The sequence below is a fragment of the Nocardia sp. NPDC058658 genome (assembly GCF_042716665.1).
Classification (GTDB): Bacteria; Actinomycetota; Actinomycetes; order Mycobacteriales; family Mycobacteriaceae; genus Nocardia.
This window is the reverse complement of record NZ_JBHXRR010000001.1, coordinates 395,031-450,359: the sequence shown is the minus strand read 5'-3', so window position 1 is coordinate 450,359 and position 55,329 is coordinate 395,031. Positions and strand designations below refer to the sequence as shown.

General features: G+C 67.1%; 61 protein-coding genes (2 of these 61 running past the window's edge). 30 read left to right on the top strand and 31 right to left on the bottom strand.

Annotated elements, in window-relative coordinates:
- The 5 genes in view from ACFWUP_RS02170 to ACFWUP_RS02150 are tightly spaced (at most 4 nt apart) and all read right to left on the bottom strand, a layout consistent with a single transcriptional unit that may run on beyond the window.
- Window positions 1–833: the 5' portion of an MCE family protein gene (locus ACFWUP_RS02170; protein WP_379229875.1), read on the bottom strand. The gene continues 628 nt to the left of window position 1, outside the view; 833 of the gene's 1,461 nt are visible here — the first part of the coding sequence; its start codon is at window positions 831–833; the stop codon falls past the left edge of the window.
- Window positions 834–837: 4 nt separating this feature from the next.
- The gene (locus ACFWUP_RS02165) at window positions 838–1,701 is read right to left on the bottom strand and encodes an ABC transporter permease (protein WP_379229874.1); all 864 of its coding nucleotides are present in this window, start codon (window positions 1,699–1,701) and stop codon (window positions 838–840) included.
- Between the two features lies 1 nt (window position 1,702).
- Complete coding sequence (locus ACFWUP_RS02160) at window positions 1,703–2,551, bottom strand: MlaE family ABC transporter permease (RefSeq protein WP_379229872.1); 849 nt, start codon at window positions 2,549–2,551, stop codon at window positions 1,703–1,705.
- Entirely contained in the window at window positions 2,548–2,730 is a 183-nt protein-coding gene (locus tag ACFWUP_RS02155; protein WP_379229870.1) for a hypothetical protein, read from the bottom strand. The genes ACFWUP_RS02160 and ACFWUP_RS02155 overlap by 4 nt, the downstream gene beginning before the upstream one ends.
- Window positions 2,730–2,954 carry a hypothetical protein gene (locus ACFWUP_RS02150; protein WP_379229869.1) on the bottom strand — a complete coding sequence of 75 codons (225 nt, stop codon included), beginning with the start codon at window positions 2,952–2,954 and terminating at the stop codon, window positions 2,730–2,732. Before ACFWUP_RS02150 ends, ACFWUP_RS02155 begins: the two co-directional genes overlap by 1 nt.
- Before the next feature lie 234 nt (window positions 2,955–3,188).
- On the opposite strand from ACFWUP_RS02150, the gene ACFWUP_RS02145 reads away from it, so the two are divergent.
- The 3 genes from ACFWUP_RS02145 to ACFWUP_RS02135 all read left to right on the top strand — a co-directional run bounded on the left by ACFWUP_RS02145 (window position 3,189) and on the right by ACFWUP_RS02135 (window position 5,222).
- Entirely contained in the window at window positions 3,189–4,067 is an 879-nt protein-coding gene (locus tag ACFWUP_RS02145; RefSeq protein WP_379229867.1) for an oxygenase MpaB family protein, read from the top strand.
- Window positions 4,068–4,159: 92 nt separating this feature from the next.
- Window positions 4,160–4,693 carry a hypothetical protein gene (locus ACFWUP_RS02140; RefSeq protein ID WP_379229865.1) on the top strand — a complete coding sequence of 178 codons (534 nt, stop codon included), beginning with the start codon at window positions 4,160–4,162 and terminating at the stop codon, window positions 4,691–4,693.
- 82 nt (window positions 4,694–4,775) lie between these two features.
- Window positions 4,776–5,222, top strand: coding sequence for a VOC family protein (locus ACFWUP_RS02135; RefSeq protein ID WP_379229863.1), 447 nt, complete (start codon window positions 4,776–4,778; stop codon window positions 5,220–5,222).
- On the opposite strand, the gene ACFWUP_RS02130 is transcribed toward ACFWUP_RS02135, so the two are convergent.
- Complete coding sequence (locus ACFWUP_RS02130; protein WP_379229862.1) at window positions 5,215–6,498, bottom strand: MFS transporter; 1,284 nt, start codon at window positions 6,496–6,498, stop codon at window positions 5,215–5,217. The two genes, ACFWUP_RS02135 and ACFWUP_RS02130, sit on opposite strands and share 8 nt — an antisense overlap.
- A 112-nt stretch (window positions 6,499–6,610) precedes the next feature.
- Between ACFWUP_RS02130 and ACFWUP_RS02125 the strand changes: the two genes are divergently transcribed.
- From ACFWUP_RS02125 to ACFWUP_RS02105, 5 genes are all read left to right on the top strand, one after another.
- Window positions 6,611–6,967 (top strand): winged helix-turn-helix transcriptional regulator, encoded by a 357-nt coding sequence (locus tag ACFWUP_RS02125; protein ID WP_379229860.1) that lies wholly within the window; start codon window positions 6,611–6,613, stop codon window positions 6,965–6,967.
- A 69-nt stretch (window positions 6,968–7,036) separates the two neighbouring features.
- Entirely contained in the window at window positions 7,037–7,201 is a 165-nt protein-coding gene (locus tag ACFWUP_RS02120) for a DUF5993 family protein (protein WP_379229858.1), read from the top strand.
- 4 nt (window positions 7,202–7,205) lie between these two features.
- Complete coding sequence (locus ACFWUP_RS02115) at window positions 7,206–7,862, top strand: disulfide bond formation protein B (RefSeq protein ID WP_379229856.1); 657 nt, start codon at window positions 7,206–7,208, stop codon at window positions 7,860–7,862.
- A gap of 18 nt (window positions 7,863–7,880) precedes the next feature.
- Window positions 7,881–9,044, top strand: a complete 1,164-nt coding sequence (locus ACFWUP_RS02110; protein ID WP_379229854.1) for a hypothetical protein — start codon at window positions 7,881–7,883, stop codon at window positions 9,042–9,044.
- Window positions 9,041–9,289: a hypothetical protein gene (locus ACFWUP_RS02105; RefSeq protein ID WP_379229852.1), complete on the top strand. Its 249-nt coding sequence runs from the start codon at window positions 9,041–9,043 to the stop codon at window positions 9,287–9,289. The genes ACFWUP_RS02110 and ACFWUP_RS02105 overlap by 4 nt, the downstream gene beginning before the upstream one ends.
- Here ACFWUP_RS02105 and ACFWUP_RS02100 read toward each other — a convergent pair whose 3' ends face one another.
- From ACFWUP_RS02100 to ACFWUP_RS02085, 4 genes are all read right to left on the bottom strand, one after another.
- Window positions 9,290–10,159, bottom strand: a complete 870-nt coding sequence (locus ACFWUP_RS02100) for a hypothetical protein (protein ID WP_379229851.1) — start codon at window positions 10,157–10,159, stop codon at window positions 9,290–9,292. It lies immediately after the preceding gene.
- Window positions 10,156–10,698, bottom strand: coding sequence for a VanZ family protein (locus ACFWUP_RS02095; RefSeq protein ID WP_379229849.1), 543 nt, complete (start codon window positions 10,696–10,698; stop codon window positions 10,156–10,158). The genes ACFWUP_RS02100 and ACFWUP_RS02095 overlap by 4 nt, the downstream gene beginning before the upstream one ends.
- Window positions 10,699–10,733: 35 nt before the next feature.
- Window positions 10,734–11,048, bottom strand: a complete 315-nt coding sequence (locus ACFWUP_RS02090; protein WP_379229848.1) for a DUF6191 domain-containing protein — start codon at window positions 11,046–11,048, stop codon at window positions 10,734–10,736.
- A 151-nt stretch (window positions 11,049–11,199) separates the two neighbouring features.
- Window positions 11,200–11,640, bottom strand: coding sequence for an SMI1/KNR4 family protein (locus ACFWUP_RS02085; RefSeq protein WP_379229846.1), 441 nt, complete (start codon window positions 11,638–11,640; stop codon window positions 11,200–11,202).
- Between the two features lie 108 nt (window positions 11,641–11,748).
- Between ACFWUP_RS02085 and ACFWUP_RS02080 the strand changes: the two genes are divergently transcribed.
- The 3 genes from ACFWUP_RS02080 (at window position 11,749) to ACFWUP_RS02070 (ending at window position 13,486) form a co-directional block, all read left to right on the top strand.
- Window positions 11,749–11,922, top strand: coding sequence for a CsbD family protein (locus ACFWUP_RS02080; RefSeq protein WP_379229844.1), 174 nt, complete (start codon window positions 11,749–11,751; stop codon window positions 11,920–11,922).
- Between the two features lie 86 nt (window positions 11,923–12,008).
- Complete coding sequence (locus ACFWUP_RS02075; RefSeq protein ID WP_379229843.1) at window positions 12,009–12,848, top strand: DUF1206 domain-containing protein; 840 nt, start codon at window positions 12,009–12,011, stop codon at window positions 12,846–12,848.
- Between the two features lie 8 nt (window positions 12,849–12,856).
- Window positions 12,857–13,486 carry a DUF998 domain-containing protein gene (locus ACFWUP_RS02070; RefSeq protein ID WP_379229841.1) on the top strand — a complete coding sequence of 210 codons (630 nt, stop codon included), beginning with the start codon at window positions 12,857–12,859 and terminating at the stop codon, window positions 13,484–13,486.
- 19 nt (window positions 13,487–13,505) lie between these two features.
- Here the strand turns inward: ACFWUP_RS02070 and ACFWUP_RS02065 are convergent, their stop codons facing one another.
- From ACFWUP_RS02065 to ACFWUP_RS02045, 5 genes are all read right to left on the bottom strand, one after another.
- Entirely contained in the window at window positions 13,506–14,804 is a 1,299-nt protein-coding gene (locus tag ACFWUP_RS02065; protein ID WP_379229839.1) for a diacylglycerol/lipid kinase family protein, read from the bottom strand.
- Window positions 14,805–14,825: 21 nt separating this feature from the next.
- Complete coding sequence (locus ACFWUP_RS02060; RefSeq protein ID WP_379229837.1) at window positions 14,826–15,125, bottom strand: amphi-Trp domain-containing protein; 300 nt, start codon at window positions 15,123–15,125, stop codon at window positions 14,826–14,828.
- A gap of 13 nt (window positions 15,126–15,138) precedes the next feature.
- Window positions 15,139–16,440 carry a cation:proton antiporter gene (locus ACFWUP_RS02055; protein WP_379229835.1) on the bottom strand — a complete coding sequence of 434 codons (1,302 nt, stop codon included), beginning with the start codon at window positions 16,438–16,440 and terminating at the stop codon, window positions 15,139–15,141.
- 106 nt (window positions 16,441–16,546) lie between these two features.
- The gene (locus ACFWUP_RS02050; protein WP_379229833.1) at window positions 16,547–17,698 is read right to left on the bottom strand and encodes a hypothetical protein; all 1,152 of its coding nucleotides are present in this window, start codon (window positions 17,696–17,698) and stop codon (window positions 16,547–16,549) included.
- Between the two features lie 12 nt (window positions 17,699–17,710).
- Window positions 17,711–18,637, bottom strand: coding sequence for a metal-dependent hydrolase (locus ACFWUP_RS02045; RefSeq protein WP_379229831.1), 927 nt, complete (start codon window positions 18,635–18,637; stop codon window positions 17,711–17,713).
- Between the two features lie 120 nt (window positions 18,638–18,757).
- On the opposite strand from ACFWUP_RS02045, the gene ACFWUP_RS02040 reads away from it, so the two are divergent.
- On the top strand, window positions 18,758–19,366 hold the full coding sequence (locus tag ACFWUP_RS02040; protein ID WP_379229830.1) for a TetR/AcrR family transcriptional regulator: 609 nt from the start codon (window positions 18,758–18,760) through the stop codon (window positions 19,364–19,366).
- 53 nt (window positions 19,367–19,419) lie between these two features.
- Here ACFWUP_RS02040 and ACFWUP_RS02035 read toward each other — a convergent pair whose 3' ends face one another.
- Together ACFWUP_RS02035 and ACFWUP_RS02030 are read right to left on the bottom strand one after the other, a co-directional pair.
- A complete protein-coding gene (locus ACFWUP_RS02035) occupies window positions 19,420–20,226 on the bottom strand; it encodes an SDR family oxidoreductase (protein WP_379229828.1) in 807 nt (268 codons plus the stop codon).
- Between the two features lie 4 nt (window positions 20,227–20,230).
- A complete protein-coding gene (locus ACFWUP_RS02030; protein WP_379229826.1) occupies window positions 20,231–21,010 on the bottom strand; it encodes a crotonase/enoyl-CoA hydratase family protein in 780 nt (259 codons plus the stop codon).
- Between the two features lie 260 nt (window positions 21,011–21,270).
- Here ACFWUP_RS02030 and ACFWUP_RS02025 point away from each other — a divergent pair, with 260 nt between their 5' ends.
- A complete protein-coding gene (locus ACFWUP_RS02025) occupies window positions 21,271–21,690 on the top strand; it encodes a YciI family protein (RefSeq protein WP_379229824.1) in 420 nt (139 codons plus the stop codon).
- Between the two features lie 6 nt (window positions 21,691–21,696).
- Complete coding sequence (locus ACFWUP_RS02020; RefSeq protein ID WP_379229822.1) at window positions 21,697–22,977, top strand: RNA polymerase sigma factor; 1,281 nt, start codon at window positions 21,697–21,699, stop codon at window positions 22,975–22,977.
- Here ACFWUP_RS02020 and ACFWUP_RS02015 read toward each other — a convergent pair whose 3' ends face one another.
- On the bottom strand, window positions 22,978–23,775 hold the full coding sequence (locus ACFWUP_RS02015) for an LLM class flavin-dependent oxidoreductase (protein WP_379229820.1): 798 nt from the start codon (window positions 23,773–23,775) through the stop codon (window positions 22,978–22,980). It abuts the gene before it with no gap.
- Between the two features lie 103 nt (window positions 23,776–23,878).
- Between ACFWUP_RS02015 and ACFWUP_RS02010 the strand changes: the two genes are divergently transcribed.
- Window positions 23,879–25,237: an MFS transporter gene (locus tag ACFWUP_RS02010; RefSeq protein ID WP_379229819.1), complete on the top strand. Its 1,359-nt coding sequence runs from the start codon at window positions 23,879–23,881 to the stop codon at window positions 25,235–25,237.
- Window positions 25,238–25,294: 57 nt separating this feature from the next.
- Here the strand turns inward: ACFWUP_RS02010 and ACFWUP_RS02005 are convergent, their stop codons facing one another.
- The 6 genes from ACFWUP_RS02005 to ACFWUP_RS01980 form a co-directional block, all read right to left on the bottom strand.
- Window positions 25,295–25,759, bottom strand: a complete 465-nt coding sequence (locus ACFWUP_RS02005) for a nucleoside deaminase (RefSeq protein ID WP_379229817.1) — start codon at window positions 25,757–25,759, stop codon at window positions 25,295–25,297.
- Window positions 25,756–26,736, bottom strand: coding sequence for an ornithine cyclodeaminase family protein (locus ACFWUP_RS02000; protein WP_379229815.1), 981 nt, complete (start codon window positions 26,734–26,736; stop codon window positions 25,756–25,758). The genes ACFWUP_RS02005 and ACFWUP_RS02000 overlap by 4 nt, the downstream gene beginning before the upstream one ends.
- A gap of 28 nt (window positions 26,737–26,764) precedes the next feature.
- Window positions 26,765–27,691: an ABC transporter permease gene (locus ACFWUP_RS01995; protein WP_379229814.1), complete on the bottom strand. Its 927-nt coding sequence runs from the start codon at window positions 27,689–27,691 to the stop codon at window positions 26,765–26,767.
- The gene (locus ACFWUP_RS01990; RefSeq protein WP_379230924.1) at window positions 27,688–28,737 is read right to left on the bottom strand and encodes an ABC transporter permease; all 1,050 of its coding nucleotides are present in this window, start codon (window positions 28,735–28,737) and stop codon (window positions 27,688–27,690) included. The genes ACFWUP_RS01995 and ACFWUP_RS01990 overlap by 4 nt, the downstream gene beginning before the upstream one ends.
- 125 nt (window positions 28,738–28,862) lie before the next feature.
- Window positions 28,863–30,581: an ABC transporter ATP-binding protein gene (locus tag ACFWUP_RS01985; protein ID WP_379229812.1), complete on the bottom strand. Its 1,719-nt coding sequence runs from the start codon at window positions 30,579–30,581 to the stop codon at window positions 28,863–28,865.
- 6 nt (window positions 30,582–30,587) lie between these two features.
- Window positions 30,588–31,580: a BMP family protein gene (locus ACFWUP_RS01980; RefSeq protein WP_379229810.1), complete on the bottom strand. Its 993-nt coding sequence runs from the start codon at window positions 31,578–31,580 to the stop codon at window positions 30,588–30,590.
- Window positions 31,581–31,715: 135 nt separating this feature from the next.
- Here ACFWUP_RS01980 and ACFWUP_RS01975 point away from each other — a divergent pair, with 135 nt between their 5' ends.
- Entirely contained in the window at window positions 31,716–32,450 is a 735-nt protein-coding gene (locus tag ACFWUP_RS01975) for a GntR family transcriptional regulator (RefSeq protein WP_379229808.1), read from the top strand.
- Between the two features lie 75 nt (window positions 32,451–32,525).
- On the opposite strand, the gene ACFWUP_RS01970 is transcribed toward ACFWUP_RS01975, so the two are convergent.
- A complete protein-coding gene (locus tag ACFWUP_RS01970) occupies window positions 32,526–33,398 on the bottom strand; it encodes a LysR family transcriptional regulator (RefSeq protein ID WP_379229806.1) in 873 nt (290 codons plus the stop codon).
- 70 nt (window positions 33,399–33,468) lie between these two features.
- On the opposite strand from ACFWUP_RS01970, the gene dapA reads away from it, so the two are divergent.
- Together dapA and ACFWUP_RS01960 are read left to right on the top strand one after the other, a co-directional pair.
- Window positions 33,469–34,359, top strand: coding sequence for a 4-hydroxy-tetrahydrodipicolinate synthase (gene dapA, locus ACFWUP_RS01965; protein WP_379229804.1), 891 nt, complete (start codon window positions 33,469–33,471; stop codon window positions 34,357–34,359).
- A 65-nt stretch (window positions 34,360–34,424) separates the two neighbouring features.
- Window positions 34,425–35,957 (top strand): DHA2 family efflux MFS transporter permease subunit, encoded by a 1,533-nt coding sequence (locus tag ACFWUP_RS01960; protein WP_379229802.1) that lies wholly within the window; start codon window positions 34,425–34,427, stop codon window positions 35,955–35,957.
- A gap of 51 nt (window positions 35,958–36,008) precedes the next feature.
- Here ACFWUP_RS01960 and ACFWUP_RS01955 read toward each other — a convergent pair whose 3' ends face one another.
- Entirely contained in the window at window positions 36,009–36,440 is a 432-nt protein-coding gene (locus tag ACFWUP_RS01955; RefSeq protein ID WP_379229800.1) for an SRPBCC family protein, read from the bottom strand.
- Between the two features lie 293 nt (window positions 36,441–36,733).
- Between ACFWUP_RS01955 and ACFWUP_RS01950 the strand changes: the two genes are divergently transcribed.
- The 10 genes from ACFWUP_RS01950 (at window position 36,734) to ACFWUP_RS01905 (ending at window position 44,175) form a co-directional block, all read left to right on the top strand.
- On the top strand, window positions 36,734–38,110 hold the full coding sequence (locus tag ACFWUP_RS01950) for a sensor histidine kinase (RefSeq protein WP_379229798.1): 1,377 nt from the start codon (window positions 36,734–36,736) through the stop codon (window positions 38,108–38,110).
- Window positions 38,088–38,501, top strand: a complete 414-nt coding sequence (locus ACFWUP_RS01945; protein WP_379229796.1) for a roadblock/LC7 domain-containing protein — start codon at window positions 38,088–38,090, stop codon at window positions 38,499–38,501. Before ACFWUP_RS01950 ends, ACFWUP_RS01945 begins: the two co-directional genes overlap by 23 nt.
- A complete protein-coding gene (locus ACFWUP_RS01940; RefSeq protein WP_379229794.1) occupies window positions 38,498–38,848 on the top strand; it encodes a DUF742 domain-containing protein in 351 nt (116 codons plus the stop codon). Before ACFWUP_RS01945 ends, ACFWUP_RS01940 begins: the two co-directional genes overlap by 4 nt.
- On the top strand, window positions 38,823–39,425 hold the full coding sequence (locus ACFWUP_RS01935) for an ATP/GTP-binding protein (RefSeq protein WP_379229792.1): 603 nt from the start codon (window positions 38,823–38,825) through the stop codon (window positions 39,423–39,425). Before ACFWUP_RS01940 ends, ACFWUP_RS01935 begins: the two co-directional genes overlap by 26 nt.
- Window positions 39,422–40,627 (top strand): cytochrome P450, encoded by a 1,206-nt coding sequence (locus ACFWUP_RS01930; RefSeq protein WP_379229791.1) that lies wholly within the window; start codon window positions 39,422–39,424, stop codon window positions 40,625–40,627. Before ACFWUP_RS01935 ends, ACFWUP_RS01930 begins: the two co-directional genes overlap by 4 nt.
- Window positions 40,628–40,708: 81 nt before the next feature.
- Complete coding sequence (locus ACFWUP_RS01925; RefSeq protein WP_379229789.1) at window positions 40,709–41,164, top strand: MarR family winged helix-turn-helix transcriptional regulator; 456 nt, start codon at window positions 40,709–40,711, stop codon at window positions 41,162–41,164.
- Window positions 41,164–41,541 (top strand): DUF5313 family protein, encoded by a 378-nt coding sequence (locus ACFWUP_RS01920; RefSeq protein WP_379229787.1) that lies wholly within the window; start codon window positions 41,164–41,166, stop codon window positions 41,539–41,541. Before ACFWUP_RS01925 ends, ACFWUP_RS01920 begins: the two co-directional genes overlap by 1 nt.
- A gap of 37 nt (window positions 41,542–41,578) precedes the next feature.
- Complete coding sequence (locus ACFWUP_RS01915) at window positions 41,579–42,373, top strand: N-acetylmuramoyl-L-alanine amidase (RefSeq protein WP_379229786.1); 795 nt, start codon at window positions 41,579–41,581, stop codon at window positions 42,371–42,373.
- 423 nt (window positions 42,374–42,796) lie between these two features.
- Entirely contained in the window at window positions 42,797–43,648 is an 852-nt protein-coding gene (locus ACFWUP_RS01910; protein WP_379229784.1) for a carbohydrate-binding protein, read from the top strand.
- A 134-nt stretch (window positions 43,649–43,782) separates the two neighbouring features.
- On the top strand, window positions 43,783–44,175 hold the full coding sequence (locus ACFWUP_RS01905) for a hypothetical protein (RefSeq protein WP_379229782.1): 393 nt from the start codon (window positions 43,783–43,785) through the stop codon (window positions 44,173–44,175).
- 59 nt (window positions 44,176–44,234) lie between these two features.
- On the opposite strand, the gene ACFWUP_RS01900 is transcribed toward ACFWUP_RS01905, so the two are convergent.
- Entirely contained in the window at window positions 44,235–46,832 is a 2,598-nt protein-coding gene (locus ACFWUP_RS01900) for an ATP-dependent Clp protease ATP-binding subunit (RefSeq protein WP_379229781.1), read from the bottom strand.
- 317 nt (window positions 46,833–47,149) lie between these two features.
- Between ACFWUP_RS01900 and ACFWUP_RS01895 the strand changes: the two genes are divergently transcribed.
- Window positions 47,150–49,213, top strand: coding sequence for an AMP-binding protein (locus ACFWUP_RS01895; protein ID WP_379229779.1), 2,064 nt, complete (start codon window positions 47,150–47,152; stop codon window positions 49,211–49,213).
- Between the two features lie 36 nt (window positions 49,214–49,249).
- Here ACFWUP_RS01895 and ACFWUP_RS01890 read toward each other — a convergent pair whose 3' ends face one another.
- The 3 genes from ACFWUP_RS01890 to pruA all read right to left on the bottom strand — a co-directional run bounded on the left by ACFWUP_RS01890 (window position 49,250) and on the right by pruA (window position 53,414).
- The gene (locus ACFWUP_RS01890) at window positions 49,250–50,677 is read right to left on the bottom strand and encodes an amino acid permease (RefSeq protein ID WP_379229777.1); all 1,428 of its coding nucleotides are present in this window, start codon (window positions 50,675–50,677) and stop codon (window positions 49,250–49,252) included.
- 125 nt (window positions 50,678–50,802) lie between these two features.
- Window positions 50,803–51,768, bottom strand: a complete 966-nt coding sequence (locus tag ACFWUP_RS01885) for a proline dehydrogenase family protein (RefSeq protein WP_379229775.1) — start codon at window positions 51,766–51,768, stop codon at window positions 50,803–50,805.
- Window positions 51,768–53,414 (bottom strand): L-glutamate gamma-semialdehyde dehydrogenase, encoded by a 1,647-nt coding sequence (pruA, locus tag ACFWUP_RS01880; RefSeq protein ID WP_379229774.1) that lies wholly within the window; start codon window positions 53,412–53,414, stop codon window positions 51,768–51,770. The genes ACFWUP_RS01885 and pruA overlap by 1 nt, the downstream gene beginning before the upstream one ends.
- A gap of 133 nt (window positions 53,415–53,547) precedes the next feature.
- Here pruA and ACFWUP_RS01875 point away from each other — a divergent pair, with 133 nt between their 5' ends.
- Entirely contained in the window at window positions 53,548–55,149 is a 1,602-nt protein-coding gene (locus ACFWUP_RS01875; protein WP_379229772.1) for a PucR family transcriptional regulator, read from the top strand.
- A gap of 7 nt (window positions 55,150–55,156) precedes the next feature.
- On the opposite strand, the gene ACFWUP_RS01870 is transcribed toward ACFWUP_RS01875, so the two are convergent.
- Window positions 55,157–55,329, bottom strand: the 3' portion of a protein-coding gene (locus tag ACFWUP_RS01870) for a VOC family protein (protein ID WP_379229770.1). The gene runs 574 nt beyond the window's last position; only the last 173 of its 747 coding nucleotides appear in the window; the start codon falls outside the window, past its right edge — the gene reads right to left on this strand; it ends in the stop codon at window positions 55,157–55,159.

Sequence of the window (55,329 nt, the reverse complement as noted above, 5' to 3'; positions counted from 1 at the left end):
CCGGCCACGAGTTCCTTGCCCGAATTCGGGTTCGCCGCGAACAGCCGGTTCACCGCTTCGACCGTGGAGTTGCCCTCGGCGAGCAGCGCGACCAACTGGGTGCGCTGCTCGTTGAGCGTATTCGCGGCGGTCAGCGAATCACCGAGCATGCCGACCAGCTCGGGCGCGGACTGACTCAACGCCATCGACGCCCGACCGAGATCGCCCAGCAGGCCACCGATTTCGGGAATCCGGTGCACCTCGGTGACCCACGTATCGAGTCGCTCGATGGTGGACCCCGGCACCCGCGCCCCGCCGTCGAGCGCGGCCGCCAGTGTCGCCAGCACCCGGCCGAGTTTCTCCGGCTGGATGGTCGTCAGTACATCGCGCAGGGTGTTCAAGGTGGACTGCAGCTGCACGGTCGCCGCGCTGGTGTCCTCGCGGATGGTGGCGCCGGCGCGCAGGGTGGTGGCCGAGGTTTCGTTGTCCACCAACTGGATCGAGGTGACGCCGAAGATGTTGTCCGGGATCACGCGGGCGGTGACAGTGTCCGGAATCGTCTCGGCGAGACCGGGTTTCAGTTCGAGGGTGACGTGCTGGAGCCTGCCTTTGGCGACCATGTCGACCGCCGAGACCGCACCGACCAGCATCCCGCGATATTTGACGTCGGCGCGCTGCGGCAGCCCGTCGCCGGTGCTGGTCAGTTCGGCGCCGACCACGACGGTGTCCTCGAACTCGCCGTTGTAGCGCAGACCGAGCAGATACATCGCCACCGCGAGGGTCAGCGCCACTGCCAGGCCCGCGAGGGTGAGCTGGAACGGTGTGGGCCCGCGGCCGCTCGGATCGAGAATCATCTACCTATCCCGAGATTCGAAATCCGGGGTCGATGCCCCAGATAGCAAGGGTGAGAAACAGATTCGTGAACACCATGACGACGATGACCATCTTGATCGCCCGCCCGGCCGCCACCCCGACCCCTTCGGGACCGCCGGTGGCGGTGTACCCGTAGTAGCACTGGATGAAGGTGGAGATCAGCACGAAGATCACCACCTTGAGCACCGAGAAGAACACGTCGCCGCCCACCAGGAATTGGAAGAAGTAGTGGTCGTAGGTGCCCGCGGTGGTGCCGCCGAGGAACAGCACCGACAGCTTGGTCGCGAGGTAGGCCACCGCGAGACCGAGCGTGTAGAGCGGGACGATGGTGACGGTCGCCGCGATCATGCGGGTGGTGACCAGATACGGCAGCGGGCGGATGGCGATGGATTCGAGCGCGTCGATCTCCTCCGAGATCCGCATCGAACCGAGTTGGGCGGTGAAGCGGCAGCCGGACTGGATGGCGAAGGCGAGCGTGCCGAGGATCGGCGCGATCTCGCGGGTGGTGGCGAATCCGGAGATGGCCCCCGTGAGCGGACCCATCGTGAGCAGGTTGAGCGCGGTGTAGGACTCCACGCCCACGGTGATACCGCCGAACGCGCACAGCACCACGACCACACCCACGGTGCCGCCGCCGACGATCAGCGAGCCGTTACCCCACCCCACATCGGCGACAAGGCGCGCGACTTCCTTGCGATAGTGCCGCAGCGCGAACGGAATCGCGAACAGTGCCTGGAAGAACACGATCGCCTGATGCCCGACGCGCTGATTGGCCCGCACCGGCACCTTGGCCGCCTCGCCGACCATGCGCACCGGGCGCATCGCGGGCGGAATGTACTCGGCGGCCATCTCAGACCACCTTCGACGGGAAGAAGGTGTTGTAGAGCTGGGTGACGATGATGTTGGTGGCGAACAGCATCAGCGCCGACGACACCACCGCCGAGTTCACCGAGTTGGCGACCCCGCCCGGGCCGCCCTTGGTGTGTAATCCGATGTCGCAGGCGATGATCGCGGTGAGCAGTCCGAACAGTGCGGCCTTGAACAAGGCGACGATCAGGTCGTCGGCCACCGCGAACGAGGCGAACGAGCCGATGAACGAACCCGGAGTGCCGTGCTGGGCATAGACATTGAACAGATACGCCGTCGCGAAGCCGACGAACACGATGAACCCACACAGCAGCATGCTCACCAGCACCGCGGCGGCCAGTCGCGGCGCGACCAATCGGCGCACCGGATCCACCCCCATCACCCGCATCGCGTCGATCTCCTCCCTGATGGTGCGCGAACCGAGATCGGCGCAGATGGCCGACCCGACCGCGCCCGCGATCATCAGCGAGGTGACCAGCGGCGCGCCCTGACGAATGATGCCGAGCCCGGCCACCGCCCCGATGAAGGTGGTCGCACCGACCTGATTCACCAGGGCGCCGACCTGGATCGACACCACCACCGCGACCGGGATCGCAACGAAAACTGTTGGTAGCGCGGACACATTCGCCATGAACGCGCACTGCTTGATGAACTCCTGGAACGGAAACCGCCGCTGCACCAGCGAGAGGAACAACTGCCCGATCGCGGCCCTGGCGAGCAGTACCTGCCTGCCCAGCGTCTCGATCGACTGCTGCGGGTGTCGCCGCCACAGCCCGGTGGCGCTGTCGACGATCTTGTCGACTTCCGACGGTTCGACCGCGGGCCCTGTCATGCGCTCAGCCCCCGCTCGAGCAGAACGAACAGCGCGCCGACCGCGACGACGCCGAGTGTGACAACACACAACATCGCGATCCACATTCCCACGCGGAGAACAGGATTCACCCGCGTGTGCCCGCCGAGGATCTTGACTACGATCACCACGATGTCGATGAACCAGACCACCGCCATCATCAGGTCATCGTCACGTTCGCGAAGGTGAGCACCGGCCAGCACACGATGGAGCCGAGGAAGGAAATGACCAGGTCGACGCCGTGCAGACCGCGGAGGTGGTCGGTGTGGGTGAGACTCCAGATGACCCCGACGAGGCCGTAGGGGATGCCGATGATGATGAGCGTGCCGATGAACTCCGACACCTTCATCTCGTAACTGAGAAACCTGTCCAGCCGTCGCAGCATGGCGATACCGCTGTTCCTTCCGTCGAGAACCGGTCGGTGACGCCCGCCGGGAGGCGAGTCGTCGACGGTCCGGCGATGTAGCCGACAATTCGTCGTCGATCCGGCGATGTTGCCGGGTATTCTTCGGAGTTGCCTGATGGCGCCGCTGTGAGCGACACTTGGACGCCCGGTGTGCCCGTCATAAGTTACTAGCAATTCTCTCCGGTGTGGCGAGAATGGTGATTAACTTACCGGGTGAATGCGAACACTCTGACCCTCGACCGGGTGCGCCTGCACATCCCCGACGCGCACCGATCCCCGCGCAAACGTCCCGCCCAGCTCGCCGATGCACTGGACTTCTGGATGTTCGCAGGCGCGGCCGCGAACGTGGCGATGCAGTTCGCGCACCAGGGCGTCGCGGCCGGGGTGATGGAGAGCAAGGTGGAATCCGGTGCGCTGATGGTGCATCCGTGGAAGCGCCTGCGCACCACCTCCGCCTATCTCGCCGTCGCCGTGCTCGGCACCGACGAGGACAAACTGGCTATGCGCGAGGCGGTGAACGTCGCGCACCGCCAGGTGAGATCGGGCCCGGACTCGAAGGTGAAATACAACGCCTTCGACCGCGACCTCCAAATGTACGTTGCCGCAGCCATTTACATCGGTTTCGAGGACACCCACCAACTCCTGCACGGCAAGATGACCACCGACGAACTCGAGACGTTCTACCAGGGCGCCGACACCTTCGGCACCACCCTCCAGGTCCACCCCGACATGTGGCCGAAGACCCGCGCCGAGTTCGACGAATACTGGCTCCGCGCCTGCGAACAAGTCGTCTGCGACGACGAATTCCGTTCCTACATAGACGATCTACTCCACCTGCGCATGATCAACTGGCCAATGCGAGTACTGGCCGGCGGCCTACTACAGTTCCTCACCGCAGGCTTCCTACCCCCACACTTCCGCGACCAAATGGCCGTCGAATGGACCCCCACCGACCAACGCCGCTTCGAACACCTCTTCCTCTTCGTAGGCTTCGTCAACCGCTTCATCCCCAAATTCATCAGATTCGCAGGCACCCACGCCATGATCCGCGACGTCCGCCGTCGAATCCGCAAACAGAAGCCGCTCATCTGATGAGAGGTAACAAGCATGCGGGTGCGGGGTTGAAGACGGATGTACTCGTAGGTAGGTTGCTGGGCGTCTGATCGTCTGTTGGGGGGATAGTTATGTCTTTGTCGAAACTTGTTCTGGCAGTGGCGTCTGCCGTTGGGCTGCTTGCGATTCCAGCGGTGGCGAACCCGCCGATTGCTGATGCTGCGCCACTGGTGCCCATGAGCGGATTTCCGGGGCCTGTCAACGGCACTGTTATGTCCGACCTGATGAATTGCCTCATCGACTACACCATTTGGATCGACCGGGATCCGCAGCAGCCGCATCGGGTAGTCGGGCACGTCGCGCCACGCGGCTATCGGTCCACCATTCCTGGATTGCCGGCGCCGGCCACCTGCCCATACGCGTCGATTGCCGCGAGCGTGTCCACTGATCGCGTTCCAGTGTCCATCCCCGTGCACGCGAAGCACCTGGTCGCCGATTCTACCGGTGGACCGACGGTCGAGTTCGATCTGCCCTACCAGCCCGACGCGGCGTGGGTGCAACTGACGGTGGGACCACTCACCCAGGTCGCGGCCATCCCGATCTTCGCTACCGTGTTTCCGAATGGCGGTTGGAATACGACCCTGACCGGATTTTCGCTTGAATAGCAAGCAGAATCTCATCGGCACGGAGGGGTTCAGGACTGCCGCACCGAAGTCCATAGGGCTGCATCGAACCTGAGGAGGCCTTGTGGCGATCCGCCGGATGGATCATGTGGGGATCATCGTCGAGGATCTCGCGGCTGCTGTCGCGTTCTTCGTCGAGCTGGGGCTGGAATTAGAGGGGGAAGCGAGTGTCGGTGGCCCGTGGGCCGATGATCTGCTCGGGTTGGAGGGTGTTCGAGCGGATATCGCTGTCGTGCGGACTCCGGATGGTCATGCGCGGGTGGAGCTTTCGACCTTCCACTCGCCGACGACCGCCGAGCCTGCGCCGAAGTCGCCGGTGAACACCCCGGGAACCTTGCGCCTGACGTTCGCGGTCGACGACGTCGATGAGGTACTCGACCGGTTGCGTCCGCACGGCGCCGAACTGCTGGGCATTGTCGCGCAATACGAGGACATCTACCGGTACTGCTATGTTCGCGGTCCCGACGGCATTCTCGTCGGGCTGGTCGAGGAGCTCCGCCCGATCACCTGATGCGGGAACCGGTGGTGCCGAGGGCGGCGGCGGTGAGGCAGGCGAGGGCGGCGGTGATCCAGAGTGGGGTGTAGGAGCCGTTGTGATCGCGGATCAGGCCGCCGGTCAGTGCCATCGCGCCCGCGCCGAGTTGGTGGAAGACGCTGATCCAGCCGAAGGTGAGCGCGCTGTCGGCGCCGAAGTAGTGGCGGCACAGCGTCAGGGTCGGTGGCACGGTCGCGACGTCGAGAATGCCGAACACCACGGCGAAGACGACGAGGTCGGGCGACCATCCGCTGGTGAACAGCACCGGAAGCAGGGCCAGCGACACGCCGCGGCCGAGGAAGAACACCGCGAGCAGTAGTCGCGGCTCGATCCGATCGCTGAGCCACCCTGCGCCCACGGTGCCGAGGATATTGGTGACACCAATGATCGCCAGCAGGCCCGAGGCGGCGGTGGCGGCCATGCCGTGATCGTGCGCGGCGGGGGTGAAGTGGCTCCACATCAGGCCGTTCGTGGTCGCCCCGCACAGCGCGAACATCGAGGCGAGAACCCAGAACCGGGTATCGCGCAGGGCGCGGAGCAGGGCGGCGATCGTGCGGGCGAACGGGTTGACCTGTCGATCCGTGGCGGCCGGATCGGCATCGGGATCCGCGCCGTACCGGACCGTGCCGATCGCGGCCGGGCTCTCGCGCAAGAAAACCAGCACCCCGAACAACGCCACCGTCGCCAGCGCGCCGCACGCGAGCACCGGCGCCCGCCAGTCGGCCCGCTCGAGCAGTACCGACAGCAGCGGCAGCATCGCGAACTGTCCGAAAACACCTGCCGCGGTGAGCAATCCGGTCGCAAGGCCGATCTTGCGGTAGAACCACCGGTTCGCCACCGTCGCGGCGAACACCGTCGTGATCGACCCGGTCCCGACCCCGATGGCGAAGCCGAACCACAGCACGAACCACACCACCGATGGGGTGAACGTCGCGGTGAGAACCGAACTCGCGATCAGCGCGAGTAGTGCCGACGTTGTGACGCGGCGGATCCCGTAGCGGTCCATCATCGCCGCGGCGAACGGCCCGACCACCCCGTAGAGCACCATGTTCACCGCCACCGCGGCACCGATTCCGGTGCGACTCCACCCCTTCGTCGCGACCAGCGGTTCGGTGATCAGGCCAGCGATGGTGGCGAAGCTTCCCGCCGCGATCAGCGCGAGGGCGGCCACGGCCACCATCGTCCACGCGGGATGTAAACGGGGTGCCCGTCGGATCGCGCGCTGCTCGATATCGACTTCGGAAATGCTCACCGGAATCCTTCGCGTTGCTCGACGTCCTCACTCTCGTTTCTACCAACGAGCAATCGAATTCGACAGTATGCACAATCTTGTCCATATGGACTGATCGGATACCATCGAGCGTATGGCAACTGAAGTCCGGGCGCCGATCGTGCGAGCGATGCGCAGCTGCCCCGTGGAAGTGAGCATCGCCGTACTCGGCGGCGCCTGGAAGATGACGATTGTCAAACACCTCCTCGACGAGCCCCTTCGCTACGGCGAACTGCGCCGCAAGGTCGGCGAGGTGACACCACGGGTCCTCACTCGCCAACTGCGCGAACTGGAACAGGACGGCATCGTCAACCGGCACGCTTTCGCCGAAGTCCCACCGCGCGTGGAGTATTCGCTCACCCCGACCGGTGAAGCGCTACGCGGCTTCGTCACCGAATTGAACCGGTGGGGCGCGGAATACGTCGAGAGTCTGGCCGGTGCGTTGCGATAACGTCCTGAACTGGCAGTTCTCCGGCGCGTTCGACGGATTTTCCGGCGGTGCCCAGTAGCGTCGGAGCGCATGGATACAGTCATATTCGCGGCATTGTTGCTCGCGTTGGTGCTGATATTTCGTGACAGTTCCCGGCGCGCGGTACTGACCGCGTGGTGGATCAGTTTCGTATTGTGCGCGGTGCTGTTGAAAGTGCACATCACCAGTGGCCTCGGCCTCGGATTGACGTGGTGACGCGATGAGCGAAACAGCCGTCGTCGCGGTCGTCGAGGAGAAATCCGGTCCACTCGGGTCGCTGCAGTACTGGCTCGCGGTGATTTTCGTGGTCGGGTGGAGCGCTGTCATCTGCGGCGGCTTCGCCGTCCAATTCCTGAACTGGGAATATCCCTGCCCCCTGTGCATGCTGCAGCGCATGTTCATGGTGCTGGCCGCGCTCGGTGGCGCGTTCATCGTCCGCAAGGGCATGAACGGGACGATCGTGCAGCGCGACTACGCTGTCGGCTGGGGTCTGGCCATAATCGGTTGTGTCGGTGGCGCTTTCACCGCCTGGCGGCAGACGATGCTGCACATTCTGCCCGGCGACCCCGGCTACGGCGGTGCGGTCCTCGGCCTGCACCTCTACGTCTGGGCGCTGGTCCTCTACGTCGCCGCCATCACCACCCTCGGCGTGGTGCTCAGCGTCTCGTATTCCACTGCCGCGACCAGGATTCCGTCCTCGTTCGCGATCGTCGGCAAGTGCGCACTGTTGTTCTGCGGCTTGGTGATCGCGGCGAACCTGGTGGTCGTGTTCGCCCTCGAGGGCTTCCACTGGAAGCTTCCCGACGACCCGGCCTGCTATGAGCTCTTCTACGATCTGGGCATTCTCGACGACGGATGCGTGCTGCCCGCGAAGTAGCGCCTGTACCTTCGGGGCATGGGGAGTTCCAGAGCGGTGCGTCGGTTTCGCGGTCCGCTCACTGTAGTGATCGCGATGGTGGTGGCGGTCTCGGTCGTGTGCATGCTGCCGAGGTGGTGGTGCGGCCGGGACGCCGACGGGTGGTATCGAGGTGACCCAGCCTTGCTGCGTGGACTCGCCGAGGGATTGGTGGCGTTCGAAGCCGCCGACGATCATCGGCGAGCCACCGGTGGGGGAGACGGGATCGCCGGCATGTGGGGGCTGCTCGCCCACCAGATGACGGCACAGGGTTTGGCGCAAGTGTGTCTGGAACACCCCGAGTGGCGGGAGCGGTACGCGCCGATCATCACCCGCGCGGCGGTCAAGAGTCTGTTGCCGCAGATGCGTGCCGAGTTCACGTCGGTGTGGCACGGTCGCGACGGGCTCGCCGACCTCGACAGCCCCGACGGCCACGCCTACCTCTCCTATCCGGCCCTCGCGCTCGGAATGGCGCGACTGATCGATCCGGCCTTCCCGGCCGACCTGGCTGTTCAGCACGATGCGCTGATCAAAGCCCTCGAACGGCGCCTGCTCGCCTCACCGACCGGCCTGCTCGACACCTTCCCCGGTGAGGCGTACCCGACCGATGTGGCAGCCGTGGCGGCGGCGATCGCGGTGCACGGCAGGGTGACGGGAGCCGATCACACCGCGGTCATCACGCATTGGGCGCAACAGGTACGCGCGGTTCAGATCGATCCGGGCACCGGGCTGATCATCCAGCGCATGGGCGCCGACGGCCGACCCCACGACGCACCACGCGCTTCCGGAACCGGCCTGGCCGCCTATTTCGCCGGTTTCGCGGACCGGTCGCTCGCCGAGGAATTGGCCGAGGGACTGTTCGGCCAGGAAAGAACCGTCCTCGGCTTCAGCGCGATCGACGAGTACGGCGACGGCTATAGCGGCGCAGGCGACATGGACAGCGGCCCTTTGATACTCGGAATGTCGATAGCCGCCACCGGTTTCGCCCTCGCACCCGCCCGCGCCTTCGGCCACCGCGAGACCTTCACCCGCCTGTTCCGCACCGCCGACCTCTTCGGACTGTCGGTCCAGAGCGGAACCCGCACACGATTCGCGACCGGCGGAGTGATCGGCAACGCCCTCATGCTCGCCTTCCTCTCCTCGGGGCCGGAGCTGGCCCGATGAAAGCGCTGTCGGCCGCGTGGCGCCTGCTGCGCATTCCGCTGATCCTGGCCGTGGTCTACTTCGCGCTGCATGCGCTTCTGACAGCGTCGTCGGCGCGACACGGCTACGGGTCACCCGACGGCCTCAGCCCAGGCTTCGTGACCCTCGCCGTCGTCGTGGTGGCGCTGCGACTGGTGCTGCTCATCGTCGTCCCAGCGGTGCTCGCCTACCGGGTGGTGACGATGGCCCTGGCAATGATCCGGTGACTACCGCCCCCATCGAAACCATCGCCGACTTCCCCTGTCCCCAACCGTCATTTCGACGACGATCCCACCGAAATGCGCCTCCTGCATGGTCGCGGGATGCCCATCGATGAAGCACACACCGGTTTGCGTGACCTCGACGCACTCCTCCATCGGGGACCCGTCCGGGCTTTCGACAGTGTCGGCGAAGTAGGCGATCATGCCGCCGCTCAAATGGGTATTGAAGCCGGTCACCTGGCGGCCTGCGCTGTCGGTGGCGCGGTCGTGGCAATGCCCGCAGACCGCGCGGGGATAGCGTTGCTGGTAGATCGACGGCTGCTTGCAGTGCGGACAGGGCTGGGTGTATCGACGGTCGGCGACTGGGCGTTCCATCAGGAAATCGTTGTGGGCCAGGATATTTCGGCCCGTTGCCTCGCGGTTGGGGCTGCGCCGCAGGTGAATGAGAACGAACTCGGCGTAGTCGGCCGTCTCGGCATCTAGCGCTGCGCGTCTCGGCAGCTCGTCGATGCGCGTGCGGCCGCTGTCGTAGGCCTCGAGCGCCACGCGATGCGCCGTCGAGAGTTCGCTGTCGGGGATGTGTCTGTTCGAGTGTTCGGCTCGCGCCAAGTGTTCGGCGATCTCCGAGTCGATGGTTCTTCCGGCCATCGACAGGAGCCCGCTGCCGTATGCGGTCGTGGAGACGAGGACATAGCCGTCGGTCTCACCGTCCTCGGTGCTGATCGTGTGGAGGAAGGCGAAACCTCGCCCGTAGCGGGCATTCTCGAGCCCGTGGTGGCGGTAGAGGACGAGCGAGTCGGGATTCGACGCCAATTCGCGCGCGATGACCAGCGCTTCTTCTAAGGTCGACGGAGGAGTCCAGTTCGGCCGTTTCATGACCGCGAGCCTATCGAGTCGGACCTACGGACCCTCGACAGCAGATGCGCGCCGATGCCGGCGCCCGCCGCGTTCATCAGTACGTCGTCGACCGATGACACCCGTCCGATGTTCAGGACATACTGGGCGATTTCGAGTGTCGCCGACAGCGCGGCGCCGAGTACGAGCATCCGCCCTACGCCTGTGCAGCGGGGAAATCGCAAGGGCAGCAGGAAACCCAGGGGGACGAACATCGCGGTATTCGCGCCGATCTGCACGATCGTGTCGAACGAGAGTTCGCCCAGTGTGGCGGCGAGATCGCGCAGCGGAACCACGCTGATCGCCCGCGTACCGTCGGTCGGTGTCAGGACCATCCAGACCCACGGCAACGTCCCCGCGACAATCCCGACTTCGGTCAGACTGCGCCGCAACGCGATCGGCCGCTCGATCCCCGCGCGGGTCCTCCACCACAGCAACAACGCCACGACCAGGGGAATCGCCGCGCCCCCGATTCCCCACGCCACCAGCACCGGCCCCCAGGCCTCCCACACTCGCCCCACACAGGTAACTTACGTCGCCGACAAGCGTGCACGAGTCATCGGCTCTGCGGCCGATCAGACTCGTCCTCCACGCGGGGCAGGCGCGCGATGCCGAGCGAAAGGTCGACTCCCAGCGGACTATCGCCACTCTCGAGCTGCTCACCCCGCATTTCTCGGCTCCGAATCTCCTGCTGTGTGTGCTGACTCGACGGAGCGAACAGCGCCTGCAACTCCCCGAAAAGACCAGCGGCCCCACCGGCCCCGACCTTGCCCCGAGGAGCGATCCACCCCCGCACCTCGGCCAAGACGAACAACCGATCGAGGACCACGCCGAACACCACAACGCCGACAACCATCCACACCAACGGCACGTCTACCCTCCCATCCGCTCTCCCGACGGTACCCCCGCAGGAAGTGGATGGGCTTCAAGAATTACCGAGGCGGTGGTAGGCGCCGACCACCGATGGGACCTTGACACTGCGCGGCCTGCGGAGCCTTTCCTGATGGGAACCGGCGTCGTGGTTACCGGTACCAGTCATCATCTTCGGCGCCGGCTCGGCGCTGCAAGTAGTCGGTCAACGAATCTGCGACCCGCTTGCGGTCATCGGTTTCGTGGTCCCATACATACACTGCGGTGTTCTGCCCCGATGCCATCCCGGCGTAGGCGAACTGGTCACCGCCGCCGTTGTCGCCGAAGAACATCAGCTCGTCGAAGGGCAAGTACAGTTTTGCGAATTCGGCATCGTGGCGGAACTGAGTGTTCTGATCGATGATCTCCTCGACCGACCACACCAGCCCGGATCCCCATTCGGCCCGCGCGCCGTTGGTGTGTCGCAGCAGATCTCGCAACTCGTCAGGCACGGTCTGGTTCAACCGGCCCTCGATCTGGTCAATCTCCGCATCGGAAGCCGCAGGTGCGAACTCGGCATCTTCATAGAGTTCTCCGATCAGGCGCTTCCACATTCGTCGATCCTGCCATCCGATCGGCGCACAGTTCCATGTCGAAGATCAACATCGTTGACACCTGGGGGATTACGGCGTTGACTTGGTTCATACCGTGAGGAAACTGCCATGAGTACGAGTAAGAAGATCGCGAATTCTGTCGAGGCCACCAAGGGTCGCGTGAAGAAGGTGATCGGGCGGGCTACGGGGAATCGGCGGCTCGAGGCCGAAGGGCGGGTTGAGCAGGTCAAGGGGAACCTGAAACAGTCCGGGGCCAAGATCAAGGACGCCTTCAAGAACTAGTTTCGTCGAACGAGACCTCGCAGTAGATCCTGCGCCGACCGTCGTGGACCGACCTCGACGGATCAACCACACGCAGGGTGATCAGCATGCCGAACCGCACCGACTCCTCATCGTCGTACGACAACTCGTCCACTGCGGTGGCCAGGGTGGCCCAGAACAGTATCTTCGAACGATTCGCCCGCGCCGGCTTGGTGATGAGCGGGATCGTGCACCTGATCATCGGCTATATCGCTATTCGGCTCGCGCTCGGTGGCGGGGCGGGGACGGCCGACCAATCGGGTGCCATGACCGAACTCGCTGCCAGGCCGGGCGGTGTTTTCGCCCTCTGGGTCGGTGTTGTGGCGTTCGCGCTGATGGCGTTGTGGCGGCTGGCCGAAGCCGCGCTCGGCAGCTCGTCCAGACCTGACTCCGACAGCAAGAAGTCCGAGGCCGTCAATCGCGTCAAGGCGTTCTCCTTGGCGGTGGTCTATTTCGCGTTCGCCGTCTCGGCTTTCGGATTCGCAAGAGGCGCAGGTACATCCAGTGCTGAACAGAGCACCGGGATCACCGCGGAGATGATGCAATCCACCGTGGGCACGGTCGCTCTCGTCATCGCCGGGCTGATCATCATCGCGATCGGCGGCTACCACGTCTACAAGGGGGCGACCCAGCGCTTTCTCGCCGACCTGCAGGGCGGCACCAGCACCCTGGTTCGCAGGTTGGGCACGGTGGGGTACGTCGCGAAGGGTCTGGCCGTCGCGGCCATCGGATTGCTGGTGATACTCGCGGTCGGCCGCTCGGACCCCGGCGAAGCCACCGGACTCGACGGCGCGTTCAAAACCCTTGGCGCACAACCTTTCGGCGCGACATTGTTGATAGCGGCGGGCGCGGGCATCATCGCTTACGGCCTCTACAGTTTCGCCATGGCGCGATACACCAAGATGTAGCTGACCTCGTGCATCACGGTCTTCGGCACATCGCCGCGGGACTGACGTGGACGCTGGCATTCGCCTACCTGCTCGCCGAACTCGTCACCGCCACCGCCTGGACAACGCCCTACAGCTTCCGCCACGACACCATCAGCGACCTCGGCATCACCACCTGCACCCAGAATGCTTGCTCACCACTGCATTTGGTGATGAACGCGACCTTCGTCGCACTCGGCGCCCTCACCATCGTCGGTGCGGTCGGCCTCCTCGACTACCTGCCCCGCGGCCACCGCCAATGGTCGATCGTCGCGCTCGCTCTCGTCATCGGACTGAGCACCGCCGCCACCGGACTGTTCCCCTCCGACGACGGCATCGTCGTGCACTTCCTCGCGGTGCTCCCCGCGTTCGTCTCCCGTCACATCGTGCTGATCCTGCTGGCGATCTGGCTCTGGAAACACCGCCGCCTCGCCGCGATCTGGTCGGGCCTGTGCGCCACCGCAGGCCTCACCGGCACCGTCTTGATGACGATCGGCCTCCAGATCGGCATCACCGAACGCCTCGTCTTCTACCCACTCCCGATCTGGATGGCCGTCACCGGCACCGCCATCGCATTCACCGCCGTCCGCACCGCGATGCTGCGGCCGGCAAGGCAATAGTCCGCGATAGCCCCGCGGCTCAGCGATATGCCTTCTCCCACAGTCGCGCCCAGTCCCAGGTCGGCGTGGCGGGCTTGACTCCTGGCCTGGTTCTCGGCACCCGTACTCGCAAGGCGCCCGGTGTGATCGTGCAGCGGACCGGGGTGCGGAGCAGGACGGATTCGCCGTCTACGCCGACCGGGATCTCCGGGGTGTCCGCGTCGACGATCAATTCGACCGTCGTCGCTTGGGAGAGGCCGCGGAGGCGGGTGCGGCGGAGGAGATTGACTGCTTCCCGAGTGTTGGACACCGACAGCGTCACCGCACCGAGGACACCGCGATCGAGACGCGCGCGTCGGCTCAGTCCGGCCAGGTCGCCGCTGCCGTAGGGGTTGTTGCTGACCAGGATCGCCTGGGGTCCGGTTACCGCGGTCGGACCGATCCGGGCCACCAGCTTCGGGCCGCGGTGGCCGGTGAGCAGGTCGGGCAGCAGGGCCAGCACCGTCGCGGTTTTGTCGTCGCGGTAGGCGGGGCTGCGCACGATCTCCGCGTAGACCCCGAAGGAGGCGTTGTTGACGAAAGGGCGGCCGTTGATGGTGCCGAGGTCGGTGCGCAGCTCCACACCGTCGCGGAGTGCGTCGAGCGAGCGGGTGGGATCGGCGCGATCCAGGCCCAGGTCCATGGCGAAGTGATTGCGGGTCCCGGCGCTGATCACCAGAAACGGCACGTCGTGTTCGACCGCGACTGCCGCGACGAGTGCCTGCGTCCCGTCGCCGCCCGCGACCCCGAGCAGATCGGCGCCGTCGGCGACCGCGCGTTGGGCCAGCGCGGTGACGTCGATGATTTCGGGCCCGTCGAGCAACGCGACCTCGGCGCCCAGTTCCTCGGCCTTACGCACGAGATCGAACTTCGCGACCTTGCCGCCACCCGACCGTGGATTCATGATCAGGAACGGTCGCTGTGGAGGCGGCACCGGATACTCGGGGACGCCCGCGTCGGCACTGCTCTCGCGCAGGGCGACACGGGCACAGCCGACAGCGCACAGCGACAACGCACCCGCGACCAACACGACCCACAACAAATTCGCCCGGATGAACAAGGTCACCACCACGATCGGCGCCAGCACCGCGACCGCCAGCGCGATCCACCGCAACACCCCGATCCGGGTGAGGAACCAGTAGAGCGCCGCCACCGTGACAACGGCACCCGCCGCACCGGCGACGAACGAACTCACCGCGCCCATCACGCCCGCGCTGACCACCGGCACCAGCACCGCGGCGACCGCACAGGCGATGGCGGCGCGAGCCCACCACCGTTGACCGCGCTCACCGGTGTTCATCCCGCTCACTCGCTTGCCGTTCTACTTCTTCGGAGCCGCTTTACGGGGTCGCGCACGACGGGCGGGCTTCGCCGGGGGTTCCGGTGCTTGCGCGGGTTCGTCACGCCAGCTGATCTCGATCTCGATTTCGGTCTTGTCACCGTCGATTTCGATTTCGATCTCCCACTGGAGTTGGTCGGCGACAGCGATTTCGATCGAGTCGCCGCCTGTCCCCAGCTCCACTTCGGCGCCATCGGCGAGGGCTTGCCCGATCGCGATGAGCCGCTCGGCGACCTCTCGACGGGAAAGCTCGGACTTCCTCTTGATCTCAATTTTCGGCACGACAACTCCTGTCTCAGTGGGACGTGCGGTGGTTTTCGGGTGAATCGGCCTGCAGGACGATCCGCCGGGTCGAGGGCGGCGTGACCGCCACCTTCTCCGGTGCGTCGTCGGGCAGCGTCGCCGCCCATCGGCCGTATCGGGCAGCGAGGGGCGCGGCGCTGAAACCGTGCGCCACGATCGACAACAGCACCGTCACCGAGGCGACGTCGACGAGGTGATCGGTGACGGCGGTGTTTCCCAGTTCCTCGAGTGCGATGAGCGCGAAGATCACGGTGGCCAGCCCGCGCGGGCCGAACCACCCGACGAACAACACTGTCGGCGGTCCCCAGCCGTAGCCGGCCATCGCGATGGCGACCGGAACGATCCGCACCAGTGTCAAGGCGCCGACCGCGATCACGTAGGTGCGAACAGTGGCATCGGCGAGCGCGGGCCAGGCCAGTGCGGCACCGAAAGCGATCCACACCACGTACGACGCGAGAAGGCCGGTGGTCTCGGTGAATTCGGTTCGCGCGCGCAGTTCGGCGTTCGCGAGGTAACCGAACATGATGCCGCCGAGGAAGGCCGCGACGAATCCGTTGCCGTCGATGGCGACCGCCGCGAAGTAGCACAGCAGCGCCAGCGCGAAGACCGCCACCTGCTCGGAGAGCGGGGAGGTCCACCCGTGACCGCGACACCACCGCAACACCGCACCGCCCGCACCACCGACGGCGACCGCCACCCCGACGGCGATCGACAGCGACCGCAGGGCGTCGATCACCCAGTTCTGATCACCCAGCTGCCCCGTTTCGGAGGCGACGACCACGATGAGCACGGTCACCACCGGGGTGGCCAGGCCGTCATTGAGGCCGCTTTCCACATTCAGCAGCCGACGGACCCGGGACGGCACCCTGGTGTCGGTGACAACGGCGGCGCCGAGCGCGGCGTCGGTCGGTGCGAGCATCGCCGCGATCAGCGCGGCCGCCGCCCAGCCGTGCTCGGGGAACATCCAGTAGGCGAGCAGGGTTCCCGCGACAATGCTGAGCGGCAGGCCGATAAGCAGCAGGCACAGTGCCGGTCCGCGATCTCGGCCCACCTCCCGCAGCTGCAGGTGAGAGGCGTCGGAGAAGAGCAGCAGCGCCAGGGTGACCTCCGCGACGGTGAGCAACCAGCCGACGTCCGCGTCAACTTGGACCAGGCCGGTGTTACCGGCGACGACCCCGACCACCACGAACACCATCGGCGCGGTGATGTTCGCCCGACCCAACCGACGTGCCGCGAGGGAATACACGAGCACCGCGCCGAGCAACAACAGTGAGATCGCCGCGTGATCGTCCATCGCTCCTCGTCTCGGCGGCGTCCATCGCCACTCGCCCGCCCTTGTGCACGCTAGGCGCCGCAGATCGGACAGTCTTCACCCGTTTCGGGTGACCATCGTGGTGCGGTCAGCCGGGCACCTTCGACGCCGTCGACACGGGAGCGTCCGGGGTCGTGTGGGGGCGTGGCACGGAGAAGGTGGCCAGGACCGAGGCGATGGCGACGGCGAAGCAAGCCGCCGTGTACCAGAGGTTTCCGATGGGGTCGCCGTTGGTGGTCTCGCCGTCGACCGCGGTGAAGAAATCGGGCAGGGAAGCGATCCAGAGGGCGGCGAAGACGATGAGGTAGAGGGTGCTGAATCGTTGGACGAAGGGGTCGGTGTACTGCGGGAGTGGCGTAGTGCCCCTGCGCAATCGGGTCCACTGGCGAACCATCACGAAGGTCGCGACTGCCGCGAGGACGGCCAGCTCCAGTGCGTAGACGATCCCGCGCACAGTGGTGTTGTTCATGCCGATAACGGTGGCGGGAAGGGGGAGCAGGAAGGTGCCGACCGAGGCGAGGAGGCCGATAACGATTGTCCGCCAGGTCAATTCGATGCCGGAGAAGCGCTTGCCCTCGTCGACGTGGCGACCGACGAAGTGCTGCACACAGAAGCCCAGCGACATCGGCCACAGGGCCGCGAACACGACCACGCTGCCCATCGGGACCGAATCGAACATCGGCTGATTGAGAGGGTTGTCGAGAGACCATTCCCACCAACGCAATTGGGGGCCGAGGTGGTCGAAGATCTCGTAGAAGGCGTGGTGGACGAAGCCGACGCAGGTGGCGCCGAGCAGTACGCCGTAGCGGCGGAAGATGCCGAGCATTCGGACGATGCCGAACGCCATCGTCGCCATCAGCGGGTAGATCGCGACGATGTAGAGGGGTAGGCGGCCCCAGAGGAAGTCGACCGTGAAGACATTGTGGGCGAACATCGTGTCGACGTGGGCTTCGATGCCGAACGCGGCCGGGAAGTACAGCGGCGGTTCGATGACGAACAGGTAGGCGGTGGCGCCGAACCACAGCACCAGATTGGTGGGGTCGCCGTGGCGGTGTAGGCGCACGATCGCATACCAGAGCGCGAGGACCGCGCCGACGACGATGGTGAGTTCGAGAACCGGCAGCGTCCAGTTCTCCAGGGCGAACGGGCTACGGAACTCGACGAGTCCGCCCATCTCGTCGCAGGAGAAGCCGAGTTCGTTCGCCAGTTCGGCGAAGGTGGGGGAGCAGTGGTCGGGCATCGGGTTCGCCTTCTACGAGCTGACGGAATCGGCGGTGTACCAACGGGTTACGTCATAGCCCTCGTCGTAGCGACGGAACCATTCGTCGGCCAGCGCGGGCAGCTTCTCGTGCGCCGGATTGTGTCCTGGGGTCTGGCTGCGGATGATGCCGCCGAGGGCGACGAGTTGCTCGCGCAGGCCGAGATCGTCGAACGCGCGCGGCATCGTCCCGTTGTCGGCGGGCTTCAACAACGGCAGCCACCGGCGCAATGTCTGTGCCCTGCGGTAGTTGGCGAACATCGACAGCGCGTCGACCTGCCGATCTTGCAGGGGCACATGCTCGTTGAAGCCCGCGCACGCCACCCGGATCACGTGCAGCACATGCCGGAAGATCGACACCGCCACCCGCATCCGGTACAGCTCGCTGTCGACCACTGAATTGAAGATGATCAGCGCCGAACTGCGGTGCTCGACCTCCTCGACGAAATGCCAGATGAACAGGGAGGCGACGCGATCGTCGCCCGGGGCGAACAGATTCTTGTCGTTGTCGAGCATCAGCTTGAACACCGGCGTGAACGTCGCCTCCAGATCGGCGGTGTAGGCGAGGCGGTACTTCACCGGGGTCTCGGCGGTGAGCTTGTCGAACTCGCCGATCACCACGTCCAGGGTCTCCTGCAGGCCCGGGTAGCGGCGGATCAGCGCCTTCACGTGCTGGCGGTGGGCGTGGGAATGCTGGCCCTCCTGGCGCATGAAGGCATCGGCCTCCGCGGCCACGTCAGGGTCGGTGATCTGCGGTTTCGCCTGCGTGATCAGCTGCACGATCATCTTCTCGAAGCCGATCGCCAGGAACGACACGGCATTGGCCATCGACGAGAACGCCGGGTTCTGCGGATTCCACAGAAACGGCACGTCGTAGTCGGCGAACGCGAAATCCATTTTGCGGACATGAAGGTCGGTCACGGTGGGTTACCTCGTTGTTCGGCCACTCGGTTGATGAAGCAATCATACGAACGTGCCTTCATGTGTATGATCACTTTGCTGGAATTCGCCCTGACCTGGGGTTGTGCTAGCGTCCACCCGGTGGCGCGTAGACGTGGGTGGGGCGGCAGTCCGCCGGGTGACGATGCGGAGGCCACGCGCCGAATCATCGCTGCCGCAGTCGAACTCATCGGCCGGACCGGTGCGGAGATCAGCATCGCCGACGTGGCGGAATCGCTCGGCGTCATCCGCCAGACTGTCTACCGGTATTTCCCCAGCGCTGACGCGCTCATGACCGCCGCGGCGATCGCCTCGGTCGACGATTTCCTCGACCGCCTCACCCGCCAGGTCAGCGGTCTCGGCGACCCCGCCGAGGCGATGACCGAGGCCGTCGTCTTCACCCTCACCGACGTCCGCCGCACCCCCCACCTGGGCATTCTGCTGTCGAGTTCCTATTCCAACGCCAACCCCGACAGCCTCACCTCCGAGGAGGCGCAGGCCTTCGGCATGACTATGATCCGCCGCTTCGACGTCGACTGGACCGCCCACGGCTACGACGAGCCCGCCCTGCGCGAACTCGTCGAATACGTACTGCGCACGATGCAATCGTTCTTCCTGTCACCGGGCAACCCGCCGCGCTCCGATGACGAACTGCGTCGCTACCTGCGCCGCTGGATGGGGACCGCGATCAGCGCGCAGCAGTCGAACTGACAGGTCGTGCGTGGTCAGGCGCCGACGGGGAGCATCAACGCCCTGGCCGGCGGTCAGTGCAGATCGGCGAGGGCCGTGGCCACGTCCGGGCCGGTCAGGCTGTGCCGCATGCTGCGCATGACCAGGCGCAATGGTCTCGGGCAGTCCTCGGCGGTGGAGAAGCGGTCGGTCGCCACAATGCGTGCCGGTGCGGCGAGATGGTCCCGGACCCGGGTCATGAGTTCGAAGCGGCTGAGGGTTTCCGCCCCCGCGATGTGCACCACGCCGGACGTGTCGGCGAGCTGCTCGAACGCGGGCGCCAGGCTGGGTAGATACAGCGGATTGCAGACGATATCGGTGCGCGCCTGGATCTGCGGTGCGGCGAAGCGGGCGAGGAATTTGTTCGACAGCGGGCTGCGTCCGTAGACGAGGGGGAGACGGATGACCAGGTGGCGGTCGTGCGCGAGGACCAGGTCCTCGGCGGCCACCTTGGTCTCGCCGTAGACGTTGATCGGTGTGCGCGTTGCGCTTTCGTCGTAGTGGTCGGCCGTGCCGTCGAAGACATTGTCGGTCGACAGGTACACGAGTTTCGCGCCCGTGTGGTCGATGGCGTCGAGCAGCGGCTGCATCGGAGCGACGTTCGCGACATGGGCCGCGACTGGATCACGCTGCGCGGCACCGAGATCCACGGCTCCGGCGGTATGGACCACCACATCGAAACCCTGCTCGACGAGTGTCCGTACCCCGCCGGAATCGGCGAGATCCACCGGGACGAGCCCGTGCCCGCCCCGGCTGGTACCGACGACCTCGTGGTTCTCGGCGAACTGCGCGTGCAGCGCGCTGCCGACGAAGCCGGAGGCGCCGAGGATCAGGATCCGCATCGGGTCAGCGCGCCTGCCAGTTCGGCTTGCGCTTCTGCGCGAAAGCCATGGCGCCCTCGCGCATGTCCTCGGTCTGGGCGACCGCCACGATCTCGCGGTTGGTCTGGTCCCAGGCGGCGTCGTCGGCGAGCTTGCCGTCGATGATGCCCAACGCCACCCGCTTGCTGGCCTGCACCGCCAGCGGCGCGTTCTCGGCGATCCGCTCGGCCAGCGCGAGGGCCGCGTCGAGGACATCGGCGGCGGGTACGACACGGTTGATCAGGCCCAGTTCTAGCGCGCGGGCAGCGGTGATCGGCTCGCCGGTCAGGATCATCTCCATCGCGACCTTGCGCGGCAGCTGCTCGGGCAGCCGGAACGCACCACCGGCCGCGGCGAACAGGCCGCGCGCGACCTCGGGCAGACCGAAGGTAGCGGTCTCGGCGGCGACGGCGAGATCGCTGGCCAGGACCAGTTCGGTGCCCCCGCCGAGCGCGAAACCGTTCACCGCGGTGATGGTCGGCTTGCTGATCGGGTGTCGGACGTATCCGGCCAGACCCCAATCCTCGTGTCCCGCAGCCAGAATCGACTCGCCACGGCTCAGCGCCTTCAGGTCCGCGCCCGCACAGAACGCCCGCTCGCCCGCACCGGTGAGGACCACCGCGCGGATCTGCGGGTCGGCGTCGGCCCGCTCCAGCGCCTCGCCCACGCCGGTGCTCAGTTCGGCGTCGACCGAGTTCATGGCCTGCGGCCGATTCAGCACGATCACGAGCACATGCCCGCGTTGCTCGACGAGAACTGCGCTCACGAGTGACTCCTTCGCTAGGTGGCTGTCAGCATGACAAACCGGTTCGATCTGTATCACGCCGGATGGTCTCGGATATCCGAATCGGGGATTCGTGTCGGTTCGTCGGCGCGCGCACGTCCCGCTCGTCGTAGGCTGCCGAACACTCGCGAAAAAGAATTTTCGGCCGGGTGTCGATCCGCAGTGGTGCCCGTTCGACCTAGGGAGGAACACAGGGCCCGGCAGGCGGGCCCGGACACCTACAAACTTAGGGAGACGAAACCATGAAGTACATGCTGATCATGCGCGCCACCGACGAAGCCTGGGCCGCGGCGGCCGATATCGACTTCAACGAGATGCTCGAGACGATGGGCAAGTTCAACGACGAGTTGATCAGCGCCGGGGTGCTCGTCGCGGCCGAGGGACTCGATGACGCGGCCGAAGGCGTGGTCGTCGACTACTCGTCGGAGCCGCCGGTCGTGACAGACGGGCCATACGGCGAGACGAAAGAACTGTTCGGCGGCTTCTACATTCTCAATGTGGCCTCCAAGGAGGAGGCGATCGAGTGGGCCAAGCGCATGCCGGTCGTCGTACCGGGCACCAAGACCGAGATCCGCCGGGTCCCGAGCATCGACGAATTCCCGCAGGAGAACAAGTGGATCGTGAAGGAACGCGCGTGGCGTGAAGCCACTGGCCAGCTCTGAAACACGATGAGCGACAACCACACCGGCCGTGAGGCCGTCGCCGCCGTCTGGCGGATCGAATCGGCCCGGATCGTCGGCGCGCTCGCGCGCTACACCCGCGACTTCGCGATGGCCGAGGATCTCGCCCAGGAGGCACTGGCGGAGGCACTGGTGACGTGGCCGCGCGAAGGCGTGCCACGGCAACCGGCCGGGTGGTTGCTCACCGTCGGCAGACGCCGGGCGATCGACGCGTTCCGGCGCCGCGCCGCCCTCGACGACCGCTACACCGCCCTCGCCGCCGACCTCGGCGAGGGCGACGCGCTCACCGGCGGCGACCCGGTGCGCGCGGCGCGGGACGTGCTGTGGGATCCCGACCAGATCGACGACGACGTGCTCGCACTGATATTCATCTCGTGCCATCCGGTGCTCTCGCGCGAGGCGCGATTGGCCTTGACCTTGCGTGTGGTCGGCGGCCTGACCAGCGACGAGATCGCCAAGGCGTTCCTGGTGCCCACCGCGACCGTGCAGGCGCGGATCACCAGGGCGAAGAAGACGCTCGGCGCGGCCGAGGTGGCGTTCGAGGTGCCGCCCGCCGACGAACGCCGGGCCCGGTTGGGTTCGGTGCTCGGCGTCATCTATCTGATCTTCACCGAGGGATCCTCGGCCAGCACCGGCAACAACCTCATCCGCTTCGATCTCGCGGGGGAGGCGCAGCGGTTGGCCCGCGTGCTCTCACGGCTGATGCCCACCGAACCCGAGGTCTACGGACTGCTCGCGCTGCTCGAACTGACCGCGGCGCGGTTTCCGGCCCGCACCGGGCCCGACGGTGAGCCGGTGCTGCTCGAGCAGCAGGATCGCCGTCGCTGGGATCGATCGGCCATCCGGCGCGGACGGGCTGCGTTGGTGAAAGCCGGTGAGGCCGGCCGTGGGCTCGGCGCCTATGGTCTGCAGGCCGCGATCGCCGAATGTCATGCTGTCGCACCGTCTGTCGAGCGGACGGATTGGGAACGGGTGGTGGTGCTGTACGAGGCACTGGGTCGACTCGCGCCGTCGCCGGTGGTCGATCTCAACCGGGCGGTGGCGGTGTCGATGGCCGAGGGGCCTGCCGCGGCCCTGCCGATCGTCGACGAGATCGCCGCATCGGGGGCCCTGTCGACCTCGCATCTGCTGCCGAGTGTGCGTGGCGAACTGCTCACGCGTCTCGGTCGGGCTGCGGAGGCTCGTGTCGAGCTGACCGAAGCCATCCGGCGGTGCGGCAATGAACGCGAAAAGGTGGTTCTCGCACAGAAACTCGCTGCCCTCGCCTGATCAGCTGGGTCCTCGGCGTACGCGCGCGATCGCTTCCGCCTTCGTGCATCGCATCGGCAATTCGGCCAACCACCAAGTGGCGCCTGCCTTTTCGTAGGCGTCGCGGTCACGGTCGGTGGGTGCGGCAATCACCACCTCGAACCCGTTCAGGTCGCCGCGGTGTTCGGCGATGATCGCCAACATGTCGACGAGTTCGCCGGGACCGGCCTCGGGGCAGAGTCCGTCATAGCGTGCGGCCCGGCGGAGCGGGGCCTGGCGGACGGACTGGGCGGCGACCCAGATCGGGATGCGTGGACGTTGAACGGGCCGAGGCAGGAATCGCAGACCGTCCACCCGGTAGGCGGGCCCCTCGTGGTGCACCACCTCGCCCGACCACAGTTCGGTGATCACAGTCAGGGCCTCGTCGAGCAGTCTCGCCCGATCACGCGGGGCACTCACCTCGCCGAGCAGGGAGAACTCGCCGGTCGCCTCGGAGCCGAGTCCGACGCCGAGCGCCAGTCGGCCATTGCTCAGCAGGTCCAGCGCCACGGTTTCGCGAGCCACATCCTGGGGTCGTCGGCGCGAGAGCGGTGTGATGCGCGGCCCGAACACCGCCCGGGTGGTCGCGGCGGCGATCGCGGCCAAACCGACCCAGGCATCGCCGACAGCGAGATCTGGTTCGTGCGGGCGGGCCACGTGGTCCCAGACGAACACGCCGTCGAAGCCCGCCGCCTCCGCTTCGGCGGCGATCTCGGCCAGTGCTCGCGGGTCGGCGAGTTCACCGAACGGCGGCAGATATACCCCGTGTCGAAGGCGCATATCCGCAGTGTAGAGGCGTTCGGGGGCGGTGTTCGTCCGGTCGTAACGTTTGTTCGCGAGCCGACCGGGTAGCCCCAATTGGCGACGACGAGAGGTTTTGTGGATGTCACAGGAATCGAAATCGGTGCTGCACCGGGCTATCGGTGCATCGGCGATCGGCAATGCGGTCGAATGGTTCGACTACGGTGTGTACGCCTATCTGGCGACCTACATCGCGAAGTCGTTGTTCCCCGGCGACGGCGAATCCGGGATGGTCTACACGCTGCTCGGCTTCGCCGTATCGTTCCTGATCCGGCCGGTCGGCGGCATGATCTGGGGCCCGCTCGGCGACCGCATCGGGCGCAAACGGGTGCTCGCCATGACGATTATTCTGATGGCCGGATCGACAATGGCTGTCGGCCTGATCCCGAGCTTCGAGACGATCGGCATCGCCGCCCCGATTCTGCTGTACGCGCTGCGCATGATCCAGGGACTTTCCGCCGGTGGTGAATACGGCGGTGCCGCGACATTCATGGCCGAATACGCCCCCGATCGTAAACGTGGCTTCTACGGCAGTTTCCTCGAGGTCGGCACGCTTGCCGGTTTCACCCTCGGCAATCTGGTCGCGCTGCTGTTGGTGAATGTGCTCGACGACGCGACGATGAATTCATGGGGCTGGCGCATTCCGTTCCTGATCGCCGGTCCGCTCGGCCTGATCGGCATGTACCTGCGCAGCCGGGTCGAGGACACCCCGGTGTTCCGCGAGGTCGAGCGCAAGGACGAAACCGAGGAGGTCTCGGGCGTCTACCGCGATCTGGTGACGAAGTATCTGCGCCCGGTACTGACCCTGTTCGGCCTGGTCATCGCGCTGAACGTCGTCAACTACTCGCTGCTCAGCTACACCCCGACCTACCTCGGTTCCACCCTCGGCATGGAGGAATCCGATGCGTTGCTGGTGCCGCTGATCGGCCAGGTCGCGATGCTGTGCACGCTGCCGTTCCTCGGCGCGCTCTCCGATCGGATCGGGCGCAAACCCATGTGGATGTTCTCCTGCGCGGCAATGATGATCGCGGTGATCCCGGTCTACCACCTGATCGGCACCTCGCTCACCGGCGCGATCGTCGGCTTCGCGATCCTCGGCCTGCTCTACGCACCCCAGTTGGCCACGATCTCGGCCACCTTCCCCGCGATGTTCCCCACGATCGTGCGATTCGCCGGCGTGGCGATCGGCTACAACGTCGCCACCTCGATCTTCGGCGGTACGGCCCCGGTGGTCAACGAGGCGCTCATCGGCGCGACCGGCGACAACATGATCCCGGCGTACTACATGCTCGGCGCGTGCGCGGTCGGCCTGATCGCCTCCTTCTTCCTCATCGAAACCAAGGGCGTCTCCCTACGCGGCACCCAGGTCCCCGGCACTCCCGAGGCGATCGAGGAACAGCGCGAACTGGGCGAGCCAGAGGAGTTCGTCGCGGTGAAGTAGACCGCACACAGCGAGGGCGCGGCATCGACCCGATGGCGCGCCCTTCGTGTGTCCGCGCTAGGTGTTCGCGGCCGCGCGGAAGACGGTGAGTGCTTCCTCGCCGAGATGTGGTCCGCTCACCTCGACCGCGACGTTCGAACTCGCGACGACCTCTGCGCAGGTGAGTGCGAAACTCGGCCCCGGCGGCAGGATGGGGCCGAATTCGGCTGCGGCCGCGGCGAAGACGATACGGCCGACCCCGGCCCACACCATCGCGGCGGCGCACATCGGGCACGGTTCGCCACTGGCGTAGACGGTGGCGCCGCGCAGGTCGGCGGCGGTTGCGCGGGTGAGGGCGACCAGTTCCGCGTGGGTGGTTACGTCGCCGGTGGTGTGCACCGCGTTCACGCCTTCGGCGACGACCGCGCCGTCGGCGGCCACCGCGACGGCGCCGAAGGGGCGGTCGCCGAGCGCGAGTGCCTGCCCGGCGAGGTTAATGGCGCGGCGCAGATGGGTGCGGTCGATATCGGTGAGTTCGCTCATGCGGTGAGATCCACTTCCGTTCCGATGCCGTTGGCGCGGGCTTTGTCGATCAGCAGGCGGGCGGCGGCCAGGTCCTGCAGGCCGATGCCCACCGAATTGAACAGGGTGATGTCGCGGTCGCTGCGACGGCCCGGTGCCCGGCCCGCGATCACCTCGCCCAGCTCGGTGCCCACCGCGTCCTGGGTGATCGCGCCCTCGGCGATGGCCAGCAGGGTGTCCCCGGATTTGGTGAGCGTGGTACCGACCGAGTCTACGACGACGACGGATCGGCTCATGGCCTCGCCGTCGACCTCCCGATGATCGGCGCGCGGCGGCGCGCCGACGGCATTGACGTGCAGACCGTCGCCGAACCAGGAGCCGTGGACGATCGGTTCGCGGGAGGGGGTGAGGGTGCACAGCACGTCGGCGGCGCGGGTGACGGCCTCCGGGGATTCGAGGCCACGGACGTCGAGACCGAGATCGCTGATCGCGGTGCGGAATCGGTCGATCGTGGCAGCCGTGCGTGACCAGACCACGACGGTCCCGAGTTCGCGAACCGCCGCGATCGCGCGGGTGTGTTCGACCGCCAGGTTGCCAGCGCCGATCAATCCGAGCACTGAACTGTCCTGGCGGGACAGGTATTTCGTGGCGACCGCGCTGGCCGCCGCCGTGCGGACGGCGGTGACGAGGCGGCCGTCGATCAGCGCCTCGCACGAACCGTCGGCCGCGGAGGTCACCACGATCACCGACCGCTGCACCGGCAGTCCGCGTTCGCGGTTGGCGGGGAGGTCGGCGAGCAGTTTCACCGCGGCCGCCCCTGCGGATTCGGCGGCGGCGACCATCGGAACGAAGGCGGCCTCGCCCAGCGCCATCGCTGGAGGTGCGGGCGCGAACGCGGTGCCGAGGGCCAGGTCGGCGTGTGCGCGCTCGATGGCGGCGAGCACCTCGCCACGGTCGAGGACAGCGGTCACATCGGAGTGCGACAGGATCAGAGTCAACAGTGGCTCCTACGAAAGTAGTGGCAGGTCAGGAAGTTCGGGCGAACGCGACCGTGAGATCGCGCGGCGAGCGGCTGTTGCCGACCAGGCCGCTGACGGCGACGATCGCGATCACATAGGGCAGCATCACCAGCAGTGCGAAGGGCACATCGACACCGAGCGCGGGCAGGGCGAACTGCAGTGCCTGGGCGATACCGAAGAACACCGACGCCCAGATCACGCCGAGCGCACGCCAGCGGCCTGCGATCACCGCGACCACGGCGAGATAGCCGATGCCGCCGGTCATGTTGTCGCTGAACGAATGCACTTCCGACAGTGCGAGTTGCGCACCGCCGAGGCCGGCGGCGAACGCGGCCAGCAGGACGCAGCCGTAGCGGACGGCCTTCACCGGCAGTCCGGTGCGGTCGGCGGCGACGGCGTCTTCGCCGATCGCGTCGATCACCAGGCCGAGCTTGGTGCGTCGGGAGAACACGAAGGCCAGGACAGCGACGACCGCGATGCACAGGTAACCGAGCGCTGTCTGCCCGAACAGGGCCGGTCCGATTACCGGGATGTGTTGCAGCAGAGGCACTTTCAGTGCATCGAAGCCGGGCACGCTGTGGCCCTTGCCGTCGGCGAGCAGCAGGCGCGCGCCGTAGGTGGTGGCGCCGAGAGCGAGGGCGTTGCTCGCGATGCCGACGACGATCTGGTCGGCACGCAAGCCGATGCTCCAGATCGCCTGCAGCGCACCGAAGATCAGGGCGGCGAGCACCGCGGTCGCCGCGCCGAGCACCGGCGAACCGGTGGTGACGGCGCCGAGCACACCGGCGAACGCGCCGGTGAGCATCATCGCCTCCAGGCTCAGATTGAGCACGCCCGCGCGCTCGCTGACCAGTTCGCCACTCGCGGCGACGAGGATGGGGAGGGTGAAACCGATTCCGCTGGTGGCGATGTCGGTGACCGTGTCGAGACTCATCGCGGCGCTCCTGTCGGGTCGGCGGAAACCTGTTGTGGTGCGGCGGGTTCGGATGTGCGTGTGCGGTAGGTCCAGAGGGCCGCGCCCGCGATGAACACGATCATCAGCGACTCCACGACCGAGATGGTCGACGCGGGCACGTTCGCGGCCAGCTGCAGGTTGATCCCGCCGGAGACGAGGAACCCGAGCAGCAGCGACACCGCCACGACCGCGGCCAGTGAGCCACGCGCCAGCAGGCCGACGACCAGACCGGAGAATCCGTACCCGGAGGAGAACCCTTCGGCGAGGACGAACGGCGCCGTCGCCACGAGCAATCCGCCCGCGACACCGGCGAACGCGCCCGCCGCCGACAGGCTGAGGAAACGCAGCCGCTGTACCGGCAGTCCGAGCCGGGCTGCCGCATCGGGATTGAGCCCGACCGCGCGCAATCGGGTACCGAGTGCGGTGTGGCGCACCAGGATCGCGGTGCCGAACGCGGCCAGCACGGCGATCCACAGGGCAATGGTGGCGGGGGAGCGTTCGATGCCGAGCAGGGGCAGATGCGCGGCCGCGGTGAGCTGCTCGGATTGCGGCAGGGTCTCCGAGGACGTGACGGGCTGGCGGAGCAGCGCGGGCTCGTGCACGACCAGCAGCACCAGCGCCAGGCCGACGAAATTGAGCAGCAGCGTGGTGATGATCTCGCTGGTGCCACGCGCGACCCGCAGATACGCCGCGATCGCGGCCCACAGCCAGCCCGCGGCCGCTGCCCCGAGCAGTACCGCGGGCAGGGTGATCGCGGCGGGCGCGCCGGTGAGCGTGGTGCCGATCGCGGTGGCGGCGATGCCACCGGCGCAGATCTGGCCCTCACCACCGACATTGACCAGCCCGGCACGGTGGGCGATGGTGAAGCCGACTGCCACCAGCATCAAGGTGGCCGCGACATTGAGCGAGGCGCCGATCGCGTAGTCGCTGCCGAACATGCCCTCCCACAGTGCGGTCATCGTGGCGCCGGGGGCGGCACCGGCGACGGCGGCCAGGATCAGCCCGATCACGCCCGCCGCGAGCATGGCCGCGATGGCGACGACGATCGGGTGGTGTGCCCACCGGCGCAAATCTGTCGGGTGCTGCCCAGGTTTGCCGAGCCCACCCACAGTCGTTCGTCGAGGTGGGGGCGTGGTCGGACTCGGTGCGCTCATGCCGCGACTCCCATCATCAATTCGCTGATCTGTTGTGCCGCTGCGGGATCGGAGGTCTCCACTGGTCCGGCGAGGGCGCCGCGATACGCGACGAACACCCGGTCGCACAGCGCCAGCAACTCGGGCACTTCGCTCGAGACCACCAGCACCCCACAACCGGCGGTGGCTGCGCGACGCAGCTGGGTGAGCACGAAATCGACTGCGCCGATGTCCAATCCGCGCGTCGGCTGGGCGGCGACGAGGCAGCGTAGGTTCGCGGCGGACAGTTCGCGGGCCAGCACCACCTTCTGCTGGTTACCACCCGAGAGGGAGCCCATCGGCACCCACGGCCCGGCCGCGCGGACATCGAAGCGGTCGAGTTCGGCCTTGGCGGCCCGGCCCATCGCCTGTTTGTCGAGGAGTCCGAAGCGCCGGAAGCGCCCCAGTCGGCCCAGGAATAGGTTCTCGGCCAAGGTCATCTCGGCGACCATCGCGTCGCGGTGGCGATCCTCCGGCACGATGCCGATGCCGAGCCCGGTCCGGGTTGCGGGGTTCGCGGTGGTGATGTCGGTGTCGGCGAGGGTGACGGTGCCGCCGCTCACCGGGGTGTCGCCGGCCAGGACCGCGACGAGCTCGCTCTGCCCGTTGCCTTCGACACCGGCGATCCCGACTATCTCGCCGGGGTACACAACCAAGCGGGCGTCGTTGAGTGCGGTGCTGCCATCGGCGCGATGGACGGTGACCCGGTCAACGGTGAGAACTGCTGCTGCGGAACCGGATTCGTTGTCCACTCGCGGTGCGACTGATTCGGCGCCGTGCTCGACAATCGGTGCGCGCGTGAGAGCTGATGCGGTGGAACCTGTTTCGCCCATCGGCACCGAGGTTTTGCTCGTGGTGATGGAACGCGGTTCAGCAGCGTCCGGTCCGCTGATCGAGGTAGGTGCCGCGCCGACCCGGTGAGTCACCGCGTCGGCGGGATCGAGCCCGATGGTCGCGGCGACGGTCGGGTCGAGGTCGGCGGCGGTACGCCCCACCATCGCGGTGAGCAACTGGGCGATGCTCGTAGTCGACATCCGACCACCACCCGCCACCGTGCCGCGTCGCAACACGGTCGCCGCGTCGGCGACCCTGGCCACCTCGCCGAGCTTGTGCGTCACCAGCACCACGGCCTTGCCGTCGGCGGCGATGGCGCGGCAGGTGTCGATCAGCGCGTCGATCTCGGCCGGATCGAGCACTCCCGTCGGTTCGTCGAGCAGGATCAGTGACGGATCGCGTAGCAATGCCTTGACGATCTCGACCTTCTGTCGCGCACCTACCGGCATCGTCGCGACCTGCTGGTCGAGATCGACGCGCAGCCGGTAGGTCTGGGCGATCTCGTCGAGCCGGTCGGTCAGATCCTGGCGGCGCAGCCGGAGCCCGTGCTGGGTGAGTAGTAGGTTCTCCGCGACGGTCATGGTGGTGACCAGGCTGAAATGCTGGTGCACCATCGCGACACCGGCGGCCATCGCGGCGGCGGGGGAGTCGGGACGGAAGTCCTTGCCGCCCAGCGCGATTCGTCCCGTATCGGGTGGGTAACCGCCGAAGACGAGGTTGCACAGCGTCGACTTGCCCGCGCCGTTCTCGCCGAGAATGCAATGGACAGTGCCGGATTCGACGGTGACGTCCACATCGTGGAGCGCCTGAACGTCACCGAAGCGCTTGCCGACCCCGTGCAGGGTCAATGCAGGAGTGCTCATCGCTGATCAGTACGGCTTGACGGCGCCGGTGGACAGGGCCGTCTTCGCCTTCGCGAGCGCGTCGGCGACCCCGGAGTCCTTGCTGCACAACACGAAATCGGTACCGTCGTTGGGCGAGGTGAGCCCGAAGCGCACGTTCTCGGCCTTCCACGAGTTGTCGAGAACTGCGTTCACCGCGAACTCGACCTCGGCGCCGATATCGGTGTGCACGTAGCCCAGATACGCGGGGTTGGTGCAGTCACCGGGGATCGGCCCGCCGACCAACGTCGCGCCGGACTGGGTCGCGGCCTGTTCCATGCCCGCCTTGCCCAGGTTCACGATCTGACCGAGCGTGCCTGCGCCCGCGCCGTAATCAGCCAGCGCGGCCTGTTTGGCCTTGGCGGGATCGTTGAAGTCGCCCAGATACTGGGGAGTCAGCACCGTCGCCTCGGGCTTCGCGAAACGGGCGCCGTTGCCGAAAGCCTTGGCGGCGTTGACGATGGCGGGAAGTTCGACACCGCCGATGAAAGCCACCGTGCCCGACTTGGAGCCCGCCGCCGACACCGCGCCGCTGAGGAATTCGGCCTCGGCCTGCTGCGGGTCGTAGTAGGCGAGGTTGGCGAGGGGCTTCGCGTCGGCGGGGCCACCGATCTCCACGAACTTCACGTTCGGGAACTGCGGTGCCACCTTGCGGACGTCGGCATCGGTCTGGCCGCCGAGGGAGATCACCAGGTCGTTGGTGGAGGCGAAGCGGACCAGCGCCTGCTGGTAGTCGCTGGCCGCGACCTGCTCGACTTTGCTGAGTTCCACCTTGTCGCCGAGCTTGTCGGCGATGCGCTGGTAGCCGAGATACCCCGACTGCATGAAGCCGGTGTCCGAGAGCGAGCCGGGGAAGAAGACGCCGACCTTCAGCTTGCCGCCCGATGCCGAAGTCTCGCCGGAACCGCAGGCCGACAGGAGGGCGGTGGCGGCGAGGGCAGCCGAGCCGAAGGCGATCGCGCGCCGGGTGGACTTGTGCACGGGGTACTCCTTGATCGAACGAACCGCCGACTTAGCGGTATACCGTTAAGTCTCAGCCTGGGGCTGGTTGATGACGGGCGGATTACCGAAAAGTGAGAAACGGTCGCCTACCGACGACGGGCTACGGTGGTGGGCGTGCGAGAGCGGAAGGACGGTGCGGTGGCAGCGGAACCGGCGAAGAAGTCGCTGCGGGATCAGGCCTACGAGGAGTTGCGCGACCGGATCATCGATCTGCGCCTGAGCCCTGGTCAGCGGCTGGTGGAACGCGACCTCGCCACCGAACTGGCCATCTCACGGATCCCGCTGCGCGAAGCGCTGCAGATGCTCGAACGCGAGGGCCTGGTGGTCATCGTGCCGAGGCAGGGTGCGATCGTCGCACCGTTCACGGTGACCGATGTGCGCGACCTGTTCGATGTGCGCGAGAGCCTCGAGGTGCTAGCGGCGCGCCTGGCTGCCGAACGTGCCGAACCGGCCGACCTCGCCGTCCTGCGCGCGCAATTGACCGCGGCCCGCCGGGCCACCGACCGTGGCGATCAAGCCGCGATCGCCGCCGCGAACGCGGGATTCCACGCCGTCATCGTCGAGGTCTCCGGCAACCCGCTGTTGCAATCGCTGTTGCGCCCCTTGGAATCCCGAGTCCGCTGGCTGTTCCACCTGACCAAGGAACGCGACCCGGGCACCCAGTGCGATGAACACGAAGCCCTCTACGCCGCCATCGCCGCCAACGACCCCGACGCGGCGGCCGAAATCGCCTACCGCCATGTGGCTTCCGGCCGTGAACCCAGTCTTGCTCTGTCCGCGCAATGGTCCATGCCCGACATCGACCCCGTGTCGGCTACCCGCAGCCGCCAGCGCGGCAAGACCGCCTGAGGGCTTCGCCCATTGTTCGATACCGCGTGCCTGCCGACCCGCCCGATTGCCGCATCGGCCGAGGGAATCGGGTATCTAGCCCGCGGCGTGTAGAGCGGTGCGGGCGGCGTGAACGGTGGGGTGTAGGCCGGTGCCGTTGCGGTAGGCCAGGTGGGTGTGGCGGCGGATGGAGAGTGGGGTGAGGGTGATGGATTCAGGGGGCGCGTACAGAGCCAGGGCGGGGACTATGGCGGTGCCTGCTCCCGCGGCGACCAGGGTGAGGACGGTGTCGAAGTCGTCGGCGTGGTGGCGGATGTGGGGAGTGAAACCTGTTGCCTGGCAGGCGCGGAGGGTGAGGGTGTGGCACAAGGTGCCGGGTGTGCCTGCGATCCAGGGGGATTGGCGGTGGGCTCGGAGGGAATCTGTGGCGGACACGGGGTCTCGGGTCGCGAGGAAGACGGTTTCGGTGTGGAGGGGTTCGGTCTGTAGCGAGAGGTCGGTGTCGGCGGGGACCAGGTCGTAGTCGTGGGTGAGGGCGATGTCGAGAATGCCCGCGCGCAGGGCGTTGGGGACGTCGGCGGGGTCGATCTCGCTGACGGTGAGTTCCAGGCGCGGATGGTCGGTGCTCAAGGTGACCAGGGCGGGGGAGAGGAGGGTGCGCGCGGCGGTGGGGAAGGTGCCGATGCGCAGGGTTCCGGCCAGTTCATCACGGGTGCAAGCCAATTCGGCATCGGCGTGTTCGAGGGCGGCGAGGATCGTTTCGGTGTGGCCGACCAGGAGTTCGGCGGCGGGCGTCAACGCGACGCGGCGACCCGAGCGTTCCAGCAGCGCGGCGCCCGCTTCGCGTTCGAGCGCAGTGAGCTGTTGGGACACCGCCGAGGGCGTATAGCTGAGCGCCTCGGCGACGGCGGCGATGGTGCCGCGATGGGCGAGTTCACGCAGCAGGCGAAGTTTGCGGACATCGAGCATCAGTTCAGCTTACGGTCGACATCACGAACGTGTACTGGACCTGATGGTTGCCAACGCCGACGATGGAACTATGACATCGCTGCACGGACTCTTCGTCCCCCTGATCACCCCGTTCACCGCGGACGGGGCACTCGACCCCGCCGCGCTGGAACGCCACGCCAACGCCGTCCTCGATGCGGGCGCCACCGGTTTGGTCGCACTCGGCACCACCGCCGAGCCCTCTGCGCTCACCCCGATCGAGCGGGCGCGAGTCCTCGACATCTGTGCGCGAGTGAGCACCGAGCGCAACACCCCGCTGATCGCCTGCGCGGGCGGCAACGCCACCGCGGAATCGGTGGATGCGATCACCTCCCTGCCACATCCCGTCGCGGCGATTCTCGCGGTGGTGCCCTACTATGTGCGACCCAGTGAGGAAGGCGTGATCGCGCACTTCACGCAGTTGGCGGCCGCCAGCCCGGCCCCGCTGATCGTCTACGACGTCCCGTACCGCACGGCCTGTCCGCTGAGTGGTTCCACCCTGATCCGCCTCGCGAACACCCCGAACATCGCCGGCTTCAAACACGCTGTCGGCGGGATATGTACGGCCACAGTCGAATTGATGGCGGCCGACACTCAGGCGACCGTGCTCAGTGGCGACGACCGATTCGCCTCCGCCCTGCTCGCCCTCGGCGGCCACGGTGCGATTCTGGCCGCGGCCAATATCGCACCCCGCGAATACGCCGACCTCATCGAGGCCTGGCGCACCGGCGACATCACCCGGGCCCGCGCCATCGGCAACAGCCTCGACAGGCTCGGCACCGCCCTGTTCGCCGAGCCGAACCCCACCGTCATCAAGGCGGTCCTCGCCGAGCGCGGCGAGATCGCAAGCCCGGCCGTGCGACTGCCCCTGCTGCCCGCCTCGTCCGTCGCGACGAGGGCGGCACTGCTGGCGAGCGAGGCTGCGGCGAGCACGCGGGTATGACACCGAAAAATCACGAACAGTAGATTTCACTGGTCAACCGAGCCGAAAAGTGTTTGGCTCAAGCGGTGACGAAACCTCCGGATATCGGCGCCGCCGGGCCCGATCCCACCACTGACAAGCTCGACGCCGCCGTACTCAAGGTGGCGGGCGTGGTCGTCCTCGGCGCGGTCATGTCGATTCTCGACATCACCGTGGTCACCGTGGCGATCCCGACGTTCATGCAGGACTTCCAGGCCACCGTCGAGGTGGTCGCCTGGACCATGACCGGCTACACCCTGGCGCTGGCCTCGGTGATTCCGATGACCGGCTGGGCCGCCGACCGCTTCGGCACCAAACGCCTCTACATCGCCGCGCTGAGCTTCTTCATCCTCGGCTCGGTGCTGTGTTCGATGGCGTGGAGTATCGAATCGCTGATCGCGTTCCGCGTGCTGCAGGGGATCGGCGGCGGCATGCTGATGCCGCTCGGTATGACGATCATGACCCACGCCGCGGGCCCGCAGCGGATCGGCCGGGTGATGGCGGTGCTCGGCGTGCCGATGCTGCTCGGACCCATCTGCGGTCCGATCCTGGGCGGCTGGCTCATCGACTCGTTCAGCTGGCACTGGATCTTCCTGATCAACCTGCCACTTGGCCTGCTCGCCCTCGTGCTCGCGTTCGTCGTGTTCCCCTCCGACAAGCCCAAACCGTCGGAAGCGTTCGACTTCGTCGGCATGCTGCTCGCCTCGCCGGGCCTGGCGCTGTTCCTGTTCGGCGTCTCCTCCATTCCGGAGAAGGGCACCGTGCTCGCCGCGCGCGTGCTGATTCCCGCGATCGTCGGCGCGGTCCTGTTGGTGCTGTTCGTGTTCCACGCGCTGCGCACCGAGCACCCGCTGATCGACCTTCGCCTGTTCGCGAACTCGTCGCTGCGTTACGCGGTGCTGACCATGTCGCTGTTCGCCATCGCCTTCTTCGGCGCGGGCTTCCTGCTGCCCAACTACCTGCAGCAGGTGCGCGGTGAAACGGCGTTCGACACCGGCTTGCTACTGGCGCCGCAGGGCATCGGCGCGATGCTGACGATGCCGGTCGCGGGCTTCCTGGTCGACAAGATCGGGCCGGGCAAGATCGTGCTGTTCGGCGTCACGTTCATCACCATCGGGTTGGCCGGGTTCACCCAGTTGCACGCCGACACGTCGTATCTGATGATCGGCGGCGCGCTGTTCGTGATGGGTCTCGGCATGGGCTGCACCATGATGCCGGTGATGACCGCCGCCATCCAGACGCTCACGCACGGTCAGGTCGCGCGCGGTTCGACGCTCATGAACATCATCAATCAGACCGCGGCTTCGATCGGCACCGCGCTGATGTCGGTGGTCTTGGCCGCCCAGATCAACGACCATCCCGAGGCTCAGCTGGCGATGGCGTCACAGTCCAGACCCGAACTCGCCGACGGGGTTCCGCAGTCGATGATCGACAACGGGCTGGAATTGGCCGCGCGCGCGTTCAGTAATACCTACTGGGTCGCGGTGATCCTCGCCGCGCTGACCTTGCTGCCCGCGTTCTTCCTGCCGCGGACCAAGCCGAAGGCGCCGATCGACGCCGAAGCTGTGGCGTTGGCCTGATCACGAAAGCCCGGGCGCAGACCCACGCGCCCGGGCTCTTCGTGCGGTAGATCAGCCGTAGAGTTTGACGAACGTCTCCAGGGAGCGCTCGATATCGCCGCGCAAGGCCTTCGCGACGGTCGACCCGATCGGACCGAACAGCGGTGCGCCGCCCAGGTCGATGTCGAGGGTCACCTTGGATCCGGTGCCGCTCGGCTCGACGAGCAGGCCGAGGCCGAACTTGGTTCCGCCGATGCCCTTGCCGGTGAGGGCGAGCTTGCGGGGCGGCTCGGCGGTGCGCACGGTCCAGGTGACCTTGTTGCGGAAACCCTTCACCGAGGCGATGCCGACGAGCACGGTGCCCGACGTCAACTCCTCGGGCAGCGTGCCGCGCCACGCCTCGTGAATGGTCAGCCAATCGCCGAGGTGCGGGAGATCGGACGCGTGCGCCCAGGCCTGGTCCGGCGGGACAGGGACATCGACGGAGAGCTTCAGTTTCGCCACGTCGGGATAATATCCGGTACCCGCGGTTCCGTACGGATCGGATCAGGGCATGGTGAGCCATACTATATCAACCGTCCAGTAGTCTGGAGCGTTTCACAGCGCAATCCTGGTGTCGGACAGCACGATCCACGTCGCGATCCGACTTCGTGCTGTTAGTGTGTGCGGGTCGCTGGAACCGGGGCGTGTGAATCGGATATCCGAATCCATTCTTTCGGTGGACGGCGAATGCCTCGGCGGGCAGGCCGGCGAGGGCCACCGGCGAGGTCGTGTGGTCGAGGACTACGAAAGATCTGATGAACTCAGGAATCGCGGTGCTGTTGCTCGTCATCGGTGCGCCGCTGTTACTGCTCGCGATCGCGGTCAGTGTGTTGGCCATGCGCAACGAGCGCCGACAGCGGCAGCGGGCCGATGCCGCCATCCGCGAACGCCTCGCTTGCGAGAACGCGTTGCTGCAGCTGGCCCAGACCACACTGCCCGCGATCACCGCCGCCGTGCGCCGCCACGAGATCCCCTCGATCGCCGTGGATGTGCCGGTGGAACTGGGTGATTCGCAGTTCGGCCAGGCACTGCAGTGGATCGCCACGGGGCATGCCGAGGATCTGCGCGTGGTCACCGAGGAAACCAGGGCGATGGTCGAACGCTACGGCGAGCAGCGCCGGGCGAGCGAGGTCGCGGCCGCACACGAGCAGACCAGGGCGGAGCTCGCGGCCTCGTCGCGGGCGGCCACCAGCGCCGCGGTGCGTTCCTTCGGTACCTCCGTGGTGAGCCTGGGTACCGACCTCGGCCAGGTCGTCAGCGCCGCCCTGCGCGAACACCGTGACGACGCGATCTACGAAACACTCACCCGGATCGACCACACCGTGCAGCAGATGATCCGGCAGGCACAGTCCTATGTGATCGTCTCCGGTGGTCTGCCCGGACGCCGCTGGCCGCAGCAGTCGCTGACCGACGTGGCGGGCGGCGCCACCGGGCGGGTGCGGGAATTCCTGCGCGTGCGCGCGGCCCAGTCCGATCGGATCGTGATCAGCCGCGCCGTCGAACCCCTGGTGCACACGATGGCGACGCTGCTCGACAACGCGCTGCGCTACTCGCCGCCGTCGTCGTTCGTCGAGATCGGTTTCCAGGAAGGCCATCACGGCGTCACCGTCATCATCGACGACGCGGGCATGCGGATGAGTCCCGAACAGTTGGAGGACGCGCGCCTGGTGCTCAGCGGTGAACGCGCCGTCGACATCCACGACCTCGGCCCCGCACCGAAGGTCGGCTTCCCCGGCATCGCGGCGCTGGCTCGGCGCTACGGATTCTCCGTGCACGTCGACGGGCCCAATATCTTCGGCGGCATGCGCGCCATGGTGTACGTGCCGTCGGCGCTGCTGGTGAGCGGAGACGCACCGCGGCTGCCCGAGCCCGAACTTGCCGCGCCCGCGCACATTCCGGTGCCGGTGGCCGAGATCGAGTCGCCCGGCGCCGACGTGCACGAGATCACCAGCGGTGGGCTGCCCAAGCGCCGCCGCCGACCTGTTGCCCCGGATTCGGCGGGGGTATCGACCGAGTCGGCGCCCGCGCGGCCCGACCTCGCCGCTGCCTGGCGCAGCGGATCCCGCAGCGGACGTGCTGCGGCCGAGCGAACCACGGAAGGGAAAGCCGATGAGCACACCGGTAGCCGATAGCACCAATCGATTGGCGTGGCTGCTCGAGGATCTCGAGATCCCCGGCGTCCGCTTCGCGGTGTTGCTGTCCGATGACGGACTGCGCATCGCCCACTCCCGTGGCGTGACCAAAGACGACGCCGAACGATTCGCCGCCGCCGCGTCCGGACTGCGCTCGCTCGGCAAGGCGCTCGGCGAGTTCTGCGGCGGTCCGGCGAATACGGTGCGCCAGAACATGACCGAGTACGACGAGGGCATGATCATGATCACCGCCGCGGGCGCGGGCGCCCTGCTCGGGGTCGCCACCACCGCCGATGTCGACGTCGCGCTGGTGGCGCATCGGATGAACGAACTCGCCTCGCGCGTCGGTCACGAGATCGGCAGCGCGCCCCGCCTAGGCGGGAGGAATTGAGCCGCGGCAGACGCGATCCCGACCTGGTGCGCTCCTATGTGCGCACCGGCGGCCGGGTGCGCGCCGCGCATGACCTGGACCTGGTGACCCTGGTCCGTGCCGTCGAGGACGCGCGCCCCGATCACCGCCCCGACGAGCGTCGCCTGCTGGCACTGACCAGCCGCCGCGGCGCATTGTCGATCGCCGAACTGTCGGCCTATCTCGATCTACCCGCTTCCGTCGTGAAGATCATCGTCTCCGATCTGCTCGACAGCGGTCACCTGCACTGCCCCACCCCGGCACAGGTGAAGCCCGAACTCGCACTGATCAAGGAGGTGCTGCATGGCCTCCGCGCCCTTGCAGGATGAGGTCGACTACGTCGCGGAAACCGTGACCCGGTCGGTGAAGATCCTGGTCGCAGGCAATTTCGGCGTCGGCAAGACCACCTTCGTGTGCGGGGTGTCCGAGATCAGGCCGCTGCGGACCGAGGAGACGATCACCGAGGCCAGCATCGGCGTCGACGACATGGCGGGCTTGGGTACCAAGGTATCGACCACTGTCGCACTGGATTTCGGCCGTCTCACCCTGAATCCCCAACTGGCGCTGTATCTTTTCGGCACGCCGGGACAGGAGCGGTTCGCCCCGCTGTGGGAGGAGCTCGCGCGCGGGGCGCTGGGCGCGCTGGTGCTCGTCGACACCCGGCGCATCGAGAAGGCCGACGACGTGCTCTCGGCGCTGGAACAGCGTGGCGTGCCGTATGCGGTGGCGGTGAACGAATTCGAAGGATTCCGGCGCTATCCGCTCGAGGAGGTGCGCGAGGCACTCGACCTCGCCCCCGAGACGCCGGTGATCGCACTCGACGCACGACGTCGAGATCAGGGCCTGCGCGCACTGATCACGTTGGCGGAGTACCTCTTTCGCAGACAGGAAGCAACAGCGTCATGACGGTCGATATCGCCGCCGACGAACGGGTGGCGATGTGGGCGCCCGAATTCGCCGCCGACCCGCAAGCCGCCTACCAGCGGATGCGCAGCCGGTTCGGTTCGGTGGTGCCGGTGGAACTCTCGCCAGGCATCCCGGCCACGCTGGTGATCGGCTATCGCACCGCCGTACGCATCCTCAACGATCCCGAACACTTCCCGGCCGACCCGCGCATGTGGGAACGCGACATCCCGCAGGACTGCCCGGTCCTGCCGATGCTGCAGTTCCGACCGGCCGCGCTGCGCACCACCGGCGCTGAGCACACCCGGTACCGGCAGGCCAACGTCGCCGGGATCGCCGGGGTCGATCTGTACGCGATGCACAGCACCGTCGAACAGTTCGCCATCCCGCTGATCAACAGCTTCTGCGCGAACGGATCAGCAGACCTGTTGAGCCAGTACGCTTTTCCGTTGGTGTTCCAGGCGCTGAACTCGATGCTCGGCTGCACGCCCGAGATCGGGCAGCAGGTCGCCACCGGGATGGCACAGATCTTCGAGGGCGACGACGCCGAAGCGGGCAACAATCTGCTCGCCTCCGCGCTGGCGGATCTGGTCGGCCTGCGCCAGCGCGAGCCCGGTGACGATGTCGCCACCCGCCTGCTCCACCATCCCGCGGCCCTGTCCGACGAGGAAATGGTGCACCAGCTGCTGGTGCTCTACGGCGCGGGCATCGAGCCCATGCTGAACCTGGTGGTCAACACGTTGCGGCTGATGCTCACCGATGATCGATTCGCCGGAGATGTGCTCGGCGGCAGTCTGTCCACCCGCGACGCGCTCGACGAGGTGCTGTTCACCGACCCGCCGCTGGCCAATTTCTGCATGACCTACCCGCGTCAGCCGATCCTGGTCGAGGACACCTGGCTGCCCGCGCACGAACCGGTTGTCATCAGCATGTCGGCCTGCAACAACGACCCGGCCATCGCCGGGCGCGACGTGGTCGACAACCGGGCCCACCTGGCGTGGAGCGCGGGTCCCCACGGCTGCCCCGCCAAACCGGTGGCCTACCTGATCGTCCAGGACGCCATCGACCAATTGCTCGATGCCCTCCCGGAACTGACCCTGGCCGTGCCCGTCGAGGAGCTGGTGTGGCGGCCGGGCCCGTTCCACCGGTCGCTGGCGGCGCTGCCTGTGACGTTCCCGAAGACACCGCCGCTGCCGATGCCTTGATCCTCTCTGAGACGCCACTAATAGTTATTGCACTAACTATTAGTGGCGTAATAGTGTGTGAGCAAAGGAAGGTGGTGGACAATGCAGGAGCTGGACGACCCGTTGCGGCTGGACCGGCAGGTGTGCTTCGCCCTGGCGGTGGCCAATCGATCGGTGCTGGCGGTCTACCGGCCGCTGCTCGAACCGCTCGGCCTGACCCACCCGCAGTATCTGGTGATGCTGGCCCTGTGGGGTGAGACGCCGATGTCGGTGAAGGCACTCGCGGAGGCGATCCAGCTCGACTCCGCGACGCTCTCACCGCTGCTCAAGCGGCTCGAATCCGCGGGCCTGCTCACCCGCCGCCGCGATCCGCACGACGAGCGCACACTGCACATCGACCTCACCGAGGCGGGCCGAGACCTACGCGAACAGGCCGAGCGGATCCCGCCCGCCGTCGTGGCACGCCTCGGCGTGAGCCTGGCCGATCTGGAACAACTCCGCGACGCCCTCGGCCGGGTGAACGCGGCCGCCCGGCGCGCATCCGAGGTGAGGCAGTGATGAGCAACCCGACCCCGAACCTCTGGCAGCGCGTTCGCTACGTCACCGGCGGCACCCTGCCGCCCTCGATGACGGACTGGGTACTGGCCGACCTCACCGGCCCCGGCGCGACCCGCCGCTATCTCATGCGCTTCCTGCTACCCGTACTCCCGGTGCTGTGCCTGTTCCTGCTGGTACCGGGCCCGCTGTGGATCGGGCTGTCGATGATGGCACTGCTGTACCTGCCCCTGGTCTACTTCACCGTGGCATTGGTCTACGTGTACCGACGGCACCGCCTGGCCAGCCACGGCCTCGATCCCGAATTGGCCGACGAGCCCGCCCGCCGCCGGGCCGACGCCGAGCGCATCGCCTACGAGAGCCGACACCACCGCGGCTGAGTCGGCCGCCGTTGCGAGGGTGTGGCACGGTGACGGGGTGCGACCCAGCCTGTTTCTGACCGCCTGCCTGCTCGCGACGACAGCGTTGTTCGCCGGCTGCGCCTCCACCACCACGGATGCGCACCCGACGACGTCGAGCGTGACGGCCGTTTCCTCGGAGAGTGCCGTGCCCACTTCGCCTGTCGTTTTCCGGACCGTTGTTCTCGATCCCGGTCACAACGGGGGCAATGGCGACCATCCCGCGCAGATCAACGCGAAGGTGCCCGACGGGCGTGGTGGGACCAAGGCGTGCAACACCACCGGTACCTCGGCGGCGAGTGGGTATGCCGAGCACGAGTTCACCTGGGACGTCACCCAGCGGGTGCGCGATTTGCTCGCCGCACAAGGGGTGCGGGTGATCCTCACCCGTGCCGATGACAGCGGTGTCGGGCCGTGTGTCGACGAGCGTGCCGCGATCGCGAATCAGTCGGGTGCCGACGCTGTGGTCTCGATCCACGCCGACGGCAATACCGGTGCGGGCGCGCACGGATTCCACATCGCCTATTCCGAACCTCCGCTGAACCCGGTGCAGGCCGAGGAGGGGACGCGGCTGGCGATCGCGCTGCGCGATGCGATGGTCTCCGGTGGCGCGGTGCCGTCGACCTATGTGGGGTCGGCGGGGCTGGATCCGCGGGCGGATCTGGCGGGGCTGAACCTGGCCGAGCGGCCGAGCGCCCTGGTCGAATGCGGGAACATGCGCTCGGCGACCGACGCGGAGCTCATCGAGACCCCGGCGGGTCGGGCCCGCTACGCCGAGCTCATCACCGCCGGAATCCTGGCCTTCCTCGGCTGACTCCACCGCCGGCCGCCGGCCGATTTTGGAGGAGTCGCGCAAAGTTCGCCGCGCCCGCTTCACAAGCCTCCCAGAGCTGCCGGTAAGGAGTCTTGTTGTCGACATGGACAGCTATCGCAAACACCGGGCAAATCCACGCACCCGCGTCAGCTGGCGGTTTAACCAGTCGTTTGCTCCGTATTGAAACCGGTTGGTCCGGTACGTGGTTGTTCGCCGAATTCGCACAATTGTGAAACCGCCTGCGAATACCGGCCGGTAGCAGTATTTTTCGCTACTACAGCGGTTGACTGTTGATCTTCGCCGCCCTAATGTTCGTCATCACAGTTCGATATCGAAGTGTTCAGTGTCATCGCTCGAAATGTTTCCCCGGACGGCAAGCCGGCCCCTGCCGTCCTCCGCGTGCGTTTCCAAGGAGTATTGATAGTGAGAAGTCGAATTCTGTTCTTCGCTGGCGCAATGGCGTTGGCGCCCATGGTCACCGCACTGGTGCCCGCCGCGACTGCCAATGCCCACGGCTGGGTGACCGGACCTGCGAGCAGGCAGGAACAATGCGCCCGCGGCCTCGTTCCCTGCGGTGCGGTGAAATACGAACCGCAGAGTGTCGAGGGCCCGAAGGGGCTCACCAACTGCAGTGCGAACAAATATCCCGAGCTCGATGACGACAGCCTCGGCTGGGTTCCGCAGAAAGTCTCCGGCAGTGCGACTTTCACGTGGAAGAATACCGCGAACCATCGCACACTGAATTGGGAATACTTCATCGGTAATACGCGAGTTGCCGTATTCGACGGCGCGAACGCACAGCCCGCAATGGAAGTGACGCACACCGTCGATTTGTCGAAATATTCCGGCCGTCAGAAATTGCGTGCGGTCTGGAATATCGGCGATACCGCGGCGGCCTTCTACAGTTGCGTGGATCTCGAGATCGGTGGCGGCGGCACCCCGCCGACCACGACCACCCCCAAGCCCACCACGTCCCAGTCGGCCACCAGCGCTCCGGCCACCACCACGCCACCCGCGACAACCACGAAACCCCCGGCCACCACCACGCCACCGCCTGCCACCACGACGAAACCGCCCGCGACCACCACTCCGGGCCACGAGCACCCGACCACCACGGCCGCGCCCGCCGGGTCGGCCTGGCGCCAAGGCGCCACCTACGCGATCGGTGACAAGGTCACCTACCAGGGCGCCACCTACAGCTGCAGGCAGGCACACACCGTCCACGACCCGAACTGGACGCCGCCGAACACACCCGCGCTCTGGTCGCGGATATAGCGCACGACGAGGCCGACGAGTGGGAAACGGTTTGTGTGTTCTCCCACAATCGGTCCCCGGATGGGGTGAGGATGGGGATCGACTCGCCGGCCTCGCGTTCGGCCGGCCCCGCATCACAAGGACGTGAGAAGAATATGAGTGATAGGAAGACAGCCCTAGCCGTCGCGGCGATCGGGGCGGCAATGCTGGCCACGACGGTCGGCGCCCCCACCGCCTCGGCCGGTGTCTCACAGTTGACGGTCAAGCCCAATATCAGCGTCGGCTCGTCGACGAACTACGGCACCGGGTGCTCGCATCAGTTGCTGGCCCGGCTCAGCGTCGGCATCGATCCTGTCGCGTTCTATGACAACGGCGCGCTGCTGGCCGTGGTCGCCCCGACCGACGGTATGGCCATGTTCAACTGGGTGCCGTCCTATGCCGGGGCGCACACGATGACCGCCGTCCAGGACGGCATCGCCAACAGCGTGACCGTCTCGGTCGGCAGGGGCTTCCTGTTCGGGTATGCCTGCATCGTCACCGGGGGCTGATCCTGAGCGACAACTGTGGCCCCGGTTCTCGCGAACCGGGGCCACAGTCGTTCGATCGGTTACTTCGACGCGAGTTTCTTGTCGTCACCCTTCTTACCCGCGGCCTTCTTGGCGGGCTTCTTCGCCGCCTTCTTCGGCGTAGGCGCGGGTTCGGACCCGTTGGTCTCGGGCTTGCCCGCCGAGTTCGCCGCGGTGACGACCAGATCGTCGCCTGCGGTATCGACCTTCACCGTGCCGCCCGGCTCCAACCCGCCGTCGAGCAGCAACCGCGAGATCCGGTTGTCGAGCTCGCGCTGGACCGTGCGACGCAGCGGGCGCGCACCGAACTCGGGCTGAAAACCGCGCTCGCTCAACCAATCCACCGCGGATTGCGTGATGTCGAGCTCGACGTCCTGCGCGGCGAGCATGCGTCGGGTCCGGTCCAGGATCAGCTCGACGATCTGCTCCAGCTCCGCCTTGTCGAGGCGGTGGAACACGATCTGCTCATCGATCCGGTTGAGGAACTCGGGCCGGAAGTGTTGGCGCAGTAGTTCTTCCAGCTGCGGCACGATCGAATCGAGGTCGCCGGGGGGTGCCTCGAGAATGATGTGGGAACCGATATTGGACGTCATGATCACGATCGTGTTCTTGAAATCGACTGTGCGGCCCTTGGAATCGGTGACCCGCCCGTCGTCGAGCAACTGCAGCAGCACATTGAATACATCGGGGTGGGCCTTCTCGACCTCGTCGAACAGGATCACCGAATAGGGCTGGCGCCGCACCTTGTCGGTGAGCTGGGCGGCATCGTCGTAGCCGACATATCCGGGCGGTGCGCCGACCAGCCGCGAGACCGTGTGCTTCTCCTGGAACTCGCTCATGTCGAACCGGATCAGCCGGTCCTCGTCACCGAAGACGGCCTCCGCCAACGCTTTCGCCAGTTCGGTCTTGCCGACACCGGTGGGTCCGAGGAACAGGAACGACCCGATCGGCCGGTTGGGATCCTTGAGTCCGGCGCGCGCCCGGCGCACCGCTTCGGCGATCGCCACGATCGCCTCGTTCTGCCCGATCACCCGCTTGTGCAGGACATCCTCGAGCTGGAGCAGCTTGTGCTTCTCCTCGGCGGTCAGGTCGGCCACCGGAATGCCGGTGCGCTTGGAGATCACCTCGGCGATGTCGACCACGTCGACGACCGGCTCCGAGGCGGTCGCGCCGGACTCTTCGAGCTCGGCCTCGGCGGCGGCGATATCGGCCTTGATCGCCTTGGCCTTCTCGTAGTCCTCGTTGTCGACTGCGGCGTCCTTCTCCCGGTACAGCCGCGCGATCGCCTCGTCCTTGGCTTTCACCTCCGGGTCGGGGGTGCCCGACCGCAGCCGCACGCGCGCACCCGCCTGGTCGATCAGGTCGATCGCCTTGTCGGGCATGAATCGGTCGGTGATGTAGCGATCCGAGAGCTGCGCGGCCGCGACCAGCGATTGGTCGGAGTAGCGCACCTGGTGGTGTTCCTCGTACACATCGGCCAGCCCGCGCAGGATCTCGATGGTGTCCTCGACCGAGGGCTCCGAGACCATCACCGGCTGGAACCGGCGTTCCAGCGCGGCGTCCTTCTCGATGTACTTGCGGTACTCATCGATGGTGGTCGCGCCGACGACGTGCAGGTCACCGCGGGCGAGGGCGGGCTTGAGTAGGTTGCCCGCGTCCATCGAGCCCTCGCCGCCGCCACCCGCGCCGACGATGGTGTGCAGTTCGTCGATGAAGATGATCAGTTCGTCCTTGTGCGCGCGGACCTCGTCGAGGATCTTGGTCAGCCGCTCCTCGAATTCACCACGGTACTTACTGCCTGCCACCAGCGAACCGACATCGAGCGCGATCACCTTGCGGTCGGCGAGGGTGACCGGCACGTCCCCGTTGACGATGCGCTGGGCCAGCCCCTCCACGATCGCGGTCTTACCGACACCCGGATCACCGATCAGCACCGGGTTGTTCTTGCGCCGCCGCGACAGGATCTCGATGGTCTGCTCGATTTCCTCCGCGCGCCCGACGACCGGGTCGATCAGACCCTCGCGGGCTTCGGCGGTGAGGTCGCGACCATATTCGTCGAGGGTGGGTGTGTCGGATTCGGGCTGCTGACGCTTCGACGGCGCGGTCGCCATCGGGGTACCGGGTGCGGGCACGCCGCCGCTCTGGGTGGCCGCGATCCCGGCGACCAGCGCCTGCGCTGCCACGCTGTCCGGCAAGGAGGCGATGCCGAGCAGGATGTGCTCGGGGCCGATGTAGCTGCTACCCGACTGGGCGGCCTGGCGTTGCGCCGCGCGCAGTGCGAGCTTGGTGGCGGGGCTGAGGGTGATGTCGGCGAGGTCGTCCTCGCTGGGCTCGCCGGTGTCGAGGTAGTCCTCCATCTGCTCGGCGACCTGGTCGGGATCCAGGCTCAGTTCGGCCACGATGCTGCGCCCTGGCTCGGCCTCGGTGGCCGCGTAGAGCAGGTGCTCGGGAGTGATTTCGGGGTTGCCCCACTCCTGGGCCGCCTCACGGGCGGTACCGACCAGCAACTTCGCGTTGTCGGTCATCAGCTTGCCCAGATCGATGCGCTGTACCGGCGGCTTCGACGACATTCCGGAGCCGAAAAACCGCTGGAAGATGTCGTCGAAAGGATCTCGAGAGCTCGGCCAACTGGCTGTCATGTCCACACCTCTTCGCTCGTCGCGCCGTGGGTCACGGCGACTCATGCAGATCGGTTCGGTACTGCCAGCAATACTTCGGCATCCCAACGGGGTGCGCAAGCAATTGGAGAGTTTCACATCTGCGATGTCGGCCGGTGTGGCCGACCGGCCAAAGTCCGGCCGAAACCGTCCACAGCCACCGGATTTGTCTGATTCTTGATGGCGGAAGGTCGCTGCCGGGTAGCGTGGCGACCCGCGGGGTGGTAACGACCGTCCCGCCCATTTTTGCCCGCCGACCAGCTGGGTCGATCAGGCCGACGGGAAGTAGAGCACGGAGTTTGGTCACCGACGTCATCGATGTCAGCGCGGATTTCACCATCGCGCGTCAAGCGTTGTGGGATGTACTACTCGATCCCCAGAGTTACCCGAGAATGTTCACCGGGATCGGCAGTTGCGAACCGGTCGAACGCCCCGACGGCGCGGTTCACTGGCAGGTGCGGGTCGGCTCGGCGAGCGGCGGCATTCGAACCCACGAGTTCGTCCTCGTCATCGGTCGCTGGTACGAGAGTTTCGAACTGCGCAGCCCGGTGCTCGGCAGCTTCGCCGCGATCCGGTTGCGCGGCGACCAGCAGCGGACCAGGCTCGACATCACCCTCTTCGCCGCCGCGCGCGTTCATCCGCTGCTCGAACAGGGCGCCAACTCGCTGGTCACCGACTGGGTGAAGGCGGGGCTGCGCCGGACCGCCGACGCGATCGCGGGCACCCGTTCCTCGGTGGTGGTCAATGCCGAACGGTCGAGGGTGCGCCGCAACGCGGGGGTGGCGCGCAGTATCGCGGCCACGGGGCTGATGCGCCCCGAACCGGTGTCGATCGTGAAACAGCTTCGCTCCCTGTCGAGGTGGGGCTTCAACCTGGCGGGCGGTTATGCGGCGGGCGCGGCTTACGCACCCGATCGGCTCGCGCTGATCGATGCGCGTGGGCAACACACCTTCGGCGAGATCGACACCCGGTCCACCATGCTGGCGGCCGCGATGTACTCGATCGGGCTGCGCAAGGGTGACGCCATCGGCCTGCTGGCACGCAATCACGCGGGCATGGTCGAAACCATGGTCGCCGCAGGCAAACTCGGCGTCGACGTGGCCCTGCTCAATGCCGGGTTGTCGGGTCGGCGGATCGAGGAGATCGTGCAGCGCCACCGGCTGAGCGCGGTCTTCGTCGACGGTGCGCTGGAAACGCTGATCCGCTACCTGCACAGCGACGTGCCGCGCTACACCACCGACGACTGTCCGCCCGACGCGGAACGCATCACGATCGACGGCCTGATCGCCCAGGCGCACAAGGACTTTCCGATCCCGTCGAATCCCGGCCGGCTGATCGTGCTCACCTCCGGCACCAGTGGTTCGCCCAAGGGCGCGCGCCGCCCACACGCGAAGGGGTTCGGCACCATCGCCGCGCTGCTCTCGCGGATCCCGCTGCGCGTCGAAGAGGTCATGCTCATTCCCGCCCCGCTGTTCCACACCTGGGGTCTGGCCGGGTTGCAGCTCAGCACCGCCCTGCGGGCCACGGTGGTGCTGACCGACGGTTTCGACGCGATGAATTGTCTGCGCGCGGTGGCCGAGCACCGGATCACCACCTTGATCGTGGTTCCCACGATGGTGGAACGCCTGCTCGAGATCCCCGACGAGGTCCGCGCGGGGCTCGACCTGTCGAGCCTGCGCTACGTGGTCAGCTGTGGTGCGCCGCTGGCCGGGGCGACCGTGCTGCGATTCCTGGACAGCTTCGGTGACATCCTCTACAACGTGTACGGCTCGACCGAGGTGTCGTGGGCCAGCGTCGCCACCCCCGACGACCTGCGGGTTTCGCCGACGACCGCGGGCCGCCCGCCGCTGGGCACCCGGGTCGCGGTGCTCGGACCCGACCTGCGTCCGGTGCCGGTCGGCTCCACCGGGCACATCTTCGTCGCCAACCACATGCTCTTCGACGGTTACGTCAACTCCGCGCCGCCGGAGGAGGCCGACGGCATGCTCGACACCGGCGACCTCGGCTACCTCGACGCGGGCGGTCGGCTGTTCGTGGCGGGCCGCGACGACGAGATGATCATCTCCGGTGGGGAGAACGTCTTCCCGCGCCCGGTCGAGGAGGCACTGGCACATCTGCCGCAGGTCGCCGAGGTGGCCGTGGTCGGCGTTCCGGACAAGGAGTTCGGTCAGCGGCTGGTCGCGTTCGTGGTGAAACGCGAAGGGGCAGGCCTGGATTCGGACATGGTGCGCAACTACGTCCGTAACCGTCTGAGTCGATTCTCGGTCCCGCGCGATGTCATGTTCCTGAGCGAGCTGCCGCGTGGGGAGACCGGCAAGGTTCTCAAGCGGGTGCTCGTGCCGGGGTCGGCGGTGAGCGAGTAGCGGCGGGCGCGACTGATTCGCGCCCGCCACTCTCGACTACTTGGTCAGCTCCGGCTTCGGCCGGTTCATCACCGAGTGCTTGCGCGAGTACAGGAAGTACACGATCAGACCGACGGCCAGCCAGCCGAGGAATCGCCACCAGGTCTCCGAGGGCAGCGACCAGATCAGGTAGGCCGAGAAACCGATGCCGATCAGCGGGATCACCGGCATCAACGGCAACTTGAACGAGCGCGGAGCGTCGGGCCTGGTGCGGCGCAACACGATCACCGAGATGCACACCACGATGAAGGCCATCAGGATGCCGATATTGGTGAGCTCGGCGACGGTGTTGATCGGGAGCACGCCGGCCAGGATCGCCGCGCCGAAGCCGACGATCCAGGTGACCCTGGTCGGCACCTTGCGGGTGGGGTGGGTCTTGGCGAACCAGATGGGCAGCAGCCCGTCGCGGCTCATCGCGAACCACACCCGGGTGACACCCAGCATGAAGGTGAGGACCACGGTGATGATGCCGACGATCGCGCCGACCGCGATGATATTGGCGACGCCCGGCATCCCGACCGACTCGAACGCGGTGGAGAAACCGCTGGTCGGGCTGATTTCGGTGTACTTCTGCATACCGGTGAGCACGAGCGTGCACAGCACGTAGAGCACCATCGCGATGGCAAGGGAGTAGATGATCGCCTTGGGCAGGTGCTTGCGTCCGTCGATGGATTCCTCGGCGGCGGTGCTCATCGCGTCATAACCGAATACGGCGAAGAACACCGTCGCCGCGCCCGTCCAGACCGCGCCGGTGCCGTACGGGAAGTAGGGGTCGTAATTGGAGCTGTCGATGTGGAACACGCCGAGCACCACGATGAGCACGACCAGCGCGACCTTGATACCGACCGCGATGGTCTCGAACCGGCCCACACTGCCGATGCCGCGCGAGAGCACCCACGCGGTGCCGAGACAGAACAGCACCGCGAACAGGTCGACCACCCGGCCGTCACCGGTATCTGGCGCACCGAGCATCCATTCCGGCAGGGTCAAGCCGACCTGGTCGAGCAGGAACCCGAAGTAGCCGGATACGCCGATCGCGACCACCGCCGCCACCGCGATGTACTCGAGCAGCAGATCCCAGCCGATGAACCAGCCCGCGAGCTCACCGAGCGAGACGTAACCGTAGGTGTAGGCCGAACCGGCTTTCGGGACCATGCCCGCGAATTCGGCGTAACACAGGGCCGCCGCGGCACTGGCCACACCGGCGATCAGGAACGAGATCAGCACCGCCGGACCGGTGACCGAGTGGGCGACCGAGCCGGCCAGGGTGAAGATGCCCGCGCCGATGATGCCGCCGACGCCGATGGCGGTGAGCTGCCAGAGCCCGAGTGATTTGGCGAGCCCCTCGTCGGCCGCAGTCTCGTCGTCGACCTCTGTCAGTGGTTTGCGGCGCAACATCTGGGTGCGCAGCTCTGCGAAAGACATTCGCGTTTCCTTCCATCGGCGTACACCGCCTCATCACGGTGGGCTCACCCGAGTACACCGCGACCGGCGAAGGCGGGCATCGAGTGTGAATAATGTTCAGCGGCAATGAGTACCGGAACAGCCGGTCATCTTCCGCGACCTCCGATCAGCGCGCGCAGGAAGAACCCCAGGTTGGCGGGCCTTTCGGCCAGTCTGCGCATGAAGTACCCGTACCACTGGTCACCGTAGGGGACATACACGCGAACATGGTTGCCCGCGGCGGCGAGTCGCTGCTGTTCGTCGGGGCGGATGCCGAACAGCATCTGGTACTCGTACTCCTCGGTCTTGCGCTGCGCCGCCTGCACACCCACTCCGGCGGCGGTGATCACCGCCGGGTCGTGCGAGGCGATCATCGGATAGCCCGCGCCCGCGGTGAGAATCCCGAGGCAGCGCATGTAGGACGCGTCGACCTCGGCCTTGTCGCGGTAAGCGACCGACTCGGGTTCGTCATAGGCGCCCTTGCACAACCTGATTCGCGACCCCGGCCCCGCCATCGCGCGGCAGTCGTCCTCGGTGCGGCGCAGGTAGGCCTGCAAGACGGTGCCCAGCCATGGGTAGTCCGCGCGCAGCTCGCGCACGATCGACAGTGTCGAGTCGGTGGTGGTGTGGTCCTCGGCGTCGACGGTGACCCACACGCCCGCGGCCTCGGCGGCGGCGCAGATCTGGCGGGCGTGTTCGCGGGCGATCGCGTGACCGTCGCTGGGCAGTGCCTGCCCGAGTGCGGAGAATTTCACCGAAACCTCCAGTGGCCGAACAGCTCCCGTCGCCACGTCGGACTGGGGGAGGGTGCCGAGCGCGGCGATCAGAGTTCGGTACTGCGCGACGGTTGCCTCGGCGTCGGCCAGGTCGGTGGTGTCCTCACCCAGATAGTCGATGCTGACGAAACGTCCTGTGCGCAGCAGGGTTTCGGTGGCCCGCACGGCTTGTTCGGTGGTGGTGCCCGCGACGAAGCGGGCCACCACCGCCCGGCTGATCGGCAGCCTGGTGATGGTGCGTTCCAGCCTCGGTGAGCGCGCGGCGGCGAGCATGGTCGAACGCAGCAGCGCCGACATCAGTCCACCTCCGGTGTCTGGTGCGGGTAGCGGTGGTCGGTGGGCGGCACGAAGGTCTCCTTGATCGTGCGCGCCGACGTCCAGCGCAGCAGGTTCTGCGGCGAACCGGCCTTGTCGTTGGTCCCGGACGCGCGTGCGCCGCCGAAGGGCTGCTGGCCGACGACGGCACCGGAGGGCTTGTCGTTGATGTAGAAATTGCCCGCGGCGAAGGTGAGTCGGTCGGTTGCCTCGGCGATCGCGGTGCGGTCCTGGGCGATGATCGAGCCGGTGAGGCCGTAGGGGCTGCCGCTGTCGACGAGGTCCATGGCGTCGGCGAAGGCGGTCGGGGTGCTGTCGTCGTAGACGTGCACCGCCAGGATCGGGCCGAAGTACTCGGTACTGAAGATCTCATCGGCCGGATCGTCACCGACCACGATCGTCGGATCGACGAACCAGCCCACACTGTCATCGCTGTGTCCGCCCGCCACCACGGTCAGGCCCGGCGTCGCCTTGGCCCGCTCGAGCGCGGCGGTATTGCGTTCGAAGGCGCGTCGATCGATCAGTGCCCCACCGAAATTGGTGAAGTCGGTGACATCGCCGTAGCGCAGGTTCGAGGTTCGTTCGATCAGGTCGTCCGACATCGTCGCCCACACCGACCGCGGAATGAACGCGCGTGAGGCGGCCGAACATTTCTGGCCCTGGTAGTCGAACGCGCCGCGCACCAGCGCGGTGGTGAGCACCGCCGGATCGGCCGACGGATGCGCCAGCACGAAGTCCTTGCCGCCGGTCTCACCGACCAGTCGCGGATACGTGCGGTACCCGTCCAGGCGCTGCGCCACCTCCCGCCACAGGTGCTGGAAAGTGGCCGTCGACCCGGTGAAGTGCACACCCGCCAGCCGCGAATCGGCAAGCACCACATCGGAGATGACCGGTCCCGGCCCGTTGACCAGGTTGATCACCCCGGGCGGCAGTCCCGCGGCTTCGAGCAGTTGCATCGTCAGGTAGGCCGCCACCGCCTGGCTCCTGGCCGGCTTCCACACCACGGTGTTGCCCATCAGCGCGGGCGCGGTGGGCAGGTTGCCCGCGATCGCGGTGAAGTTGAACGGGGTCACCGCGTAGACGAACCCCTCCAGCGAGCGGTACTGCATCCGGTTCCACACACCCGGCGACGAGATCGGCTGTCCGGCAAGGATTTCGCGGGCGAACGAGACATTGAACCGCCAGAAGTCGATCAGCTCGCACGGTGCGTCGATCTCGGCCTGATAGGCCGACTTCGACTGCCCGAGCATCGTCGCGGCCGCGATCTTCTCCCGCCACGGTCCGGAAAGGAGGTCGGCGGCGCGCAGAAAGATCGCGGCCCGATCGTCGAACGCCATCGCCTGCCAGGTGGGCGCCGCGGCACAGGCGGCCTCGACCGCGGCTGCCGTTTCGGCGGTACTCGCATCGCGCAGGGTGCCGAGCACGGCGGCGTGGCGGTGCGGTTGCACCACGTCGAAGGCGGGGCCGTCGCCGGGCAGATGGCGACCGCCGATCACGTGGGCGATCTCGGTGGGGGAGTCGGACAGCTCAGCGAGCGCGGTCTGCAGGCGACGGCGTTCGGGGCTGCCCGGAGCGAAGGTGCCGACGGGTTCGTTGACCGGCGGCGGGGTGGTCGCGATGGCGTCCATGGGTGCGGCTCCTGCGTCGTGACGGATAGCGGGATGTGACGTAGTCAACACCTGTTCGCAGGGGCGATAATCATCTGATCGGACGAAGATGTGATCGATACTTTGTCCGATCGGCCAACAGTGGAGGTGCTCGATGTCCGACGGGAACACGACGTTGCGCGAGTTGCTGGCCGCCCTCGACCACACCGTCGCCACCCTCGTCGACGCGCCCGCGGGCCGCGAGGTTGCGGTGCGGACAGTGGTCCTGGCCGAGCCCGCTGACCTGCCCGAACACCGCGACGGGGACGGCGCGGTGTTCCTGCTGGTCGGTGTCGACGCCGCCGCCACCGCTGGATGGTTGCGCGAGGTCGGCGAGCGCGACCCCGGGCAGCGGCCGCGCGTGCTGATGACCAAGAGCGCCAACGACTCGCCCGCCGTGCGCGCCGCTGCCCATGCCGCCGGCATCGCGCTGGTGCATGTTCACCGGCAGGCACGCTGGGACCAGGTGTTCTCGCTGATCCGCCGGATGCTGGCCCGCTCGCCGGGACAGCGCGCGGCCTCCGACGAACTCGCCCCCGACACCGACCTGTTCGGGCTGGCTCAGGTGCTGGCCAGGGAAACCGGCGGCATGGTCTCGATCGAGGACCCGCAGTCGCGCGTGCTCGCGTATTCGGCCTCGGACGCGTCGGCCGACCGGCTGCGCATCCAGTCCATCCTCGGCCGGGAAGGCCCGAGCGACTACCTGCGGATTCTGCGCGAGTGGGGTGTGTTCGACCGGGTGCGCGGCAGTGACGAGGTCGTCGACGTGCCCGAACATCCCGAGCTCGACATCCGGCGCCGGCTGGTCGTCGGCATCCGCCGCGGCGCCGACGGTGCGCAAGCCCGCATGCTCGGAACCATCTGGTTGCAGCAGGGCGCCGGACCGCTTCGGCCCGATGCGGCACAGGTGTTGCGTGGTGCGTCGGCGGTGGCGGCCAGGATCATCGCGCGACGGATGGACGCGCCCTCGACCGAAGCCGTGCTCGTGCGCAGGCTGTTCGGCGCGCACGGCGACGGCGTCGACGTGCCCTCGGTCGCCGCCGCACTGAACCTGGCGACCACCGGTCCCGCCGCCGTGATCGGCTTCGCGCCGGTCGGTTCCGCCGCCGATCTGGCCTCGTCGAGTGGCTTGATCCGCTTGCACGCCAGTGCTTTTCGTGACGACTCGGTCACGGAGTCGATCGGCGAGCGGGTCTATGTGCTGCTGCCGGGCTACCACTCCGAGCGCGGCGTCGGCTCCTGGGTGCGCAAGCTGGTCACCCAGCTCGAGCAGACCCGCGCACTGGTGGTGCGGGCCGCGATCGCCGTGCCCGTCGCCGGCCTGACCGCGGTCGCGGGGGCGCGCGCCGAGGTCGACCGCGTGCTCGACAGCCCGATCGCCGACCCGTCGGGCAGCCGGGTCGCCACCCTCGCCGACGCCAGGACCGCGGTCCTGCTGGCCGAGATCATGGCGTTGATCCGCGACCACCCGCGCCTGCACGACCCGCGCCTGACCGCACTCGACGACTACGACCGGACCCACGCCACCGACCTGCGCACATCGGTCCAGGCGTACCTGCGCGCGCACGGTGAGGTGCGCGTCGCCGCGGACACGTTGCGCGTGCACCCGAACACCCTGCGCTACCGGCTGCGGCGGGTGGAGTCGGTCCTCGGAATCGACCTGAACGATCCCGAGGACCGACTGCTCCTCGATATCCAGCTGGCCGCGCAGCGCTGACGCGGTCTCAGGAACCGGTGGGCACCTCCCCGACCGCCTCGGCCGGATCGATCACGCCGAACACCTCACCCTGGGGCGCCTGCAGGATCCCCATCCGGCCGAACGGGCTGTCGTCGGGACCCATGATCACCGAGGCGCCCAGCTCGGTGGCCTTGGCCAGGGCTTTGTCGGTGCCGTCGA

Bases quoted from the DNA above. Each gene is read 5' to 3' on its own strand.
- ACFWUP_RS02050 (WP_379229833.1), bottom strand. From the start codon at position 17,698: ATGCCCGACCACTGCTCCCCCACCTTCGCCGAACTGGCGAACGAACTC.
- ACFWUP_RS01925 (WP_379229789.1), top strand. From the start codon at position 40,709: ATGCAGGAGCTGGACGACCCGTTGCGGCTGGACCGGCAGGTGTGCTTC.
- ACFWUP_RS01970 (WP_379229806.1), bottom strand. From the start codon at position 33,398: ATGCTCGATGTCCGCAAACTTCGCCTGCTGCGTGAACTCGCCCATCGC.
- ACFWUP_RS01905 (WP_379229782.1), top strand. From the start codon at position 43,783: ATGAGTGATAGGAAGACAGCCCTAGCCGTCGCGGCGATCGGGGCGGCA.
- ACFWUP_RS02120 (WP_379229858.1), top strand. From the start codon at position 7,037: ATGGATACAGTCATATTCGCGGCATTGTTGCTCGCGTTGGTGCTGATA.
- ACFWUP_RS02035 (WP_379229828.1), bottom strand. From the start codon at position 20,226: ATGCGGATCCTGATCCTCGGCGCCTCCGGCTTCGTCGGCAGCGCGCTG.
- ACFWUP_RS02080 (WP_379229844.1), top strand. From the start codon at position 11,749: ATGAGTACGAGTAAGAAGATCGCGAATTCTGTCGAGGCCACCAAGGGT.
- ACFWUP_RS02125 (WP_379229860.1), top strand. From the start codon at position 6,611: ATGGCAACTGAAGTCCGGGCGCCGATCGTGCGAGCGATGCGCAGCTGC.
- ACFWUP_RS02010 (WP_379229819.1), top strand. From the start codon at position 23,879: ATGTCACAGGAATCGAAATCGGTGCTGCACCGGGCTATCGGTGCATCG.
- ACFWUP_RS02105 (WP_379229852.1), top strand. From the start codon at position 9,041: ATGAAAGCGCTGTCGGCCGCGTGGCGCCTGCTGCGCATTCCGCTGATC.
- ACFWUP_RS02005 (WP_379229817.1), bottom strand. From the start codon at position 25,759: ATGAGCGAACTCACCGATATCGACCGCACCCATCTGCGCCGCGCCATT.
- ACFWUP_RS02115 (WP_379229856.1), top strand. From the start codon at position 7,206: ATGAGCGAAACAGCCGTCGTCGCGGTCGTCGAGGAGAAATCCGGTCCA.
- ACFWUP_RS01885 (WP_379229775.1), bottom strand. From the start codon at position 51,768: ATGTCGGCGCTGCTGCGTTCGACCATGCTCGCCGCCGCGCGCTCACCG.
- ACFWUP_RS02140 (WP_379229865.1), top strand. From the start codon at position 4,160: ATGTCTTTGTCGAAACTTGTTCTGGCAGTGGCGTCTGCCGTTGGGCTG.
- ACFWUP_RS01995 (WP_379229814.1), bottom strand. From the start codon at position 27,691: ATGAGTCTCGACACGGTCACCGACATCGCCACCAGCGGAATCGGTTTC.
- ACFWUP_RS02055 (WP_379229835.1), bottom strand. From the start codon at position 16,440: ATGGACGATCACGCGGCGATCTCACTGTTGTTGCTCGGCGCGGTGCTC.
- ACFWUP_RS01900 (WP_379229781.1), bottom strand. From the start codon at position 46,832: ATGACAGCCAGTTGGCCGAGCTCTCGAGATCCTTTCGACGACATCTTC.
- ACFWUP_RS02155 (WP_379229870.1), bottom strand. From the start codon at position 2,730: ATGATGGCGGTGGTCTGGTTCATCGACATCGTGGTGATCGTAGTCAAG.
- ACFWUP_RS02110 (WP_379229854.1), top strand. From the start codon at position 7,881: ATGGGGAGTTCCAGAGCGGTGCGTCGGTTTCGCGGTCCGCTCACTGTA.
- ACFWUP_RS02160 (WP_379229872.1), bottom strand. From the start codon at position 2,551: ATGACAGGGCCCGCGGTCGAACCGTCGGAAGTCGACAAGATCGTCGAC.
- ACFWUP_RS01945 (WP_379229796.1), top strand. From the start codon at position 38,088: ATGAGCACACCGGTAGCCGATAGCACCAATCGATTGGCGTGGCTGCTC.
- dapA (WP_379229804.1), top strand. From the start codon at position 33,469: ATGACATCGCTGCACGGACTCTTCGTCCCCCTGATCACCCCGTTCACC.
- ACFWUP_RS01920 (WP_379229787.1), top strand. From the start codon at position 41,164: ATGAGCAACCCGACCCCGAACCTCTGGCAGCGCGTTCGCTACGTCACC.
- ACFWUP_RS02150 (WP_379229869.1), bottom strand. From the start codon at position 2,954: ATGCTGCGACGGCTGGACAGGTTTCTCAGTTACGAGATGAAGGTGTCG.
- ACFWUP_RS02075 (WP_379229843.1), top strand. From the start codon at position 12,009: ATGCCGAACCGCACCGACTCCTCATCGTCGTACGACAACTCGTCCACT.
- ACFWUP_RS02020 (WP_379229822.1), top strand. From the start codon at position 21,697: ATGAGCGACAACCACACCGGCCGTGAGGCCGTCGCCGCCGTCTGGCGG.
- ACFWUP_RS01990 (WP_379230924.1), bottom strand. From the start codon at position 28,737: ATGCTCGCGGCGGGCGTGATCGGGCTGATCCTGGCCGCCGTCGCCGGT.
- ACFWUP_RS02085 (WP_379229846.1), bottom strand. From the start codon at position 11,640: ATGTGGAAGCGCCTGATCGGAGAACTCTATGAAGATGCCGAGTTCGCA.
- ACFWUP_RS02015 (WP_379229820.1), bottom strand. From the start codon at position 23,775: ATGCGCCTTCGACACGGGGTATATCTGCCGCCGTTCGGTGAACTCGCC.
- ACFWUP_RS02025 (WP_379229824.1), top strand. From the start codon at position 21,271: ATGAAGTACATGCTGATCATGCGCGCCACCGACGAAGCCTGGGCCGCG.
- ACFWUP_RS01950 (WP_379229798.1), top strand. From the start codon at position 36,734: ATGAACTCAGGAATCGCGGTGCTGTTGCTCGTCATCGGTGCGCCGCTG.
- ACFWUP_RS02065 (WP_379229839.1), bottom strand. From the start codon at position 14,804: ATGAACACCGGTGAGCGCGGTCAACGGTGGTGGGCTCGCGCCGCCATC.
- ACFWUP_RS01890 (WP_379229777.1), bottom strand. From the start codon at position 50,677: ATGTCTTTCGCAGAGCTGCGCACCCAGATGTTGCGCCGCAAACCACTG.
- pruA (WP_379229774.1), bottom strand. From the start codon at position 53,414: ATGGACGCCATCGCGACCACCCCGCCGCCGGTCAACGAACCCGTCGGC.
- ACFWUP_RS01930 (WP_379229791.1), top strand. From the start codon at position 39,422: ATGACGGTCGATATCGCCGCCGACGAACGGGTGGCGATGTGGGCGCCC.
- ACFWUP_RS02165 (WP_379229874.1), bottom strand. From the start codon at position 1,701: ATGGCCGCCGAGTACATTCCGCCCGCGATGCGCCCGGTGCGCATGGTC.
- ACFWUP_RS02100 (WP_379229851.1), bottom strand. From the start codon at position 10,159: ATGAAACGGCCGAACTGGACTCCTCCGTCGACCTTAGAAGAAGCGCTG.
- ACFWUP_RS01985 (WP_379229812.1), bottom strand. From the start codon at position 30,581: ATGAGCACTCCTGCATTGACCCTGCACGGGGTCGGCAAGCGCTTCGGT.
- ACFWUP_RS01875 (WP_379229772.1), top strand. From the start codon at position 53,548: ATGTCCGACGGGAACACGACGTTGCGCGAGTTGCTGGCCGCCCTCGAC.
- ACFWUP_RS01935 (WP_379229792.1), top strand. From the start codon at position 38,823: ATGGCCTCCGCGCCCTTGCAGGATGAGGTCGACTACGTCGCGGAAACC.